Source organism: Stutzerimonas chloritidismutans, assembly GCF_038562055.1.
Taxonomy (GTDB): Bacteria; Pseudomonadota; Gammaproteobacteria; order Pseudomonadales; family Pseudomonadaceae; genus Stutzerimonas; species Stutzerimonas chloritidismutans_A.
In genome coordinates this window covers 55668-110699 of the sequence record NZ_JBCFXD010000012.1, presented here as the reverse complement: position 1 = coordinate 110699, position 55032 = coordinate 55668, and the positions used below count along the sequence as shown (strand labels likewise).

Sequence of the window (55032 nt, the reverse complement as noted above, 5' to 3'; positions counted from 1 at the left end):
TCGAGGCGGCGGCGTGGTATTGGCACTTCGTGGATGTGGTGTGGATTGGCTTGTTCGTATTCGTCTACGTGATTTAAGCCGATCAGGCGCCGAAACCGGGTTGCAGCTGCCCGCTATAGAAGCCCCATGCAATCAGGGCGACAGTCAATGCCGTGAGGGAGACGCGAACGAAGAGGGCGGTGAGCACACGTGAGGTTTGGCCTTCGTCCTTGACCAGAAAAAACAGACCACTGAACAGACTGACCAGTGTGGCTACTAATAACAGAACAATTGCCGCCTTGAGCATGAGCGGTCCGCCGTAACAGGGAAACTTGGAGAAGTGGGGGTGCAGTATAGCCAGCCCGATCAATACGCCGCGGGGCAGGGTATGAACGGCTTCAAGCCGGGCGTCATCCCCACGCTTGTGGTGCTGTGTCTGTTGCCGTTACTGGTCTGGCTGGGTTTCTGGCAGCTGGAGCGCGGTGAGCAGAAGCGCGACATGCTGGCTCGTCAAGAAGCGCGTGAAGCCGCTGCGCCCATCGGCCCGGAGCAGATCGACACGCTCCAGGAACCGGCCTATGCACGCGTCAACCTGCAGGGCCGCTTCGATGCCGAACACAGCTTCCTGCTGGACAGCCGCACCCGCGATGGCCGCGTCGGCGTCGAGTTGCTGCAGCCGTTTCAGGATCAGCCCAGCGGCCGTTGGGTGTTGGTCAACCGTGGCTGGTTGCCCTGGCCGGACCGGCGCATCCCCCCGAAATTCGATACTCCAGACCGCCCGCTGAAGCTGTCCGCCTGGGTCTACGTGCCTTCCGGCGACCCGTTCATTCTCAACCGGCGGATGGCAGAAGGCTGGCCGCGGCTGATCAACCACGTCGACGTGAAGGACATCTGGACCTTGCTTGGCCGCGACGGTGTCGGCTACCAGCTGCGGCTGGCACCCGGCCCTGCGGCCTATCGGGCCGACTGGCCAGTGACCTTTATGCAGCCGCAGCAGCATGTCGGCTACGCGGTGCAATGGTTTGCGCTGGCAGCGGCACTGCTGGCGTTGTTCATCTACTTCGGCGTGCATCAGGCACGGGGGAGCAAGCAGTGACCGCGATGAATCCGACCTTCAAGGCTGCACCGGCACAACGGCGCAGGGGACGTTTGCAACTGCTGCTGATCCTCGCCGTGGTCATCGGCCCCATGCTGCTGGCAAGCGCCATGTACCGCTTCGGTTTCTGGGTGCCCGAAACCCGCACCTATGACGGGGCGCTGGTTGCCACCGGTCAGGGCCGCGATGCTCTGGGTATCACCGCGCCGGTGGGTGCTGAGCCGCGCTGGGAGTTGCTGGTCACTGCACCGCAGGGTTGCGCCGAAGACTGTCAGCAGCTGGTCTATCTGGCCCGTCAGATCAATATCGGCCTGGCCCGCGAAGCAGGCCGGGCCAGCCATGCCCTCGCCAGTGCGCAGCCCTTGGCTGCCGAGTATGACCAGCGCCTGCAGCGTGAGTATCCCCAGTTGCAGCGCTATGCCCTGAACCCTGACGTATACGGCGCCAATCGTGATTTACCGCAGGGTGCGCAGCTGTGGATCGTCGATCCCCACGGCAATCTGGTGCTGCGTTATGACGGCAAGGCCAACGGAAAGGCGATCCTCGATGACCTCAAACACCTGCTGAAAATCTCCCAGATCGGTTGATCCAAGGCACTCAGCCGCCTCGCTGGAGTCTCAAAGAGGTCGCTCAAGGAGAAGCAGATGGCAAAACCCGGCTACCGCCTCGCCTTTGTCGCCACGCTATTGGCAGTCGTGGTGGTGTTGCTCGGCGCCTATACACGGCTGACCCATGCCGGCCTCGGTTGCCCGGACTGGCCGGGCTGCTACGGCTTTCTCAGCGTACCCATGAGCGAAGACAAGCAGAACCTCGCGGCGATGCGCTTCCCGGATGCGCCGCTGGAGGTGCACAAGGGCTGGAATGAGATGGTGCATCGCTACTTCGCCGGTGCGCTGGGGCTGGTTATCCTCGGGCTCGCGGTGCAGGCGCTACGCCGTCGTAACGAGCCGGGACAGCCGCTCAAACTTCCCTTGCTGCTGCTCGCGGTCGTCATCGCTCAGGCCGCGTTCGGCATGTGGACAGTGACCCTGCAACTCTGGCCGCAGGTGGTCACGGCGCATCTGCTGGGCGGCTTTACCACGTTGAGCCTCCTGTTCCTGCTGACGCTGCGCCTGTCCGGCCGACGCCCGATGATGCCGAGCGTGCCGGCGAGGCTCCGAACCTTGGCGTTCATCAGCCTGTTCGCGGTGATCATTCAGGTAGCGCTGGGCGGCTGGGTCAGCAGCAATTACGCGGCTGTGGCCTGCACCGATTTCCCGACCTGCCATGGCCAGTGGTGGCCGCAGATGGATTTCGCCAACGCTTTCAACCTGACCCATCACGACATCGGCCCGAATTACCTCGGCGGCATGCTCTATGGCGAAGCGCGCACGGCCATTCACCTGACACACCGACTCGGCGCGCTTAGCGTGACGCTGATCCTGCTGGTGCTCTGCTGGCAGCTTTGGCGCAACGGGTTGCCACGGCTGGCCGGCCTGCTTATGGCCGCCTTGGCCCTGCAAGTCGGGCTGGGCATCAGTAACGTGTTGCTCAATCTGCCATTGGCGGTCGCGGTCGCGCATAACGGCGGCGGTGCGTTGCTGCTGCTGGTGACCGTGCTGATCAACCATCGCCTCCGCCTTGCCCCATCGGTTGCCGCCGTACTGGCGCCTCAGCCGCATCTGAATTCGAACACGACGAGTAGGCTCGACCTGCCTCGCGCATAAGGAGAATCCCATGGCCACTCTCATCAGCGAACGCGGCGCCCAGGCCATCTGGCGCGACTACCTCGAGCTGACAAAACCCAGGGTGGTAGTCCTGATGCTCATCACTTCACTGGTGGGTATGTTTCTCGCGACACGCTCCGGTGTGCCGTGGACGGTTCTGTTGTTTGGCAACCTGGGCATCGCCCTCTGTGCCGGTGGCGCGGCAGCAATCAACCATGTGGTGGATCGGCGCATCGACCTGGAAATGGCGCGCACCCATAAGCGGCCGTTGGCACAAGGCCGGGTCGCGCCGGCCGCCGCCTTGCTGTTCGCCCTGGTGCTCAGTGTCGCCGGAATGGCGCTGCTGCTGACCTTCACCAACGCTCTGGCCGCCTGGCTGACATTGGCTTCCCTGGTGGGCTACGCGGTGATCTACACCGGCTTTCTCAAACGCGCCACGCCGCAGAACATTGTGATCGGCGGCTTGGCAGGCGCCGCGCCACCGCTGCTCGGCTGGGTTGCGGTAACCGGGCAGGTGACGGCCGAACCGCTGCTGCTGATGCTGATCATCTTCGCTTGGACCCCTCCGCACTTCTGGGCACTGGCGATTCACCGCAAGGACGAGTACGCCGAGGTCAACGTGCCGATGCTGCCGGTGACCCATGGCGAGCACTACACCAAGGTGCATATCCTGCTCTACACCGCGATGTTGCTGGCGGTCAGCGTCATGCCTTTTGCCATCCACATGAGTGGCCCGCTGTACCTCGCTGCCGCCGTGCTGCTGGGCGCACGCTTCCTGTTCTGGGCCGTGGTGCTGTATCGCGACAGCCGCCCCCATGCGGCGATCAAGACCTTCAAATTCAGCATCTGGTATCTGTTCGCGCTGTTCATCGCTTTGTTGGTTGATCATTATCTGCCGCTGACCTTTTAAGCCGGCCGACAAGGACCCTCATGACACGCATCCAGAAAACCGTATTCATTCTCGTTGCACTGGTTGCGCTGGTCATTGGCCTAACGGTCTACAAGGTACTCAACACCGGGCAGCCGCTCGACACTGCCGAGCTGCTCGATGCCGGTATCGTCATCCTGCCCCAGGGGCGCGATGTACCCGATGTGACACTGACCAACCAGGACGGCCAGCCCGTTTCCACGCACGACCTCCAAGGCAAGTGGCACTTGCTGTTCTTTGGCTACACCTTTTGCCCGGACATCTGCCCCGCCACCCTGGCCGAATTGCGCCAGCTGCGCAGCCAATGGCCCGATGAGGTCAACCAGCAGCTGCAGCCAATCCTTGTCAGTGTCGATCCTGAGCGCGATACGCCGGAGCAACTGAAGAAGTATCTGGATTACTTCGGCGCCGGATTCATCGGCCTGACCGGCCCGCTGGACGATATTCAGACCCTGGCCAATGCCGTGGGCGTGCCCTTCATTCCCGCCGACACCTCGAAAGAAAATTACACCGTCGACCACGGCGGCAACCTTGCCTTGATCGGCCCGGACGGCCGCCTGCGCGGATTCGTCCGCGGCCCGCTGCGCGCTGAAAAGCTGGCTGAACAGTTACCTGTCTTCATAAGTAGTGAGGGTTGACCCGCGCGTCGGCAGTGTTCCGGCGTCGTGGTCATTGCGCGCTCGTGCGTCTGAATCGGCCTAACTGGCGGCGCTGTTCACAGCCTTTTATCCTTTCATGCGGGCCCTAACCGACAACTCCCAATGACCCGAGTCCTACCCCCGCGCCCGTTGTTCGCACTGCTGGCGGTCATGCTGCTGCTGTCAATCTGGCTATCGCTGGCGCTTGGGCCGGTCAGTCTCTCGCCGGGCGATACGTGGCGCGCAGTCATGAGCCTGGCGGGGCTTGGTCAAACCGATCCGCAACGGGCGCAGGCCGAACTTATCCTTGGGCAGATTCGCTTACCGCGCACGCTGGTGGGGCTCGCGGTCGGAGCCGTATTGGCCATGACCGGCGTCGCCATGCAGGGGCTCTTTCGCAACCCGCTGGCCGATCCCGGGCTGATCGGCGTGTCCAGCGGCGCTGCATTGGGTGCGGCGGTGGCGATCGTATGGGGCTCGGCAGTGGGCAGCATACCGACCGCCCTGGAACCTTATCTGTTGTCCGCCAGTGCCTTTGCTGGCGGACTGCTGGTGACGGCGGCAGTGTATCGGCTGGGGCGGCGCGACGGTCAGACCCGCGTCGCCACCATGCTGCTCGCGGGGGTCGCCTTGACTGCGCTGGCGGCAGCCGTCATCGGTCTCTTCACCTACCTGGCCGATGACGCCACGCTGCGTACCCTGACGTTCTGGAACCTGGGCAGCCTCAATGGCGCAAGCTACGCGCGCCTGTGGCCGTTGCTGGTGATCGCCGCCGGAGTGGCGGTCTGGCTGCCGCGCCGCGCGGCTGCGCTCAACGCCTTGCTTCTGGGCGAGTCCGAAGCCCGCCACCTCGGCTTTTCGGTGGAAGGGCTCAAACGCGAACTGGTGTTTCTCACCGCCCTTGGCGTCGGCGCCGCGGTGGCCGCGGCGGGGCTGATCGGCTTTATCGGGCTGGTGGTGCCGCATCTGATTCGCCTGCTCAGCGGACCGGATCACCGGGTGCTGTTGCCGGCCTCGGCGCTGGCGGGTGCCAGTCTGTTGCTCTTCGCCGATCTGCTGGCTCGATTGCTGCTGGCACCGGCAGAGCTGCCCATCGGCATCGTTACGGCACTGCTCGGCGCACCCTTCTTCCTTTTTCTCCTGCTTCGGGAACGCCACTGATGCTCCGCGCTGAAGCCGTCGAGGTGCGGCGTGGCGACCGTCGCGTGCTGCAAGGCATCGATCTTCAACTGCAGGCGGGGGAGATCCTTGGCGTACTGGGCGCCAATGGCGCGGGCAAGAGCACACTGCTCGGTGCGCTCAGCGGTGAATTCTCCCCCAGCGCCGGGCAGATGCTTCTGGCTGACCGCCCGTTGCACGATTGGCCGTCGCGTGAGCGCGCAAGGCGCCTGGCCGTGCTTGCGCAGCAGTCCAGCCTGAGCTTTGGCTTTCGCGTGGAGGAGGTGGTGGCCATGGGGCGCTTACCTCATGCCGAAGGGCGCACGGCGGATGCGCGCATCGTCCAGCAGGCTTTGGCGGCGGCCGACGCCAGCCATCTGATAGGCCGCAGCTACCTGTCGCTGTCCGGTGGCGAGCGGCAGCGGGTGCACCTGGCGCGGGTCCTGGCGCAACTGTGGCCGGGTGCTGAAGGCCGGGTGCTCCTGCTCGATGAACCGACCGCAGCCCTCGACCCGCTGCATCAGCACAGCACTCTGCAGGCCGTACGCGGGTTCGCCGAGCGTGGCGCCGCCGTGCTGGTGATCCTGCATGACCTCAATCTGGCGGCGCGCTACTGCGATCGGTTGTTGCTCCTGCACGAGGGGCGAGCGCATCTGCAGGGTCCGGTCGAAGCGGTGCTGCAGCCTGATCCGCTGCGTGAGGCGTTCGGCCTGGATGTGCTGGTGCAGCGCCATCCCGAACGGGGGCACCCGCTGGTGGTGGTGCGCTGAGGAGCAGGCAGCGCTAGTAACAATAAGCAGACGTGTATCCGGTGGACGTGGCACGTCATTAGAAGCGCCTGTGTTAGGCGCACGCTTCTAGGCCCCTAGCTCGGTCGGCGGGCAAGCAACCAAGTCTTTCAACCAACGTTGGTAAAGGGCTCAGCGTTCCCGGGTATCAGGCGTACTGACGCCCCAGGCGTTGGGTTGTATGGGCGAGTTTCTCCGCCCGTTGGTTTTCTTCCAGCGATCTCCACTGCCCGACTAATACGGGCAAGTCGTGCCGATGAGTCAAGTCTCCAAACACATCGGGAGCGGTAAGGCGTCTGCTCGACTCGTTTAGCAACCGCTCTCTGGCGCGCCCCAACGCCTCTCGTTGCTGCCTGCCTAGCGAGCGTGCCAAGGCGATGCCCGCGTCGTACATCTGGCGGAGTTCCAGGTCGGATTTGTTATAGAAGCGGGAGTCGTGATGCACTCTAACTGCCCGGCGAAACTCCATGAAATCTCGAGGCTGCCAACTGGCCAGCTCGGCTTCGGCCAGTTGGATCAGCTTGTCGATGTCGTGGAGTTCACTGGGCGTGAACAAGACACCCTTCCGCTCTTCAACACCTGCATTCCAGCGCAGCAGCGTGGTGAGCATGGCACGGCTATAGCCACTGTCCGAGGAATGCTCTGCACCAGCGAATGCCTGTTCGATGAAGGACATTCGCTTTGGCATATCGCCTTGCAGATCAATGGCACCGACATAGCGTGCACAAGCCTGTTCGTCGATCAAGGCGCAGTTGGGTTGCCAGAGTATGGATACTTCGCTACCGCCGCCGGGCTTGCGGGGTACGAAGTGGCGTTGTTGACCATGGTGTTCGTAAGGGTCGCCCTGCAAGTTGAGCAACCCGCCCAGGAGCAGCGCCACACCCAGCAAGGGTGAGCTGAACAGCACCACGGTACCGGCGCTGGCCATCCTCCACTCGGCATCCAGCCAGGCGAAGGGGACGGCGGGGATTGGGTCGTTGTGATTGACAAGACGGTGATGGACCAGCTCTTGGGCACTCTGTACAAAGGCTCGGTCGCCGGCGCGTGGGGCGCCGAAGGTGTAGAGCTGAATGTCTCGCGACCAGTTTGTTCGCAGCCACTCTGCTAACAGCAGTGCAACGGCGCCCCCGAGGCTATGGCCACAAATGATCAGGGTTTGCTCGCCCGTATAGAACGCGTCCAAATAGCGCTCGACGAATTCCTTTGCGGCTTGGAACGAGTCATAAAATCCTCGGTGGGCTTGGCCTGAGCCTTCCGCGTAAGGAACCTGGCGCGCGTCCAGGTCTCGCAAGATGTCCGGCGCTCCCAGCGTACCCCGGATGGAGATGAGCACCAGCTTATCGTTATGTGAAATGAAGGCCTGGGTGTCCGTCTCTTCGTCGTAAAGAAAATGAACATCTTCCGGATTGGCCCAGCCTTTAGTGGCCTCGTCTTGGTAGCGAGCCGGGTCGTAGGGCATGATCTCCAGCCGCTTGGAATAAGGTACTTCTTCATACAGCAGGTGATAGCGCGCACTATCGAACGCGGTAGCTTTATCCAAGCGCGCCAATTGCTCGTGCAGCACATGCCCAATGCTCCCGCTGCGTTTATAGGGAGGCGGGCTGGAAGTATAAGCACCGTTCGGCTGCTTCGGCTCGCCGAATGGTGCATATACGAAGGTGCTCATGACCGCCAAATGGTAGGCGTTGATCGCACAAAACGCCTTGTCGCGCGAGAGCAGAAGGTTGTAGGCCCGAAGCGCTTTGATTTCCAGTATGTGGTGAGAGTTGGGCCTCAGCGCGACGCCGGTGCATGCCGAAGCCAGCCCGGCGTTGTGCTTGAGCATTGCAGAGGGCTCGGGCTGCCAGGTTGGATCAGGGTCGGGCAGATGTCCCTTGGCCTCGACCAGGTCGCTGACTTCCACGCGCATAAAACGGGCGGTTTCGATTCTGGCGCGCTCTTCTGCAAGGTAGGTGTGGCCATTAGGTCGGCGGGGGCCTGACGGGGATTGCTCGGCAGCGATCTGCAAATTGGTTAGAGGTATCTTGAAGGAATCTCTGATGACCAGTTCCTCGTACCACGACTCTAGGCCAGCGCTATCCAGTCCGGGTAGCTCAAGCACCGCAGGGCCGCAGTAGATGCCACTAATAACTGCCAAACCTTCGCTGTCTAGCGCTCCCTCATATAGTTGCCCCTGACTGTCGTGCAGCACATAGGCCAGTTCGGCGTAAGGTTTACCGTCGCCATGTTCGTCAACCAGCCGAAAGCTTATCCAGTCTGTCCGATGGGGGCAGGCCAGCGTTGTTGGGTTGCCCTTTTTTTCCATGTCATTCATCCCTGATCATTCCTTGCAGTTGGGATAAACGGTGCATTCCTGACCGTTCATTTTAAAGGTTTGGAACAATGGTGGCTTTTGGCAGCGTTGCCAGCCTTCTTTCGGTAAACATGGCTTCCAGCCTTCTGGAAACCGGAGCCATGTATCGTCTCTGTAGGGCCTTTCCTCTGGGTTGGTCTGGATATCCAACCGCACCGTCTTACCCGCCAGTTCGCTACGCACCAGATGTGCGCCCGCACCCTTGCAGCTCAGGAGCTTGCTGACTTGCCCTTTCCGTGAGTGCGCCTTGCTTAGCTGAAACAGCCATGTGCATTCAGCCGTCTTGTTCAGGTGGCCCTCCGCGTCGAAATCGGGCGCGCCTTGTGGCAAAGCGTCGACCAGCACCAGGCCACCATTGTCATAGGTGCGTTGCCAGTCCTTTTCGCCGTAGCGGCCATGGATGTACAGCCCGACACGGGCCAGCTGCATCTCGCAAAGGCCGTCGCGGTAGCTGACGGGAATCTTGAAGCGATACTGCTGCGGCCCGTCCTGAAAGCCGCTCTCGAATGAGCGTGCCTGGCTGCGGCCCTCACATCCGTTAGCCACGCCGTAATGCGCCTGGGCTCGCATGGAGAAGTTGGGGGGTAGCTGCCCTTGGAAAGTAAAGCTGTCAGCTGTGAGCGAGGCCACTGAACTACAGGCGCTGAGTGCCGTTGCGAGAAGGGAAAGGCCGAATGGCCGAGCGAGGATATATCGCATCCTGTGTAACTCCCTACAGCGGGGCGGTTGGGTATCGAAGCGATGGGGCTGTTTGGTGATCTTGGTGGCGAGGAAAATCTGTATTACGTCAGCTTCCGCTTGCATGTCGGTTCCATCCATGGAGATAAATCGCGACTGCAGACTGACGTACTAGCCAGGCGACCTCAACAGCAGGGGGACCGCGACATGAATCAATTCACTGAAACTCTGCCCGTTCGGCACTGGCTGCTTTGATTGGCGGTGAGCAGCTCATAAAAAACCCCGCACAAGGCGGGGTTCTAAGGGCGACAGCTGACTTGTGATTAGAACGCCGGAACCACGGCGCCCTTGTATTTCTCGTTGATGAACTGCTTCACGGCGTCGCTGTGCAGGGCGTTGGCCAGCTTCTGCATGGCGGCGCTGTCCTTGTTGTCCGGACGGGCCACCAGGATGTTCACGTACGGCGAGTCGTTGCCTTCGATGAACAGGGCATCTTCAGTGGGGTTCAGCTTGGCTTCCAGCGCGTAGTTGGTGTTGATCAAGGCCAGGTCGACCTGAGTCAGCACACGCGGCAGGGTGGCCGCTTCCAGCTCACGAATCTTGATGTTCTTCGGGTTCTCGGCAATGTCCTTCGGCGTGGCGGTGATGCCGGCGCCGTCCTTCAGTGTGATCACACCGGCCTTCTGCAGCAGCAGCAGGGCACGGCCGCCATTGGTCGCGTCATTGGGGATCACGACGGTCGCGCCTTTGGGCAGCGCTTCAAGCGACTTGTGCTTGCTCGAGTAAGCGCCGAAGGGCTCGATGTGCACGCCAGTCACGCTGACCAGTTCGGTGCCCTTGCCCTTGTTGAACTCGTCCAGGTACGGCTGATGCTGGAAGAAGTTGGCGTCCAGGCGCTTTTCGGCCACCTGGATGTTCGGCTGCACGTAGTCGGTGAAGACTTTCACCTTCAGGTCGACGCCCTGTTCGGCCAGCTGGGGTTTGACGAATTCGAGGATTTCCGCGTGCGGAACGGCTGTCGCGGCGACGTTCAGTTCATCGGCGGCGTGGACGGAGAAAGCCGCAACGGCGGCGAAGGCAGCAAGCAGTTTTTTCATGGAGGGTTCCTTGTGGGTTCCTGTAGCGGTGCCGGTTAGGCAGTTATTTTCTTGAAAAATGCGTTACCAACTTGTCGCCGAGGCTCTGCAGGACCTGAACCAGGACCAGCAGCAGCACCACGGTGACGACCATGACGTCGGTCTGGAAACGTTGATAGCCGAAGCGGATGGCCAGGTCGCCGAGCCCGCCCGCACCGACCACGCCGGCCATGGCGGTGTAGGAGACTAGCGTGATGGCGGTGACGGTCACGGCGGCAATGATGCCTGGACGAGCCTCCGGCAGCAGGGCGTTGAAAATGATTTGCCGGGTCGTGGCGCCCATGGCCTGGGTGGCCTCGATGATGCCCCGATCAACCTCACGCAGCGCGGTTTCCACCAGTCGCGCAAAGAACGGCGCCGCGCCCACCACCAGCGGCGGGATCGCCCCGGCCACCCCTAGCGAGGTGCCGGTGACCAGCACCGTGAAGGGGATCATCACGATCAGCAGAATGATGAACGGCAACGAGCGCAGCACGTTCACCACGAAGGACAAAAAGCCGTACAGCGGGCCGTTTTCGAACAGTTGACGCGGGCCGGTGAGGAACAGCAGCACGCCGAGCGGCAGGCCGAGAATGATGGTAAACAGCAACGACCCGCCGAGCATCAGCAGGGTGTCCAGGGTTGCCAGCCAGATTTCGTACCAGTCGACGTTGGTAAACAAAGAGCCGAACAAGGCGTCCATCAGCGCAGTACCTCCACGTGAACGTCAGCGGCATCCAGCTGGGCCAGGGCTGCGGCCATGTCGCCACCCACCAGGGACAGGGTCAGCTGGCCATAGGGCGTGTCCTTGATACGGTCGATGCGGCCCGAGAGGATGCTGAAGTCCACCCCGGTCTCCCGTGCCACCGTGCCGAGCAGGGGTTTGTAGGTGGCGTCACCCTGGAAGGTCAGCCGCAGAATCCGCCCCGGTACATGGGCGAAATCATCGTGCTGCTCCCCTTCGTCGATCGCTTCGTCCTCAAGCACGAAGCGTTGCGTGGTCGGGTGCTTCGGGTGCAGGAAGACCTCGGTGACCGGACCCTGTTCGACGATGGTGCCGCCATCCATCACCGCAACGCGGTCGCACACGCGGCGGATCACGTCCATCTCGTGCGTGATCAGCACGATGGTCAGCTTCAGTTCGGCGTTGATTTCGGCGAGCAACTGCAGCACCGAGGCGGTGGTCTGCGGGTCGAGGGCACTGGTGGCTTCGTCGCAGAGCAGGATGTCCGGCTCGGTGGCCAGGGCGCGGGCGATGCCGACGCGCTGCTTCTGACCGCCCGACAGCTGCGCCGGGTACTTGCGTGCCTGATCCTTGAGCCCGACGCGGTCGAGCAGGGCGGCGACGCGGCTGTCGATCTCGCTGCGTGAATGATTGCCGGCTAGGCGCAGCGGCATGGCAACGTTGTCAGCCACGGTCTTGGACATCAATAGATTGAAGTGCTGAAAGATCATCCCGACGCGCTGACGGAAGCGGCGCAGGCCATTGGCGTCGAGTGCGGTGACATCTTCTCCGTTGACCAGGATGCGACCACCGGACGGTTCTTCAAGACGGTTGATCAGGCGCAGCAAGGTGCTCTTGCCGGCGCCGGAATGGCCAATCAGGCCAAACACTTCGCCGGCACCGATGGTCAGTTCGGTCGGCTTAAGCGCAGGCACTTCACGAGCGGTGCCCCGGCCGGCAACCCGATAGGTTTTGTGGACTTGCTGAAATTCGATCACGGGCGAACCTTGTGGGTGCGGTCGTAGGTGCCTGGGTAGTGGCGAAAGGCGTGCATTCTACGCGTTTGCAGCTCCTGGGCGTAGGGAACTGCTGCGATTGAGGCAAGCCATCGGTGCGATAGCGGGGGCTAATCGACGTAAGGCGCAACCTTGAGCGACTTTGTAGGGTCACTAACCGGTATGCCGTGAATTGATGCATCCGGCCCAAGTCGGCCAGGTCCCTTCGCGGTTAGGCACATAGGCTCAACCGAGGCTCAAGATGACGGACAACAAAGATCCAAAGCACAGCGAAGTTGCCGGTACCGACACCGTCGACCGCAAGAACCACAACGCCAAACTCGACCAGCTTGAGGGCGCACGCAGCGACGCCACCGGCCAGGCGCTGACCACCAACCAGGGCGTGAAAATCGCTGACAACCAGAACACCTTGAGTGCCGGCGAGCGTGGCCCGTCATTGCTCGAAGACTTCATCATGCGTGAGAAGCTCACGCACTTCGACCACGAGCGCATTCCGGAGCGCATCGTGCACGCCCGTGGCTCGGCGGCCCATGGTGTGTTCGTCAGCTACGACGACCACAGCGCCCTGACCAAGGCGTCTTTTCTCGCGAGCAAAGGCAAGGAGACGCCGGTCTTCACGCGTTTCTCCACCGTACAGGGCTCACGCGGCTCGGCCGATACCGTTCGCGACGTGCGCGGTTTCGCCACCAAGTTCTACACCGACGAAGGTATTTTCGACCTGGTTGGCAACAACATGCCGGTGTTCTTTATCCAGGACGCCATCAAGTTTCCTGACTTCGTCCACGCGGTGAAGCCCGAGCCGCACAACGAAATCCCGCAGGGCCAGTCGGCTCATGACAGCTTCTGGGACTTCGTCTCGCTGACGCCTGAGTCGGCGCATATGGTCATCTGGGCCATGTCCGACCGCGGCATCCCGCGCAGCCTGCGGGCGATGGAAGGCTTCGGCGTGCATACTTTCCGCCTGGTCAATGCCGAGGGCACCAGCCGCTTCGTCAAGTTTCACTGGAAGCCGGTCTCCGGTGCGTTCTCGCTGATCTGGGACGAGACCCTGAAGCTGGCCGGCAAGGACCCGGACTTCAACCGCCGTGATATGTGGGAGTCCATCGAAATGGGCGACTACTTCGAGTGGGAATTGGGTGTGCAGGTGGTGGAAGAGGCCGACGAGCACAAGTTCGACTTCGACCTGCTCGACCCGACCAAGATCATCCCCGAAGAGCTGGTGCCGGTGCAGCTGCTCGGCAAGATGACCCTCAATCGCAACCCCGACAACTTCTTTGCCGAGACCGAGCAGGCCGCGTTCCATATCGGCCATATCGTGCCGGGTATCGATTTCAGCAACGATCCGCTGCTGCAGGGCCGGTTGTTTTCCTACACCGATACCCAGTTGCTGCGCCTTGGTGGGCCGAACTTCCACGAGATCCCGATCAACCGTTCCATTGCGCCGGTGCACAACAACCAGCGCGACGCCCTTCACCGTCAGAAGATCAACAAGGGCCGCGCCAACTACGAGCCCAACTCCGTCGACAGCGGCTGGCCGAAGGAAACTCCGCCTGCTGCCAGTGGTGGTGGTTTCGAGAGCTATCCGGAGCGCATGGAAGGGCACAAGGTGCGGGCGCGTAGCCCATCGTTCAGCGATCACTTCTCCCAGGCCACGTTGTTCTGGAACAGCATGAGCGAACCGGAGAAGGAACACATCATCGGTGCTTACAGCTTCGAACTGGGCAAGGTCGAGCGCGTGTTCATACGTGAGCGGCAGGTCAACGAGATCCTCGCCAACATCGATCTGGAGCTGGCACGTCGGGTGGCCGAGAACATTGGCGTGACACCGCCGACCGCACCGACCGTCAGCCTCAAGCAGCCGAACCCGGCCAGCTCGCCTGCACTGAGTCTGATGAACCATCTGCCCGGCAACATCAAGTCGCGCAAGGTTGCGATCCTGATCGCCAATGGCGTGGACGGCAAAGCCATAGAGACATTCCAGCAGAAACTGGCCGATGAAGGCGCGCTGGCCAAGCTGATCGGCCCGTCACCGGCGCCGGTCAAAACGGCCGACGGCAAGATGCTCACCCCTGACGCGGCGATGGATGGCATGCCGTCGATTGCCTTCGACGCGGTGTTCATGCCTGGTGGCGCGCAGAGCGTGCAAGCCATGGCCAAGAACGGCGTGGCCAAGCACTACCTGCTCGAAGCCTACAAGCACCTCAAACCGATCGCGGTGCTGGGCGAGGCGCGGCAGCTGCTTACGGCGCTGAACCTGCCGGAAGATGCCGGTCTGGTCACCGGTGACGACGGCGATGTCGCGACGGTGTTCTCGGCCTTTGCTCAGGCGCTCTCGCAGCACCGTGTCTGGGCGCGCGAGGCGGCGGCGGAGCAGGTGCCAGCCTGATCGCGGTAGCGTGAAACAAGGCGGCTCGGTTGATTCCGGGCCGCCTTTTTTGCGTCTGGACGATGGGTGTCGGCCGTGCGGTCAGCTCAGCTCACGCCAGTGCAGGTAGCAACGCAGGTCGAACTCGGTTTGCGCATACCCCGGCATCATGTGTTCGCAGAGTTTGTAGAAGGCACGGTTGTGATCGCTCTCGCGTAAATGCGCCAGCTCGTGCACGACGATCATCTGGAGGAATTCCGGCGCCGCGTCTTTGAACAGCGCGGCGACACGGATTTCCTTTTTGGCCTTGAGTTTGCCACCTTGCACCCGCGACACCGCGGTGTGCAGGCCGAGGGCGCGGTGGGTCAGGTCGAGGCGGTTGTCGTAGAGCACCTTGTCGATGTTCGGCGCGCTTTTCAGATGGCTCTGGCGCAGCTGCTGCACATAGCCGTACAACGCCTTGTCGCTTTGTACCTGGTGGCGTTGCGGGTATCGGCGCTTGAGGTAGTCGCCCAGGCGTCCTTCGGCGATCAACTGGCGGATCTGCTGCTGCAGCGACTCGGGGTAACCGCTCAGGTATTTCAGGGGTGCCATCGGATCAGGCCCTGCGTCGCCAGGCAAAACTGAGCAGGAACAACGCCGCAGCCGACACCACGATGGACGGGCCCGCGGGGGTGTCCTCGTACCAGGACAATGACAAGCCCATGCACACGGCGAGCAGCCCGATCAGGCTGGCACCCAGCGCCATCTGTTCGGGCGTGCGGGCATGGCGTTGGGCCGCGGCGGCGGGAATGATCAGCAACGAGGTGATCAGCAGCACCCCGACAATCTTCATCGCCACGGCAATCACCATCGCAATCAACAGCATCAGGGCCAGGCGGATCGCTGCCACCGGCAGGCCCTCGACCTTGGCCAGCTCCTCATGCACGGTGACCGCCAGGAGGGGTCGCCACAGCGGTATCAGCGCCAGCAGCACCACGGCGCTGCCACCGACGATCCAGGCCAGGTCGCTGGGGCTGACCGCCAGCAGGTCGCCGAACAGATAGCCCATCAGGTCGATGCGCACGTCCTGCATGAAGCTCAGCGACACCAGTCCGAGCGACAGCGTGCTATGGGCGAGGATGCCCAGCAGCGTGTCGGAGGCCAGCGGCTGGCGCTGTTGCAGGGTCACCAGCAGCACCGCCAGCAGCACGCAGCAGACGATCACCGCCAGGGTCAGGTTAACCTCCAGCATCAAACCCAGCGCCACGCCGAGCAGCGCAGAATGCGAGAGGGTGTCGCCAAAATAGGCCATGCGCCGCCAGACGACGAACGAACCAAGCGGGCCGGCGACCAGCGCCAGCGCGAGGCCGGCGAGCAGGGCATTGAGTAGGAAATCTGGCATCAGTGCTTGCAGTTCGGGCCGTGAATATGGGGTTTGACGGTAACCACGCTGCCGTGCAGGTCATGGCTGTGGTCGTGCTGATGGTGATAGACGGCCAGGCTGCGCGCGTCCTGGCCGAACAGTTCGACGAACGCCGGATCAGCGCTGACCTGTTCCGGGTGGCCGGAACAACAGACGTGGCGGTTCAGGCAGACCACCTGGTCGGTGGCGCTCATCACCAGGTGCAGGTCATGAGAAACCATTAGCACGCCGCAGCCGTAACGCTCGCGCAGCCGTCCGATCAGCCGATAGAGCTCAGCCTGGCCGGCCACATCGACACCCTGGACCGGCTCGTCCAGCACCAGCAGCTCCGGCTCACGCAGCAAGGCGCGGGCCAGCAGCACCCGTTGCATCTCGCCGCCGGAAACCGATTGCAGCGGACTGTCGATAACATGCTCGGCGCCTACTTCCTTGAGTGCCGCCAGTGCCGCGGCGCGGTCCACACCCGGCACCAGGCGCAGGAAGCGCAGCACTGACAGCGGCAGGGTCGGGTCGACGTTCAGCTTCTGCGGCATATAGCCAACCCGCAGTTTGGGTTTGCGCCAGACCGTGCCGCTGTCCGGCTTGAGCAGGCCGAGCACGGCACGCACCAGGGTGGTCTTGCCGGCGCCGTTGGGGCCGATCAGGGTCACGATCTCGCCACGATGAACCTGCAGCTGAGCGCCTTCGAGCACCGCCTGGTTGGCGAAGCGGACATGAATATCGTCCAGGCGGATCAGCGCTTCGTTCATGCCGCGTGCCTGCAGGATGCGCAGAGGCCGACCACTTCGACCGTCTGGCCTTCGACCTGGAAGCCGACGCTGCGCGCGGCCTGGTCGATGGCCTCGCTGATGGCAGCTTGTTCGAGCTCAATGGCGGTGTGGCAGTTGCGGCAGATCAGAAACTGGCCCTGGTGCGGGTGTTCGGGGTGATTGCAGCCGATGAACGCGTTGAGCGAAGCGATGCGGTGCACCAGCCCGTTCTCAAGCAGAAAATCCAGCGCGCGGTATACCGTGGGCGGCGCGGCGCGGCGGCCGTCCTGCGCCGTCAGCTCGGCGAGGATGTCATAGGCGCCGAGCGGCTTGTGGCTTTGCCAGACCAGCTCCAGCACGCGCTTGCGCAGAGCAGTCAGGCGCACGCCCGAGCGCTCGCACAGGAGGTCGGCTTCGGCCAGTGCATGGCTGACGCAGTGGTGGTGATCGTGGGGCGTGCAGGCCAGCGGAGACTTGGGCATGAGCGAAGACGATGTGGCTGAGAGACGTTATTATGTTACCCATTCAGTTCAATCGAGTGTTGCCCGTGTTTCGTCTTTTTTCGATACCGCTTCTAGTGACCGTCAGTCTTTTCAGCAGCGCCCAGGCCCATGCTGAAATCGAGGTGCTGACCAGCATCAAGCCGCTGCAGCTGATCGCTGCTGCCGTTCAGGACGGCGTTGGCAAACCCGCCGTTCTGCTGCCGCCGGGTGCCTCGCCTCACCATTACGCGATGCGCCCGTCCGACGTACGGCAGCTTCGCAGCGCCGACCTGTTCTACTGGATCGGTCCGGACATGGAGGGCTTTCTCGCGCCGGTGCTGGAGGGCCGCAAGCGGCCGAGCGTGGCGGTACAGTCGCTGCCCGGACTGACCTTGCGCCATTTCGGCGAGGCAGCCAGCGACCACGACCATGATCACGAGGCCGAGCACGATGCCCACGACGAGCATGCACATGATGCGCACGACGATGAGCACGCCGAGCATTCAGAACAGGCCCATGATGAGCATGACGACCACGCTCGTGAAGCCACTCACGCTCAGGCCGCTGACCACGACGAACACGATCACGCCCATCGTCCCGGCAGCCTCGACGCGCACCTCTGGTTGTTGCCCGCCAATGCGCTGACCATCGCCGAAGGCATGGCGCTGGACATGGCCAAGGCCGATCCGGTCAATGCCGAGCGCTACCGAGCCAACCTGGCCGCATTCAAGCAGCGGCTGGATGCGCTCGATAAGCGGCTCAGCCAGCGCCTGAGCGAAACCCGAACCAAGCCGTTCTTCGTCTTTCACGAGGCCTTCGATTATTTCGAAGCCGCTTATGGGATCAAACACGCCGGCGTATTCAGCGCCGGTGGCGAAGCCCAGCCCGGCGCGCGGCATGTGGCCGCCATGCGTGAGCGCCTGGAGCAGTCCGGTCCGAGCTGCGTGTTCTACGAACCTCCGGTTCGTCCGCGCCTGGCGGATAGTCTGATCCGTGGATTGCCAGTGACGGTCACCGAGTTGGACGCGCTGGGTTATGGCATCGACGCCTCGGCGGGCGGCTACGAGCAGTTGATCGAGGATCTCGGCAGCTCGCTGGCGGAATGTCTGGAATCGCTCTGACCCTCAGTTCAGCGTGCCCGGCGGCCCCGCGCTGGCGGGCGCCTATCCGGGTCGTCCGTCGGCCGACTTGATGCGCGTCATAGTGCTTCTGGCGCCCGTGACTATGCTTCGTGCTTTGGTTTCCACTCCATCGACACGAGGATGCGCAGCGCATGGCGAAGACGGACGGGCCCATCGCGGCAGAGACGAAAACCACCCCTGAAATTGCCCTGCAGGTGGCCTCCGAAGACATCTGGGCGCAGAAATACCGGCTAACACGCAAAGACGGCAGCGCGGTCGACGACAGCGTCGATGACACCTGGCAGCGGGTCGCGCGGGCACTCGCTGACGTCGAACATGCGGAAACCCGCGAGCTCTGGTATCAGCAATTTCTCTGGGCGCTGCGCAATGGCGCCATCCCCGCCGGACGGATCATTTCCAACGCAGGCGCGCAGGACTACAAACCGGCCACCTCGACGATCAACTGCACCGTTTCCGGCACCATTGCCGACTCGATGGACGACATCCTCGGCAAGGTCCATGAGGCCGGCTTGACGCTCAAGGCCGGCTGCGGCATCGGTTACGAATTCAGCACCCTGCGCCCGCGCGGCTCCTTCGTGTCCGGTGCAGGCGCGCATACCAGCGGTCCGCTGTCGTTCATGGATATCTTCGACAAGATGTGCTTTACCGTCAGCTCTGCCGGCGGGCGCCGCGGTGCACAGATGGGGACCTTTGATGTCGGTCATCCGGACGTGCGCGAATTCATCCGCGCCAAACGCGAAGACGGCCGGCTGCGGCAATTCAACCTCAGCTTGCTGATCACTGACGAATTCATGCAGGCGGTAGAAGCCGACGCGGATTGGCCGTTGATCTTTCCGCTGCACCTGAAGGAAGAAGCCGAGCTCGATCTGAGCGACGCCGAACAGGTGCTGTGGCGCGAATGGCCGAGCCATGACGGCTACATCGTGCGTGACGACGGCCTGGTGGCCTGCAGGATCTACGGGCGGGTCAAGGCGCGACATTTGTGGGACATGATCATGGTCTCCACCTACGATTACGCCGAGCCGGGCTTCATCCTGATCGACCGGGTCAACCAGCTGAACAACAACTGGTGGTGCGAAGCGATTCGCGCGACCAACCCCTGCGGCGAGCAACCGCTGCCGCCGTACGGCTCCTGTCTGCTGGGCTCGATCAACCTCACCCATTTCGTCATCGACCCTTTCGGTCCTGACGCGCGCTTCGACTGGGACAAATACCGTGAAGTGGTTCGGGTATTCACCCGGATGCTGGACAACGTGGTGGAGATCAACGGCCTGCCACTGGCGCAGCAGCGTCACGAAATCGAGAGCAAGCGCCGCCACGGCATGGGTTTCCTCGGGCTCGGTTCGGCGCTGACCTTGCTCAAACTACGCTATGGCAGCGCCGAAGCTTGCGTGTTCACCGAAGAGGTCGCTCGGGAGATGGCGCTGGTTGGCTGGGAAGTGGCGTTGGATCTGTCAAAGGAAAAGGGGCCGGCACCTCTGCTGACCGAAATCTTCGAAGTCACCGCCGAGATGCTGCGCAAGCGTCCGGAAATGAAAGCCGATGGTTACAAGCTGGGCGACCAGGTGCCGGGGCGCGTACTTCACGCGAAGTACTCGCGCTACATGCAAAAGATCGCCGAATACGCGCCCGAGCTGATCGATCAGCTGGCCGAGCAGGGCGCGCGCTTCACCCACCACAGCTCCATCGCGCCCACCGGCACCATCAGTCTGAGCCTGGCCAACAACGCCTCAAACGGTATCGAACCGAGCTTCGCGCATCATTACTCGCGCAACCTGATCCGCGCTGGGCGCAAGGCCAAGGAAAAGATCGAGGTGTTCAGCTACGAATTGCTGGCCTATCGCACCCTGATTAATTCGCGCGCCAAGCCCGGCTCGACCGAGCCGGGCGAGCAGCTGCCGGAGTATTTCATCACCGCTGACGATGTCACCCCAACCCAGCACGTGGACATCCAGGCTGCGGCGCAAAAGTGGGTCGACTCGTCGATATCCAAGACCGCCAACGTGCCCACCGACTATCCGTTCGAGGCCTTCAAGGACATCTACCGTTACGCCTGGCGCCAGGGCCTAAAGGGCTGCACCACCTTCCGCTTCAACCCGGCGGCGTTCCAGGGCGTGCTGGTCAAGGAGGCCGATCTGGAAAAGACCCTGTACCGCTTCATTCTCGAAGACGGCAGCGTGGTCGAGCTGAAAGGCAACGAAGAGGTCGAGTATGACGGGGAAGTCAATTCTGCTGCCAACCTGTTCGACGCCCTCAAAGAAGGCTATTACGGCAAGTACTGAGCCCTGACCGATAGCCGGGCGGCGTTTGTCGTCCGGATGGAGAATCTGCAATGACCGTAAAGATCACCCAGCGCATCAAGGGCTTCAAGGTCGTCGACGAGACCCTCGAACGGCCTGTCGTCGCCACAGACCAAACCACCGCCAAAGCCAACGTGGTGGAGATGGATGAGAGCCTGCAGCGCCCGGAAACCCTGGTTGGCATGACCTACAAGATCAAGTCGCCGCTGTTCGAACATGCGCTCTATGTCACCGTCAACGACGTCGTGCTCAACGCCGGCACGCCCCATGAGCAGCGTCGGCCGTTCGAGATTTTCATCAATTCGAAAAACATGGACCACTTCCAATGGATCGTCGCGCTCACGCGAATCATGTCCGCGGTGTTCCGCAAGGGCGGTGACTGCACCTTTCTCGTCGAGGAACTGAAAGCGGTGTTCGATCCGCGTGGCGGCTACCTGAAGAAGGGCGGCGTCTATATGCCGTCCATCGTGGCGGAGATCGGCGGCGTACTGGAGCGCCATCTGATCCACATCGGCATGCTTGAAGGCCATGCGTTGGACGAGACTCAGCTCAAGTACCTAGCGGAAAAGCGCGCCGCCTACGAGGCCAGTCAGGGGGCGGTGACCGTCGAACCGGGCGAGGGATTTCCCGCTGGCGCCCAGCTGTGCAGCAAGTGCAACACCCAGGCGGTGGTGCAGATGGATGGCTGCGCCACTTGTCTGAATTGCGGCAATTCCAAGTGCGGGTGAGGGCTAGCGACGGTTGGGCCGTTATCGGGGCCAGGGTCAACCCACCGACTAGCTGCGAGAAAATCGCTGTCGATACTTTGCCGGAGTGAGTGCTGTCAGACTCTTGAACATCCGTCGCATGTTGGCGTCGCTGCTGAAACCCAACTCTGTGCTGATGGTGTTGACCGGTGCAGAGGTCAGGGTGAGGCGCTCACCGACTTGGCTTAACTTGATGCGCCGTGCGTAGGCGGCCGCCGGTACGCCTGCCTCGCTTCTCACCTTGCGTGCCAGTGTGCGCTCGGACATGCCAAGTTCAGATGCCAGCTTCGACAGCGTGATTTGGTCGGCTGGCAGCCTTTCGACCAGGGCGTGTACCTGACGGAGCAGCCTGCTGGGCTGCTTGATGAGGCTCATGGTCTGAAAGATGTCATGTGACTGTGCAGGGCGTGGGAGCACCATCAATTTGATGAGGTCACGAAAGATGGCTGGGTTGACGTGCCGCTCGATCAGCGACTGTGCAATGGATAAATAGCCATTCACCCCCGTAGCGGTGGCGTTGTGCTCGTTGAAAATGCAATTTTGCTCGATCTGCCAGCGAATCTTCGGATAACGCTTGAGCATGGGGTCAGCCAACCACCAGGTCACGGTCGCGTGTTGATTATTCAGCCGACCACTCGCAGCAGCCAGGCAAACACCTACGCAGTAGCTCCATAACTGGCAACGTTTTCCTCGTATCGATAAGGCTGCCACGAGGTCTGCATTGGCGGCCAACGACGTGTTGATGTGTTCCGCCGACTCTGCCCAGAACCCAGGTATCAGTAAGGCTTCGAGCACACCGTCATGGATGGCGTGTGTTGCTTCCAGAATCAGGCCATGAGCACAGGCAATCGGCCCTTTATGCAGGGCCATGAAGCGCGTTTCAAAAAGCTGCTGCCCGGTTCGACGATTGGCGGCATGCAGCATATCCGCAAAAGCGAGCAGCCCGGCAGGCATGCAACCAGGGTACAGGAGAAGGCCTACCTGAAAGGTTTTGGTCATGGCTTAAAATGAACTGAATATGTCTAAGTTAGCCATTATGGCGACAGCGATGGATTGGCACCATGAAGTCATACCTCAGGGGGCTTCATCATGAAAATTCAGCAAATTCGCAACGCCACAATTATTCTCGAACTGGGTCCTTACCGCATTCTGGTTGATCCCATGCTGGCCAGAAAAGGAGCGCTTCCTCCCTTGCGGATACTGTCCGCAAGGCAGAGAAACCCGGTGGTTGAGCTGCCCGATTCAACAGGCGATGCGCTCGAAGGGGTGACGCACTGCTTGATCACCCACTGCCAGAAAGGCCACTTCGATCACCTTGATCGGGCAGCCAAGCACTGGCTTAGAGAGCGGCAGACGCCCGTCATCTGCACTCCGCGCGATGCGTCACATCTCGCGGAACGGGGTCTGAACGTCCAGTCGCTTCCTGACGATCATGAGCAGCCAAGCCCGTTTCTCGGTGGGGTTATCCGCACGGTCGGCTGCACTCATGGCAAGGGTCTGGTCGGGAAGCTGATGGAGCACGGCGTCGGTTACCTGATTGAGATACCCAACGAGCCCAGCCTGTATCTGGCTGGCGACACTCTTCTCACTGCGACCGTTCGAGCGTTCGTACTGCGGCATCAACCTATGGTCAGCGTCGTTCCCGCAGGCGGCGCCCGCTTCGACATAGGCGACGAAATCATCATGGGCGTAGACGAGGTACTTGAGTTCATGCGACTGAGTCGGGGCAGGGTGATTGCCAACCATCTGGAAGCGATCAGCCATTGCCCTATTACCCGAGCGGAATTGGCAGCTGCAGCGATTGGAGCCGGTGTGGCCCATCGGCTGTTCATCCCGGCCGATGGGCAGACGTTAGCAATGAATGATTGAGCCGGTACTAAACAGACAACTATGGAGACGTGCATGGTTCTCATGACGCGGAAGTGGGCCGGGGCTCCGAGGAGGAGCACAGCGGCTGCTGCCGCTCCATGACAGATCGGACGCCTATGCCCCCCATTGCCCACGACCCGCGCCGTCAGGTCACGACGCGGTAGCAGGGCTCGTACGGCCGGCCGCCGGGCAGTTTCATCCGATGCTGTTCGACGAACGCCTGCAACAGCGCGTCCAGCGGCTTCATGATCGACTGGTCGCCGTGTATCTCGTAGCGACCGAACTGCTCGATACGGCGAATGCCCTTGTCCTTGACGTTGCCCGCCACGATCCCGGAGAACGCTCGGCGCAGGTTCGCTGCCAGCAGGTGGGGCGGCACGTCGCGCGTCAGCTGCAGGCTGGCCATGTTCTCGTGGGTCGGATCGAAGGGGTGCTGGAAACCATCCTCGATCTTCAGCAGCCAGTTGAAATGGAAGGCATCGTTGCGTTCACGACGGAACTGTTTGACGGCTTTCAGCCCCTCGGACATCTGCCGGGCCACCTCTGTCGGGTTGTCGACGATGATCTGGTACAGCCCCTGGGCTTTCTCCCCAAGCGTGGCGCCGACGAATTCGCGAATCTGCTCAAGATAGGGCGCAGCGCTTTCGGGCCCCGTGAGAATGACCGGGAAGGGAACGTCGCGGTTGTCCGGGTGCAGCAGGATGCCCAACAGGTAGAGGAATTCCTCTGCCGTACCGACACCACCGGGGAAAATGATGATGCCGTGACCGACACGGACGAAGGCTTCCAGGCGCTTTTCAATATCCGGCAGGATCACCAGCTCGTTGACGATCGGGTTTGGCGCCTCGGCGGCGATGATGCCTGGCTCGGTCAGGCCCAGGTACCGGCCGCCGACGATGCGCTGCTTGGCATGGGCGATGGTTGCGCCCTTCATCGGGCCCTTCATCACGCCAGGGCCGCAACCGGTGCAGATGTTCAGGTTGCGCAGGCCCAACTCGTGGCCGACACGCTTGCTGTACTTGTACTCCTCGGTGCTGATCGAGTGACCGCCCCAGCACACCACCATGTTGGGCTCGACGCCGGGACGCAAGGTGCGGGCGTTGCGCAGCAAATGGAAGACGTAATCGGTGATGCCCTGGGAACTGCTCAGGTCGATACGCGGGCTACCCAGCTCGCTTTCGGTGTAGACGATGTCGCGCAGCGCGCTGAAGAGCATTTCGCGGGTGCTGGCGATCATCTCGCCGTCGACGAAGGCATCGGCTGGTGCGTTGAGCAATTCCAGACGTACGCCACGATCCTGTTGATGGATGCGAACTTCGAAGTCGTCGTAGGCCTCGAGGATAGTCTTGGCGTTATCGATGCGCGTGCCGGTATTGAGGATTGCCAGGGCGCACTGGCGGAACAGCGTGTAAGTGCTGCCACATCCGGCTTCGCTCAGTTGCTGGACTTCCCGCTGGGACAGCGTCTCCAGGCTACCTTTCGGGCTAACCGAGGCATTGATTACATAGCGTGAGGTCATGCTTGTTTTCCCTGAAAACAATGCGGCCTGGCCGGGACGGGCAGGTGCATCAGGATGTTGAGCGCCGCGGCCTGGGGCAGCGACATATGGAAAGTGCCGTACGAACGGGCATTGCGTGGCTGGGCAGGGATGCTGCCGGGCGCAGCGGCTAAACCCGTCGTTGTACGCTGCTTGCTGGGGCTGGCGCTATCAATGTAGGCGCAACGGCGCGCCTGGACGGGCAGTACTTGACGTTCGAACGGTGAAAACGTTCCTGAAAGCCCCTCCTGGGGCGTGGCTCTGCTCATGCGTACATCCCGTACGGTCGTAGGTGTCAGGAGTTTTGACAGCGAACATGGCTGTTTGATTGCACACGGAGCAAATGGTTTTTCCGCCACGGGCGGCGCCGTGTCCTTCAGGTTGCAGTGTGCATCAAAAGGCAAACGGCAGGGCGCTGTGGCAACGCTGGCGAACCTGCAGCAGCCGGCCGAATTCGTCCGGATCCTTGATCAGAACAGATTGTCCGGCGAACCGCTGGGCGGCGATCAGGCGTGACAGCCAGAACCGCACGCAGGCCACACGCAGCATCGGTCGCCACAGTTCAGCCTCTGCCGGGGTGAAGCGACGCAAGCTGGAGTAGGCGGCGAGCAGCGCTTGGCTGCGCTCCTCGTCGAGTTCGCCGTTGGGGTGCGAGCACCAGTCGTTCACGGCGATCGCGAGGTCGTAGAGCATCGGCCCCGAGCAGGCGTTGTAGAAGTCGATCACGCCGGTCAGGTGGTTGCCATCGAAGAGCACGTTGTCACGAAACAGGTCGGCATGCAGATTGGCCTGGGGCAGGGCAAGGATCTTCGGCTTCAGCTCGGCGATTTCCGCCAGACCGTCGCGCAGCAGCGGCAGTTGATCCTCACCGAGAGACAGTGCCAGGCTCGGCCCTTCCTGCTGCATCCAGTCCAGGCCTCGGTCACTGCGACGTTCCAGTATCTGCTCGCGGGTGGCCAGGTGCAGCCGCGCCAGCAGCCGACCGACTTCCGCGCAGTGGTGCGGATTGGGTGCAGCGATGTGCTTGCCCGGCAGTCGAGGCTGCAGCAGCGCCGGTTTCTCGGCCAGCGAACGCAAGGCGTCGCCGCGATCCGTGCGCAGCGCATAAGGCACCGGCAGGCCGGCGCGGTGCAGCACGTCGAGCAGCTCGATGAAGAATGGCAGGTCCTGGCTCGGGCCGCGTTCGATCAGCGTCAGCACGTACTCGCCCTGCTCCAGGCTGACGAAGAAATTGCTGTTCTCGCTGCCGGCGGCGATGCCCTCGAAGTCACGCAGGCGCCCCAGCCCGTAAGGCGCCAGAAAGGCTTCGAGTTCTTCGCGTTGCAGGGGCGTGAAAACCGACATGAATGACTTCCGTTAGTGTCTAGGCTGGGTTACCAGCTGAAGATTTTCCAGGCCGGGATCAGCATGTCCGGGCGGTCGGCGCGGATGAAGTTGCTGTCGCCATCGGCACGGACCAGAAAGTACGGCTTGCCGGTCTTGGGCGTGATTTTCACCGCATAGAGGAAGCCGTTGACGCGGTACTCCTCGACCGTACGGTCGCCGTCCTGGCGAATCGTGACGTCAGGCTCGCCATCGACCGATTCCTGGGCGAAACCGCTCAGCGGCATCATTGCCAGCAGCCCGGCCAGCAGCAAAGGTTTGAATGTGCGCATGATAACCTTGTCCCTTTGTCGTCAAGTGGTCCTGTGCATTCTAGCCGCGGACCCGTCGAAAAGGTTGATCCTGCTCATGAGCCAAGCGCCCCTCGTTCTGGTGGACGGTTCGTCCTACCTCTACCGCGCCTTCCACGCCCTGCCTCCGCTGACCACGTCTACGGGCAAGCCCACCGGCGCCGTGAAGGGCGTGCTGAACATGCTGTTGTCGTTGCGTCGGCAGTATCCGGACAGCCCCTTCGCGGTGGTTTTCGACGCCAAAGGCCCGACCTTCCGGGACACGCTGTTCGCTGAATACAAGTCCCATCGTCCACCGATGCCCGACGACCTGCGTGGCCAGGTCGAGCCGCTGCATGCCAGCGTGCGTGCGCTGGGTATGCCCCTGCTGTGCGTCGACGGCGTCGAGGCGGACGACGTGATTGGAACACTGGCGCGGCAGTGTGCCGCGCTCAAGCGCGACGTGATCATCTCCACCGGCGACAAGGACATGGCCCAGCTGGTCTGCCCGCACGTCACCCTGGTCAACACCATGACCGGCAGCGTCTATGACATCGAAGGCGTGAAGAACAAGTTCGGCGTCGGCCCGGAGCTGATCATCGACTTCCTCGCGCTGATGGGCGACAAGGTCGACAACATCCCCGGCGTGCCCGGGGTCGGCGAGAAGACCGCGTGCGGCCTGCTCAACGGCATCGAAGGCGGCATCAAAGGTCTTTACGACAACCTCGACAAGGTCTCTGGCCTGCCGATTCGCGGCGCCAAGTCGCTGGCCGCCAAGCTTGAAGAACATCGCGACGCGGCGTTCATGTCGTACGAGCTGGCCACGATCAAGATCGACGTGCCGCTGGATGTTCAGGTTGGCGATCTGATGCCGGGCGAGCCGCACCGCGAGGCGCTGATTGCGCTGTATCGCGAGCTGGAGTTCAAGAACTGGCTTGACGATTTGCTACGCGAGGCCAAGGCCGCCGGTGAAGACGGTGAGGTGCAGCCCGAGGGTTGCTCGATCCAGGCTGAAGCCGAATACAGCACCCTTTTCGATCAGGCTGAATTCGATGTTTGGCTCGCACGGCTGAAGGCTGCCGATTGCTTCGCCTTTGACACCGAGACCACCAGTGTCGATGCGCAGAAGGCACAGCTGGTTGGCGTTTCCTTCGCCATTGAAGCAGGCCAGGCCGCCTACGTGCCGCTCGGCCACAGCTACATGGGCGTGCCGCAGCAGCTTGATCGCGACGCGGTGCTGGCCGCGCTCAAGCCGCTGCTTGAAGACCCGAGCAAGCGCAAGATCTGCCAGCACGGCAAATACGACATGAACGTGCTGATGCATTACGGCATCGAGATGCGTGGCATGACCTTCGACACCATGCTCGAATCCTATGTGCTCGACGCCACCGCCACGCGGCACGACATGGACAGCCTGGCGCTCAAGTACCTCGGCCGAGGCACCATCCGTTTCGAGGACATCGCCGGCAAGGGCGCCAAGCAGCTGACCTTCGACCAGATCGCGGTCGAGCAGGCCGGGCCTTATGCAGCCGAGGACGCCGACGTCACGCTGCGCCTGCATCAGACCCTGATGAGCAAACTGGAGGCCACGCCTTCGCTGCTCAAGGTCCTGAACGAGATCGAGATGCCACTGGTACCGGTGCTGGCGCGTATCGAGCGCAACGGCGCGTTGGTCGATGCCAACCTGCTCGGGCTGCAGAGCGTCGAGTTGGGCAACAAACTGGTCGAGCTGGAGCGTGAGGCGTTCGACATCGCCGGTGAAGAGTTCAACCTCGGTTCGCCCAAGCAGCTCTGCGCGATCCTCTATGACAAACTCGGTTGTCCGGTGCTGTCAAAGACCGCAGGCGGCCAGCCGTCTACCGCCGAAAGCGTGCTGGCCGAGCTGGCTGAAAAGGATTACCCGCTGCCCAAGGTGATCATGCAGCACCGTAGCTTGAGCAAGCTCAAGGGCACCTACACCGACAAGCTTCCGCAGCAGATCAATCCGCGCACCGGGCGCATCCACACCAGCTACCACCAGGCCGTGACGGCGACCGGGCGGTTGTCATCGTCCGACCCTAATCTGCAGAACATTCCGATCCGTACGGCCGAGGGCCGGCGTATCCGCCAGGCCTTCGTCGCGGCGCCGGGCTACAAGCTGCTGGCAGCCGACTACTCGCAGATCGAACTACGCATCATGGCGCATCTGGCCCAGGATGCCGGCCTGTTGCACGCGTTCCAGAATGACCTGGACGTGCACCGCGCCACGGCGGCGGAAGTGTTCGGCGTCGAGCTGGATCAGGTCAGCAACGATCAACGGCGTAGCGCCAAGGCGATCAACTTCGGCCTGATCTATGGCATGAGCGCTTTCGGCCTGGCCAAGCAGATCGACGTCAGCCGCGGCGAGGCGCAGGCCTATATCGACCGCTATTTCGCTCGCTATCCTGGCGTGCTCGCCTACATGGAGCGCACGCGCACCCAGGCGGCGGAGCAAGGCTTCGTGGAAACGCTGTTCGGCCGCCGGCTGTACCTGCCGGAGATCAATTCAAAGAACGGCGCCATGCGCAAAGGCGCTGAGCGCACCGCGATCAATGCGCCGATGCAGGGCACTGCGGCGGACATCATCAAGCGCGCCATGATCGCGGTGGACAACTGGCTGCAGGAGAGTGGCCTGGATGCGCGCGTTATCCTGCAGGTTCACGATGAGCTGGTGCTGGAAGTCCGTGAGGATCTGCTCGAGCAGGTTCGCGCGCAGATTCTTCCGCTGATGAGCGGGGCCGCTGAGCTAGACGTGCCGCTGCTGGTCGAAGCCGGGGTGGGCAACAACTGGGATGAAGCGCACTAAGAACAGGCACGAGCGGGTGCCGCCTGGAGATTTTCTGCCGGCGGCGCCGGTGAAACAGCTTTGGCCCTGCATGGTATGGGTGCAGGCGAAGGCATTCGATTAAATGTCTTTGGCTAGGGATGCCCCGTCTTAGAGCGGCTGCGCTCCGTTATGGAAATATTTTCCGTTCGGCATTGAACTCATGGATAGAAGGCCCGGTCATAGGCTACGAAGGGTGTAAAAGCCCTTCGATGCTCCTTGTTGTGTTAAGTGTTGGCAGATCTCTGGATACGCCTCTGGCGTTCCGGATTTAAACCTCGAACTTCCCCCTCCCCCAACGAAGTTCGAGGTTTTTTTTCGCCTTGAGAAAAGTGCCGGTACGGTGCGGCGGGGTGCTCGTACGCTCATGGCTCCAGGCGCGCTCGATGGTCATGGCGACCCGCACTGCTCTTGTTCGGGCGAGGGGGCTCCCAGTGCTTGCCCGCGATCATGAGCGTTGTGCGTCGCCAGATTGGTAGATCAAGGCAGCTGCAGTCCGCCTCCGGCTCTATGCAGCTCGCGAAGATGTTGGCCGATCTGCGCCAGGTTGGCTTCGACGCCCTCGAGCTCCAGCCGCCGCGCTTCGCTGAGTAACGTGCGCACCTCGGCGTTCAGCGCATCGGTGAGCTGGTTGAGGCGAGCCTGGCGTTGGCTGCTTTCAGATTCCAGACGTTGCCATTCGCTGGCCTGCGGCAACCCGTAGCCGCTTCCGTCCAGCAATTGCGCTGGCTGGCTCAGATAACCGCTGTTGGCGAGAATGCCCTGCAGGGTCTCGTCCGCTTTATCCAGCGTTTGGTCGCCCTGTTGGCGGCCGCTCAGGTAGCGGTTCTTCAGTTCTTCCTGAGCCAGCAGCAGGTGCCGGCGCAGTGCGGCCTGCTCCACCAGCATCAGCGCCGCGCTGGCGCGCAGGTCGGCCTTACTTATCCAGGGCCGGCGCGCTTCAGCGCTCAGTTCCAACCAGGCTTCAACGTCCTTATGCGGCAGATCCAGGCGTTCGCGCAGCACGGCGAACATGGCTTGGTAACGATCACGGTAGGAATCGAAGCGATACCCCAGACGCAATGCCTCCTGTGGATCGTCGAGTACGCTGGCGTCGGCCAGGCCGCGATTGATCAGGATGTCCAGAAGTCCGCTGGGCAGGATGCTGTCGAGCGCGGCGAGTTCAGGGCGGGCGGTACCGCTGCGCAACAGCTTGAGGGTTTCGACCGCGCAGTTATTCGACAGGAAGTAATAGTCGCCGTCGTAGCTCCAGTGCATTTCGGCGCTACGAATCACCAGGTTTTCGATCTCCTCGCGCTGCAGCTTCAGCGGAATCGAGGCGAGGCTGCGCAGTTCGACCTTGGTGTACTCATCAATCACCTGGCCCAGCGGCAGGACGAACAGGCGAGAAGGATATACGCCGGTGAGGCCGTCCCAGCTCGACAGCTGTACATCGCCGACGAATGCGCGGAAAGACAGCACCAGGTGATGATCCAGATCCAGGCGGCAGTCCGGCCCACGTGGGCGGCCTGGGGCGCAGATCACCAGGCGCAGCATGCTGTGACCCCAGCGACTGACCCAGGCGTCGTTGGCTTCGGCAAACAGATAGTCGACCTCGTAGACGCGCTCGGGGTCGAGCTCGATCAGCGGGGTGCGCGCGAAGTCGTGCCCGGCGTTGAGAATCGGCAGTGCGTCTTTGCATGCCTCCGCTCTGGCCGGTTGCCAGCCGAAATGCTCAGTGAAATAGCGATGCATCAGCGGCCGACGGCAGGCGTAGCTGGGGTCCAGCAGAAAGTACTCCAGGTTCACCGCGACGAATTCCAGTGGACTGGTCAGCTCATAGGCATCGGGGCTGCGCGCCTGTTGCGCATTTTCGCGCTCGCGCTCGCCGCGCTCGCCGACGCGTTGCGGCCAGCCAGCCAGATCAAGCAGATATGGATCATCACTGAGGGTAAAGCGGCGCTCGGTCTGGCCGCGGCAGCTGTCCGGCAACCCGACCAGGCCCAGACTGCTGGCGCGCTGTCCACAGAACGCCAGCTGTCGATGGTTTTCCGGCGACCAGAGGCGAGCGCGGTCATAGAGATGAGCCACTTCGTGAATGAGCGTCGCCAGCAGTTCCTGACGCACCGTGCCGTGGGGCCGCTCGGTGCGTTGAGCGGCTGCGCGGCCATCGGTGAGTGCCGGCAGCAGGCGCCGATTGAGCAGCAGCAGGTTGCCGCCGGCACTTCCATAAACCTCGTGGGGCAGTCCGTCATGCCAGCGGACGCGGACGTCCCGATCCAGACGTTCCATCATTCGCGGCGGCAGTGCGGCTACGGCTTCGTCCAGCAATTGCTGGCTGGCTGCCCGTTCGGCCGGTTGCAGGTCGGCGTCATCCAGGGTCAGGCGCAGCTCGGCCTGGCACACATTGCCGAACGCCATGACCGCAGTGAACGCAACGCCCAGCCAGCGGGCCCAGGACGGTTTCACTGAGCGAGGATGGCTTCGGCCAGCGCCAGGTCACTGGCTTGCTGTGCGTCCGGGAATGCACCGCGCAAGCGGCTAAGCGCGGCTTCCAGTCGCGCGCCACGAATCTCACCACCGCTGGCGACAAAGCCGGCGGCTTCATCGCGGGCTTCGCTGACGACCTTCATGTCGCTGATGCGGCTGGTCACGTCGGAGGTGAAATTGATGCTGCGGTCCAGGGCGTTGACGACGATATTACTGGTAGCCACCAGCGTCTGTGCCTGAGCACCGCTGGCAAGAAGAGCCAGGGCAAAAGGCGCGGCGATCAGCTTGAAGTTCATGAGTCTTCTCGAGGGAGCGGAGTGGATGCTTGGACGAGGATTGCCTCGGCCAGTTCAAGGTCGCTGGCCGTCATCCGCGGTTGACGCTCGCGCAGCCAGCGCATTGCACCTTCCAGGCGAACACCACGAAGCTCGCCGTGGCTGGCAACGAACCCGGCGGCGTCGTCGCGGGCGTTGAGGATCAGCTTGTTGTCGAGGGGGGCGCTGGTCACCTGGCTGGCGACGTAGGAAGACGCAACGGTGTTGCCGATGAGGCTGTCGAAGGCCTGCGCGCTGCCGCAGACGCAGCAGCCGGCGAGTACAAGGTAAAGCGAACGCATGTGAATCCTGAGGCTGGACAATCAGCCGGCAAGGCTAGCGAAACGCCAGCCCCAGAGCCAGCGTCATGCTCGCTTACGCCGCGGATCAGAGCGCCAGAATTGCGCCGGCCAGCTGAAGGTCAGTGGCGTGCAGGGCCGGTGCCTGGGTGCGGATGTGCTTCAGTGCCGCTTCCAGTTGAGCGCCACGGGATTCGCCATTGCTGGCAACGAAGCGCGCGGCATCGTCCTTGGCGTCGAGTACCAGCTTGTCATCGCCCAGGTTCGAGGTGATATCGGAGGTGCCTTCCACGGTGTTGACCAGCGAGGCGCCGATGGCGTCGATGGTGCCGGTGATGCTTCCCGCCGACGCGGTGCCTGCAACCAGGCAGGCCGCAGTGGCGACTGACAACAGATACTTGTTCATGGTGTTCTCCAGGGTGGCCGCAATTTTCTGCCGTTATTCGCTATGACCTTTGGGCCGGCGTGCCGTTCAGCATAAGGCTCGGCCACGCCGCCTGGAAGCCGCTTATCAGCGCCAGAAGGGCTTGCTCAGCTCGTCCATTCGTTCGCTCTGGCTGATGCCGACATCGGCCAGCTGACGTTCATCGAGCGCAGCCAGGTGCTGCCGAGTCCGTACGCGTCGCTGCCACAGACGTAGCTGCTGCAATACCCGGTGCAGCGGCGGCAGGCCGATTGCTGTTTTTTGCCTCCACGTCAGTAGGCGCTCCATGAGCCGCTCCTTCCCGCGTTTCACGGGGATGGGTTATGGGCAGATAGAGTCGCGTGCTGACGGGGGCGGGTTACAGTCACAGGGACTTTTAATTGTGCCGGTTCAGTTCGCGGCGAGAATCATCTGTACTGCTTGGCCGCGCTTCAACTGTATTTCTGTGTTCGGGTCAGGGCTTGGCGATCGATGGCGTCAGTATCCATTCGGCGCTGTCATTCCAGACATCCATCCGCGTGATCTTGCCCTGACGAACTTCGAAACGGTCGAGATAGCGGTTGCCGGAGAACGTGCTCCCGTCAGGCCATTCGCCGTACAGCGTGCCGTTGGAGTACACCACGGTGTGGTCCTGATGTTCGGTCCAGTCGAACTGCCCCAACTGCTTCTTCACCCAGCGATAGCGGCCAGCGTTGAAGGCGGTGATCTCTTTGGCACTGGGCATCGCACGGCCACCGGTGAAGGTGATGTTGACGTCTGCCGACATGTAGGTCGCCGCTCTGACCGGGTCGGGCACCATCGAGGCCTCCAGAAAATCGCTAACAATCTGGACTGCTTCGTTTTCATATTTCATATCGAGATCTCCTGAATGGACGTCAGCTATTGCTTTTAATCAGTGCGGGCCGCACGAAAATCGTGCGTGTAGCAGCGCCATGCCTGCCTAGGTGACTGATTTAAAGCGTCTGCCGGCTATGGCACTCACTTTGCTAGCAAAGTTCGTACAAATGCTAGCTATCAGGAGTGTCGCCTCATGTTCAAGCTTTCGAGATCTCTATTTCGGCTATGCCCAAAAGTGGCAGCAGTCAGTGCCCTCGGACTGTGTCTGCTGGGTCAGGCCAAGGCTGAGGAGCCCATCAAGATAGGCCTGGTTGCGGCGCTTTCCGGCCAGTCAGCCAAATCTGGCGAGGCGTTGACCCGTGGTTTGAACGTGGCCATCGACGAACTCAATGCAGCAGGTGGCATTCTCGGTCGGCCGGTGGAGCTGATTCGTCGCGACGACGAAAGCAATCCTGCCAAAGGCATGCTGGCGGCGCGCGAGTTGATCCAGCGGGAGAAGGTCGCGGTGCTGTTCGGCGGCCTGGACACACCGGTTTCGCTGGCCATCGTGCCACTGGTCAATCAACTCAAGGTGCCGTTCATGGGCGTCTGGGCTGCTGGTACGGGCATCACCCGAAACGGCGCCAAGGACAACTACGTGTTCCGTGTGTCCGCAGTGGACGAGCTGGTCGACGAGGCGCTGGTGGAGTACGGCGTCAAGCAGAAAGGCATGCAGAAGCCTGGCATGATTTTGGTGAACAACCCTTGGGGTGAATCCAATGAGCTCGGTTTTCGCGCGGCGCTGGAAAAGCGCGACATGCCCTACGCCGGTATCGAGCGCATCGAGGACAGTGACCTCGACGTGGTGCCGCAGCTGACTCGGCTGAAAAACGCCGGTGCGGATGCCCTGTTGATGGTCGGTAACGTCGGGCCCTCGGCCCAGGTGGTCAAGTCGCTCGACCGCATGAACTGGGACGTGCCGGTGGTTTCCCACTGGGGCCCGGCAGGTGGTCGTTTCAGCGAGCTGGCCGGCCCCAACGCCAGCCGTGTGCATTTCATCCAGACCTACGTATTCGGCGAGCAGAACAGTGCCAAGGGCGACGCGGTCATGGCTGCCTTGAAGAAACGCTATCCCGCCATCAAGACGATTGCTGATGTGACCCCGGCGGTCGGTATCGCCAATGCCTACGACGGCATGCACCTGGCTGCGCTGGCAATCGAGAAAGCCGGATCGGTGAAGGGCAGCGAAGTGCGCGACGGCTTCTACGCCATCGAGCAGTACGACGGCCTGATCAAGCAGTACAGCAAACCCTTTGATGCCGAAAAGCATGACGCCCTGGGACCGGACGATTACCTGTTCACCCATTTCGTCGACGGCCAGATCGTTCCCCTGCAACCCTGACCTGAGCCGGCCGCTCCGTCATTCACGGAGCGGCTGCAAGGAGCTGTCTTCATGATCACTGCCGCCATCGTCACCGGTCTTGGGCTGGGCAGCATGTATGCCCTGCTGGCGCTGGGTTTCCACATCACCTATGTGGTTTCGCGGACCGTCAACTTTGCCCAGGGCAGCGCCATGATGGTTGGCGCCGTGCTGGGCTACAGTTTTCACATCACCTGGGGCTGGCCACTCTGGCTGGCGATTCCGATGACCCTGTCGCTGTGCGCGCTCTACGGTCTGATGGTGGAACGCTTTCTGGTCCGACCTTTTCATTCGCGCGGCTCGGATGCCTGGTTGATGGCGACCGTCGCGGCGGGGATTCTTGTCGATAACCTGGCGATGTTCACCTTTGGCAAGGAGCCTCGCCAGTTCACCTCCGAGCTGGCGACCACCAGCGTTGCGCTGTTAGGTTCGAATATCTCGCTGCTGCAGATGCTGATTCCGCTGGCCGGCGCCGGCATCGCTCTGGCGCTGCTACTGGTGCGCCGTTACACGCGGCTGGGCAAGGTGCTGGAAGCCTGCGTGCAGAACCCGATGGCCGCCCGGCTGATGGGCATACGCGTCAACCGCGTGGTGGCAATCGCCTTCGCCGTGTCAGCCGTGTTCGCCGCCGTGGCGGGGTTGCTGATCGCACCCTTGTTCAACGTCAGCGCCGAGATGGGCACGCTTTTCGGGCTCAAGGCGTTTGCCGTGGCGATTCTCGGCGGAATCGGTAGCGCCAGCGGCGTGTTCGCCGCCGGCCTGCTGTTCGGGTTGGTGGAAGCGGTTGTGACCCTGTACTTCGGTTCCGCCTTTACCCAGCTGTTCACCTTCGCTCTGGTCATCCTGGCTCTGGCGGTGCGGCCAAATGGACTGTTCGGCAGCAAGACACTGGTGAAAGTATGAAGACTTCGATTCTTGCCCCGGCGGGCATCGCCCTGTTGGCAGTCGCTGGCACAGCACTTTCGCTGATGCTCGACAGTTACTCGCTGCTGGTTTTCAGTTTCTTTGCGCTCACGGTGGTCGTGGGAGTCGGGCTGAACATCCTGATCGGCCTCAGCGGGCAGATATCCTTCGGTCACATCGCCTTCTATGCCATTGGCGCTTATGCCTCGGCACTGCTGACCATGGCCGGCTTGCCGCTGGCGCTTGCAATGCCCGCCGCGGCGCTGCTGTGCGGGGCCGTCGGTGCCCTGCTGGCGATTCCGGCGTTGCGGGTTACTGGGCCTTATCTGGCGATGATCACCATTGCGTTCGCCCTCGTGGTTCACCATGGCCTGATCGAGTGGCGCGGGCTGACTGGCGGTGCCAATGGCCTGATGGGCATCCCCATGCCCGAGTTAGGCGAGCTGGATCCGGCCGTGCTGATGGCGCTGATCGCCAGCGCGATGATGGTGATCGCACTGGCCTTTTATCACCGCTTGCACCAGAGCGGCTGGGGCACGGCGATGCGCGCGGTCAAGGCCTCCGAGATCGCCGCTCGCTCCCTGGGTTTCAACCCGGTGCAGACCAAGACCCTGGCCTTTGGATTGTCGGCTCTGCTGACCGGCTTCGCCGGTGCGTTGGTGGCGCCGCTGATGATGTTCATCAATCCGGCCTCCTTTCCGTTCTCGCAGTCGATCCTGTTCGTGCTCGCCGTGATCGTAGGCGGTGCTGGAACGCTGTTCGGTCCTCTGCTCGGCGCCCTGCTGATCGTGCTGCTGCCCGAGATGCTGGCCGACTTCGCCGAGTACCGGCTGTTGATGTTTTCCGCGCTGCTGCTGGTGGTGCTCTGGGTTGCGCCTCGCGGCGTGCTGGGCAGCCTCGCCCGGCTGTGGTTCCGTCCGGCGCCGGTGAAGCCGCCGGTCGTTGCCGATCAGGCGTTGCTGGCCAAGTTTTTCAGTGGGGGACGGCAAGCTGCCGGGCTTGAGGTCGAGGACATCAGCATCGGCTTTGGCGGCGTGCAGGCGGCGGACAAGGTCAGCCTGAACGCGCCGCCGGGCAGCATCACCAGCATCATCGGCCCCAACGGAGCGGGCAAGACCACGGTGCTGAACATGATTAGTGGGTTCTATACGCCCGACTCGGGCAGCATCCGTCTGGGCGGATTGGTCTCCGGTCTGCCGGCCTGGAAGATCGCGCGCGCTGGCATCTCGCGTACCTACCAGACCACTCAGCTGTTCGGCGAACTGACGGTGCTCGAAAACATCCTCGCCGGCTTGCAGCAGGGCCGTCTCGGCGGGATTTTCCGGCGCCCCGGCGCTGAGCAGCGCGAACTGGCGCTGCACCTGCTATCGCTGGTGGGCTATCGCGGTTCGGTCAATACGCCAGCCGATGATTTGCCCCATGTGGATCGCCGTCTCGTGGAAATCGCCCGCGCACTCGCGTCGCGTCCAAAGGTGCTGCTGCTGGACGAGCCGGCCGCTGGCCTGGGTCGCGGTGACACTGACAGCCTGGCCGCGCTATTCAGGGTCCTGGCCGGTTTCAACATCGCGGTGATTCTGGTCGAGCACGACATGGCGCTGGTGATGGCGGTTTCCGAACGCATTCTGGTGCTTGATGCCGGCAAGCCAATCGGCTGGGGCCTGCCGGAAGAAGTCCGCAGCAATCCGCGAGTGGTGGCCGCGTACCTCGGCGGCACCAGCTATCAAGCGCCCCAGCGTGCTGAGCCGTGGGCGGGCTCGCGTGATGCGCGCCTGTTCATCAAGGATCTGGTGGTGGATTACGGCGCGGCGCCGGTGGTCGAAGGCGTCAATCTGGTGGTCAACCCCGGCGAGCTGATCGCCATCCTTGGTGCCAACGGCGCGGGCAAGTCGAGCATCCTCAAATGCCTGGCAGGCCTTCACACCGCCACCTCGGGCACCATCTTGCTGGATAACGAGAATATCGAGCACGTGGATGCCAGCGCCATCGCGGCGCGGGGTCTGGCGCTGGTGCCTGAAGGGCGCCAGGTCTTCCCTCAGCTCAGCGTGCGGGACAATCTGCTGCTGGGCGGTTATTCGCGCACCGAGGCATTCGATGCCGAGGCGGAGATCGAAGCCATCCTCAAGCGCTTCCCGCGTTTGCGCGACCGCATCGACAGCCCGGCCGGACTTCTGTCCGGTGGCGAGCAGCAAATGGTGGCGGTGGGCCGCGGGCTGATGGCCAAGCCGAAAATTCTCCTGCTGGACGAGCCTTCATTGGGGCTCTCTCCCGCGATGATCGGCGAGCTGTACGACGCCCTGGCAGCGCTGCGGGACGAGGGCGTGACCTTGTTGCTGGTCGATCAAATGGCCAACCTCGCCCTGCAGGTAGCCGATCGCGCCTATGTGCTGGAAACCGGCCGCATCGTCAAATCCGGTACGGCCGAACAGCTGCGCGGTGACAGCGAACTGGAAGCTGCCTACCTCGGGCATGGGACGGCCGCATGAGCGCCTTGCACATTATCAACGCGCGCCGCAGCGCCGCCGAGCCGCTGAGCGAACTGATGATCGAGCGCGGCCGTTTCGTCGCTCGGTTCAGCGCCGATAGCGCGCTTCGGGTTCTGGACCTCGCCGGGCGACTGGTTCTGCCAGGGTTGATCGAAACCCATATCCACCTGGATAAGGCCTGCATTCTGGAGCGTTGCCAGTTGACCGAGGGCACGCTGGCCGAAGCCATCGCCCAGACTCGCATGGCCAAGGCCTCATTCAGCGAGGACGATGTCTACGCCCGCGGCGCACAGGTGCTGGAAAAGGCGATCATCCAGGGCACCACGCATATGCGCACGCACGTGGAGATCGATCCAGGCATTGGCCTGACCGGATTTCGCGCGGTTCAGCGGCTGAAGCGGGACTATGCCTGGGCTGTCACCTTGGAAATCTGCGTGTTTCCTCAGGAGGGGATGCTCAACAACCCGGGCACGGAGCGATTGCTGTGCCAGGCGCTGGAAGAGGGCGCCGAGGTGCTTGGTGGTTGCCCCTACACCGATAGCGACCCGGGCGCGCAGATACGGCGGCTGTTCGAGCTGGCGGTGCGGTATGACCGCGACCTGGATTTCCATCTGGATTTCGATCTCAACCCCGAAGGCATGACCATCGGCGAGGTGATTCGCTGTACCGGGCTTCATGGCTGGGGCGGCCGAGTCGCCGTGGGCCATGTGACCAAGCTTTCTGCGCTCCCACTGGCGCACCTTGAGGAAGTTGCTCGCGCATTGGCGCAAGCCGGCGTGAGCGTGACCGCATTGCCGTCGACCGATCTGTTTCTCGGTGCGCGCGACAGGTTCAATGACAAGCCTCGAGGCGTTGCGCCCTTGGCGCACTTGCATCGCTGCGGCGTGACCTGCTCGCTGTCGACCAACAACATCGGCAACCCTTTCACGCCCTATGGCGATGCCTCGCTGGTGCGGCAGGCCAATCTGCTCGCCAACGTGACCCAACTATCGACCGAGAGGGAGCTGCTCGATTGTCTGGGATGGGTCTCGAGCGAATCGGCACGGTTGCTCAGGCTGCCCGATTACGGTCTGCAACCGGGGTGTCGGGCGGACTTCATCGTCTTTGATGCACCTTCGCCGGCGGCGGTCATCGCACAGATCAGCCCGCCGCTGATGGGCTTCAAGGCAGGCCGGCAGACCTTCGAGCGTGCCCTGCCGCGTTTGCTGACGCCTCGCTAGTGGTGCGGCGCAGGGCGCCGGTGAGCATTTCGATCGGTCGGATCACGAAGTCCTGGCTCAGATCATCCATGCGCTGCTCATGGACGCGCTGCTCGTGCGGCAGCTCCGTACGCGCCGCAAAGCGGATGCCGCCCGTTACGAGCGGGGCGGAGGTGCTCGGCGTCATCGCCTGAATCAGAGATCGCTGAGAATCTGGCGAATGTCCACTTCGGGCTCGGCCAGCTCCTCCAGCGCAAGCTGAGCTTCCAGCTCGTCCAGGTGCTCGATCATCACCCGGATCGCTTTGTCTCGGTCGCCTTGCTCAAGTGCGCTGACGATCTGCTCGTGCTCGTCAGATGCGCAGGCCGGTTGGTCGTTGCGCTGATAGAGCGCGACGATCAACGAGCTGCGCACCATCAGGTTGCCGAGAATTTCCGCGAGCACAGTATTGCCGCTGATTTCACCGAGCATCAGATGAAATTCGCTGAGTTCCCGCACGATATCGCGCCGGTCGCTGGCATTGGTCGCTTTGCGCTCGCTGCGCATATGGGCAGCGGTACGCTGGCGATGCTCGCGCATGGCCTCGGGCGTGATGCTCTCGACGATGGCGCGTTCAATGGCGCGCCGTGCCGCGAATACATCCCGGGCCTCTTTGGCGCTGGGCTGGGATACGAGGGCGCCGCGGTTCGGCTCGATGGTGACGATGCGCTGCATGGCCAGGCGCTGCAGGGCACTCTGTACATGGTTTCGATTGGCTTTCAGCGCCTCGACGATCTGCGCCTCGATCAACCGTGTTCCGGGGCGCAGGCGATGCTGGGCGATGGCCTTGGACAAGGCGTCGACGATGCGCTGCACTTCGATCTGCTTGCTGGTAACGGTCCGGGACCCCATATCTGCTGCCGACTCCTCAATGGTGGCTTGCAAGCGATGAGCGCTAGCAATGCGCATTATCAGCACTTGAGTTGCGTGAGCAACCTCATCAGCTCGGATCGGCCTCAACCGGGCCCTGCCCGAGGCTGTTGCCCTGGCCGCGGGGGTCGTGCATCGCAAAGCGCCGCCCATCGGTTTCGATGGCAATGGCGCCGGCCTGGCCGGTGTATGGGCTGAGCGATGGGATGATCTCCACTTCATGGCCCATGGCCTGGAGATTGGCAACTACAGCCGGGTCGATGTCCGCTTCAAGTTTGAGGTTGTCCGTGCTGTCGAAGAAGCTGCGGCCGAGAAGAAAGCGCGGCATGCGCAGGGCCTGGTCGATCGGCCGGTCGAAATCCACCAACTGGGTAGCCAGCACCATTTGCGTCTGCGGTTGGCCGTCACCGCCCTGGGTGCCGAAAAATAGCCGTCGCCCATCGTCTGCCAGATAGCAGGACGGGTTGAGCGTATGCGCGGGGCGCTTGCCGGGCGCCCAAGCGTTCGGATGTCCGGGGACGGGATTAAAGCCAGCGGCGCGGTTCTGCCAGATCACCCCGGTGTCACCGAGAATGCAGCCGGAGCCGAAGTCATGGAACAGGCTCTGGATCAGACACGCCGTTCGGCCTTCAACGTCAGTAGCGGCCATCCAGATGGTGTCGGCAGGGCGACCCGGTTCCGACCACGGCGAGGCGCGGTTGTCGTCAATGCGGTCGGCGCACCCAATGGCATTGGCTTCGCTCAGGGTAGAGTCATAGTCCCAGCCACTGCTGTGTGGATCATGCAGTTCGCCGTTGCGGCGCAGCAGCCCCTGTTTGATCGCCTCAACGAGGAAATGGTAATAGCGCGCGCTGCCACTGCCGCTTTCGGCGACCGGTTTATGCTGCAGTGCGGCCATGGCCTGCAATGTATAAAGCCCCTGGCAGGGGGGCGCGACGTTGAACAAGCGGCCCTGCCGGTAGCGCACGGAAATCGGCTCCACCTCTTCAGCGCGGGTGGCAGCCAGATCGGACAGGCTCAGACCACACTCCAATTGGCTGAACGCGTCGGCAAAGGCTCGGGCAAGCTCGCCCTGGTAGAAATCCTCGATACCATGACGCGCCAGCTGCCGCAGCGTGTCGGCCAGCTGGGGTTGCCTCAGCTGATCACCCTGTTGCAACCAGCGGCCTTCGCTCTTGCAGAGCGGGTGCAGGTCCGGCAGGCCTTCGATCAAATCCCTGCGCTGATGCTGCCAGAACAGCTGGGACGCGGACACTTCCACGCCGCGTTGTGCCGTCTCGGCCGCGTCGCCAAGCAGGTCGGCCCAGCCGAGGCGGGAGCCCCATTCATTGCGGCTGATGCTCTGCGCAATCTGCCAGCTGACCAGCGCACCGGCAGTGGTGGCCACCGCGCTCGGCCCTCGCAAACCGATCCTGCCCCCCGCCGGTAGCTGTTGTCCTGCTTGGCCAATCCCCACAATGGTGCGCACCCGGCGGTCATGGATCATCCAGAGTGCATCGCCACCCAGCCCGGTCATGTGAGGGTACACCGCCGCGAGCATTGCACTGGCTGCGAGCATTGCGTCAATGGAAGTGCCGCCTGCATCGAGAATGCGCATGCCAGCGGCCGTAGCTGCAGGATGTGGGGTGCAAATGACGCCGCGGCGGGATTCGGCCAACATGTGATTGATTCCTTGATTGCTAGCGATCTGATTTCAGGTTGCTAACGCCAAGGCAATAAGTGTTCCGCATCCGGGGTGATCACTTGTCATGCGAACTGCGATGAAGCCACACAAGAAAAAACCCCTCTCGGCCGGGCCGGGAGGGGTTCTGGTGTAGCGGGCGTCGCTTATTCCACGGCCTTGACCATGTCCTCGACGACTTTCTTGGCATCGCCAAAGACCATCATGGTCTTGTCCATGTAGAACAACTCGTTGTCCAGACCGGCATAGCCGCTGGCCATGGAGCGTTTGTTGACGATGACCGTCTTGGCTTTGTACGCCTCAAGGATCGGCATGCCGGCGATAGGCGATTTGGGATCGTTCTTCGCCGCCGGGTTGACCACGTCGTTGGCGCCGAGCACCAGCACCACGTCGGCCTGGCCGAACTCGGAGTTGATGTCGTCCATCTCGAATACCATTTCGTACGGCACTTCGGCTTCGGCCAGCAGCACGTTCATATGCCCGGGCATACGGCCGGCAACCGGGTGGATCGCATACTTCACGGTCACGCCCATGTGCGTCAGCTTCTCAGCCAGTTCCATCAGCGCGTGCTGTGCACGGGCGACCGCCAGGCCGTAGCCGGGAACGATGATCACGGTGTCGGCGTTCGACAGCAGGAAGGCGGCATCATCACTGGATCCGGATTTGACCGGGCGCTGTTCCTGGCTGCCTTTCGCCGGACCGGCATCGGCGTCGCCACCGAAGCCGCCGAGGATGACGTTGAAGAACGAACGGTTCATCGCCTTGCACATGATGTAGGAGAGAATTGCGCCGCTCGAACCCACCAGCGAACCGGCGATGATCAGCATCGAATTGTTCAAGGAGAAGCCGATACCGGCCGCTGCCCAGCCCGAGTAGCTGTTGAGCATCGATACAACCACCGGCATGTCCGCGCCACCGATGGGGATGATGATCAGCACGCCGATCACGAAGGCCAGCGCCACGAGGATCATGAACGCGGTGAAGTTGCCACTGAAGGTGTAGATCAGGCCCAGCACCAGAATGGCCACGCCAACGGCGAGGTTGATCTTGTGCTGGTTGGGGAACGACACAGGCGCGCCCTGGAACAGGCGGAACTTGTACTTGCCCGACAGCTTGCCGAAGGCGATCACCGAACCGGAGAAGGTGATGGCGCCGATGGCTGCACCGAGGAACAGTTCCAGACGGTTGCCGGCCGGAATCGGATAGCCGATGGCCTGGACGATGCCCAGCGACTGCGGCTCAAGCACCGCGGCTATGGCGATGAATACCGCGGCCAGGCCGATCATGCTGTGCATGAAAGCGACCAGCTCGGGCATCTTGGTCATCTCGACGCGCTTTGCCATCAGCGTACCGATGGTACCGCCGACCAGCAGGCCAAAGACGATGAAGCCCAAACCACTCCAGGGGCTGGCGCTCTCGACCAGCTGTGCGCCCAGCTTGAACACCAGGAACACCGTGGTGACCACGGCGATGCCCATGCCGATCATGCCGAACAGGTTGCCGCGGCGCGAAGTAGTGGGGTGCGACAGGCCTTTGAGAGCCTGGATGAAACTCACCGAAGCGATGAGGTACAGCAGGGTGATCAGGTTCATGCTCATGGCTTGGACTCCGCCTTGGCGCCAGCGCGCTCCTTCTTCTTGAACATTTCCAGCATGCGCCGGGTAACCAGGAAGCCACCGAAGACGTTCACGGCGGCCAGGGTCACCGCCAGGGTGCCCATCAGCTTGCCCATCGGGGTGACGGTCAGGGCGGCGGCCAGCATGGCGCCGACGATGACGATCGCCGAGATGGCGTTGGTGACTGCCATCAGCGGGGTGTGCAGCGCGGGGGTGACGTTCCAGACCACGTGGTAGCCGACGTAGATCGCCAGCACGAAGATGATCAGGTTGTAGATGCCATCAGAAATCATGTCCATGTTCAGGCTCCCTTAACCGTTGGTGCGTACGACCTGGCCGTCGCGGCACATCAGGCACGCAGCGACGATGTCGTCTTCAAGATTGAGCTGGAACTTGGCTTCGCCATCGATCACCAGCTTGAGGAAGTCCAGCAGGTTGCGGGCGTATAGCGCCGAAGCGTCCGCCGGCACGAGGGTCGCCAGGTTGGTGTAGCCAACCAGGGTCACGCCGTGCTTGACCACCACCTGATCGGCTTCGGTCAATGGACAATTACCGCCCTGGGAGGCGGCGAGGTCGATCACCACCGAACCGGGCTTCATCTGCTGCACGGTTTCTTCCTGCAACAGGGTCGGTGCCTTGCGGCCCGGAATCAGCGCAGTGGTGATGATGATGTCGGCCTGCTTGGCGCGTTCGTGCACGGCCTGCGCCTGACGCGCCATCCACGATGCCGGCATCGGACGGGCATAGCCGCCGACACCCTCGGCGCACTCACGCTCTTCATCGGTCTCGCAGGGCACGTCGACGAATTTGGCGCCAAGGGACTCGATCTGCTCCTTCACCGCCGGACGCACGTCCGAGGCTTCGATGACGGCGCCCAGGCGCTTGGCCGTGGCGATGGCCTGCAGGCCCGCGACACCGGCACCGAGGATCAGCACCCGTGCGGCTTTGACCGTACCGGCGGCGGTCATCAGCATCGGCATGAAGCGCGGGTACTGGTTGGCAGCGACCATCACGGCCTTGTAGCCGGCGATGTTGGCCTGGGAGGAGAGCACGTCGAGGCTCTGGGCGCGCGAGGTGCGCGGCGCCGCCTCCAGGGCGAAGGCGGTGATCCCGCGTTCGGCCATGCGTGCAATGTTTTCATTGTCGAAGGGATTGAGCATGCCGACCAAGACCGTGCCTGGCTGCATCTGCGCCAGTTCGGTCTCGCTCGGTGCGTTCACCTTCAGCAGGATCTCTGCTGCGAACGCCGCAGCGGCATCGGCGATGGTGGCGCCTGCCGCTTCGAAGGCACTGTCCGGAACACTGGCCTGTACGCCAGCTCCGCTCTGCACCGTCACCCGATGCCCTTGCCCGATCAGCTTCTTGATGGTTTCCGGTGTCGCGGCAACGCGCGTTTCACCGGGCCTGGTTTCGAGAGGAACACCAATGTGCATTGTTCTTGTTCTCCTGCTTGATCGTAACCAGCGTGCTGCGCGGTAACCCGGCTATTGCAACGCTGGTGTTACTTTTCGCCCGGCCACTGCGGATGGCGGCTGGGTGTGAATCGGCTAACGGGCCCCTGCACTTGCCGGTTTGCCTGGTGCGGCGCGGCATTCTGCAAGGGCTGTGGAAATCAAACAACTGTTTTAATCGGAACGCAACGGCGGATGTTCGTTCACGCCGTGACCATTAGGTTGCTTTGTATCGCTGCAGGCTGCGTCGGTATTGGGTTCGACCTTCGTCTAAGGTTCCGTACTCGGTTATGCGCGGCGCAATCATGAATGACGGACCATAGACGTTGTATTCGTCGGCGGGCTTGTCTGTATGCGACCTTGGTGCCGGTCGGCGCGGCGCATGTGCAAAAAAAATCGGAGCAAAGCCTGTAATGTCATGGATTCCCTGTAGTCCAATGCATTTGGTTGCGCTGGCTTCGGAATTCCGACGACGTTCGATCGCATTACTCATGAGAAATTCACATGGCCGAACTAGACGTGAATGAAATGATCCTGATGGAGGAATCGCAGCCCAGGCGGCTGCCGTTCGCTTTCGCTCGTCGCCACGGCGTGCTTCTGCTGGAGCGACCGGAGGGCCTGCGTCTGTGCGCTCGTGAAGGTGCGCCGCTGACCGCTGTGCAGGAGGCCCAGCGTGTCGCCGGCGGCCCGTTGGCGATGCAATGGCTGGCGCAGGACGAATTCGAGCAGGCCCTGAGTGCGGCCTATCAGCACGACTCCTCCGCTGCGATGCAGATGGTCGAAGGCCTTGGCGACGACATGGACCTGCACAGCCTGGCTGATCAGATCCAGGAAACCGAAGACCTGCTGGAGCAGGAAGACGATGCGCCGATTATTCGCCTGATCAACGCCATCCTGGGCGAGGCGATCAAGGAAAACGCCTCGGACATCCACGTCGAAACCTTCGAGAAGCGCCTGGTCATCCGTTTCCGCATCGATGGCATTCTGCGCGAGGTGGTGCAGCCCAAGCGCGAGTTGGCGGCGCTGCTGGTGTCGCGGATCAAGGTCATGGCGCGGCTCGACATCGCCGAGAAGCGCATCCCCCAGGATGGCCGCATTTCCCTGCGCGTCGGTGGCCGTGAGGTGGATATCCGCGTTTCGACGCTGCCGTCGGCCAACGGCGAGCGGGTTGTACTGCGTCTGCTGGACAAGCAGGCCGGCCGGCTCACGCTACGTCATCTGGGCATGAGCGACCGTGATCGCAAGCTGATGGAACAGGCCGTGCAAAAGCCGCACGGGATCATTCTCGTCACCGGCCCGACCGGCTCGGGCAAGACCACCACTCTGTACGCCAGCCTCGTCACGCTTAACGACCGTACGCGCAACATCCTTACCGTCGAGGATCCGATCGAATACAACCTTGAGGGCATCGGCCAGACCCAGGTCAACACCAAGGTCGACATGACCTTCGCGCGCGGCCTGCGCGCCATTCTGCGCCAGGATCCGGACGTGGTGATGGTCGGCGAAATCCGTGATCAGGAAACTGCCGACATGGCAGTGCAGGCGTCGCTCACCGGTCACCTGGTGCTCTCGACCCTGCACACCAACAGCGCCATCGGTGCGGTCACTCGCCTGGTGGACATGGGCGTGGAGCCGTTTCTGATCTCCTCGTCGCTGCTTGGCGTGCTGGCCCAACGCCTTGTCCGGGTGCTGTGTAATGACTGCAAACGCGCCTATGTCGCCGACGAAGCCGAGTGCGCGCTGTTCGGCCTCGACCCTAGCGAAGCCCCGACGCTGTACCACGCCGAAGGCTGCGACGTCTGTCGCCAGCTGGGCTATCGTGGGCGGACCGGCATCTACGAGCTGGTGCTGTTCGACGACACCCTGCGCAGCATGATCCACACCCGCGCCGCCGAGCAGGACATGGTTCGCCATGCCCGCCGCCTGGGCCCGAGCATTCGTGAGGATGGCCTGCGCAAGGTGCGAGAGGGCGTGACCACCATTGAAGAAGTGTTGCGCGTGACGCGCGAGGAATAAGCGCATGAGCAGACCGGCAGGAGGACCGCCACCCTGGCCATGATCAGCCTTGAATACATCCCCGACGCCCACGGCGGCGACGTTGGGCAGGCCACTTTCCTGAGGCGCTTTTGCCTGAACGGCTACCCATTGCCGCGGCTGACTGCAACGGCTGAGCGCTGATGGCAGCCTTCGAATACATCGCCCTGGACCCTCGTGGTCGCGAGCAGAAGGGCCTGATTGAGGCAGATAGCGCCCGTCAGGCACGGCAGCTGTTGCGCGAGAAGCAATGGTCGCCTCTGGACGTCAAACAGGCCAAAGCCAAGGAAGACACTGGCGGGGGCGGTTTCGCCTTTGGCCGCGGGCTGTCGGCGCGAGACCTGGCACTGGTGACTCGGCAGCTGGCGACCCTGGTTCAGGCGGCGTTGCCTATCGAGGAAGCGTTGCGTGCGGCGGCGGCACAGTCGTCGTCCCAGAAGATCAAGTCGATGCTGTTGGCCGTCCGAGCACGGGTGATGGAAGGGCATAGCCTGGCGGGGTCGCTGCGCGAATACCCTTCGGCGTTTCCCGAGCTGTACCGTGCCACCGTTGCGGCCGGCGAGCATGCCGGTCACCTCGGGTTGGTGCTCGATCAACTGGCCGATTACACCGATCAGCGCCAGCAGTCGCGGCAGAAGATTCAACTGGCGCTGCTGTACCCGGTGATCCTGCTGGTGGCCTCGCTGGCCATCGTGGTGTTGCTGCTGGGCTATGTGGTTCCGGATGTGGTGAAGGTGTTCGTCAACACCGGGCAGGCACTGCCGGCCCTGACCACAGGGCTGATCGCGGTGAGCGAGGTGGTGCAGAATTGGGGTTGGCTGATGCTCATTGGCATCGTGGCCGCCGCCCTGGCAATGCAGCAGGCGTTGCGTGATGAGAAGATCAAGCGCCGCTGGCATGCCTTCATCCTGCGGATTCCGCTGGTGGGGCGGCTGGCGCGGGCGACCAACACGGCGCGCTTCGCCTCGACGCTGGCAATTCTCACGCGCAGCGGCGTGCCGTTGGTGGATGCGCTGGGTATCGCCGCGGCGGTGATCGCCAACCTGCGTATTCGTGACAAGGTCATCGAGGCGGCGCAGCGTGTGCGCGAAGGTGGCAGCCTGACTCGCGCGCTGGATGCGACGGGCGAGTTTCCGCCGATGATGCTGCACATGATCGCCAGCGGTGAGAAATCCGGCGAGCTGGACCAGATGCTGGCCCGCACCGCGCGTAATCAGGAGAACGACCTGGCCGCGCAGATCTCGCTGATGGTGGGGCTTTTCGAACCCTTCATGCTGGTGTTCATGGGGGCTGTGGTATTGGTAATCGTGCTGGCGATCCTGCTGCCGATCCTTTCTCTCAATCAACTGGTGGGCTAGTGAGAATGACGTTGAACAGTCGCAAACAGGGTGGCTTTACCCTTATCGAAATCATGGTCGTGGTAGTGATCCTCGGGATCCTCGCCGCGCTGGTCGTGCCGCAGGTGATGAACCGCCCCGATCAGGCCAAGGTCACCGTCGCCAAGGGCGATATCAAGGCCATCGGCGCGGCCCTCGACATGTACAAGCTGGATAACTATGCGTATCCCAGCACCCAGCAGGGGCTGGATGCGCTGGTGGAAAAGCCCAGCGGCAATCCGCAGCCAAAGAATTGGAACCGCGACGGTTACCTCAAGCGCGTGCCCAAGGACCCGTGGGGCAACGAGTACCAGTACCTGTCGCCCGGTACCCAGGGCCAGTACGACCTGTATTCATATGGTGCAGACGGTAAGCAGGGCGGCTCCGAGCTAAACGCGGATATCGGTAACTGGGACCTCTGATCGATGCCCCAGGCGCGCCGGGAAAGCGGCTTTACGCTGATCGAGCTGCTGGTGGTGATCGTCATCCTTGGCAGCCTGGTGGGCCTGGCTGTGCTGTCGACCGGCAATACCAGCTCATCGCGCGAAATTCGCGACGAAGCGCAACGCGTGGCGACCCTGATCAGCCTGATGGCTGACGAAGCCGTCCTCGATAGCCGGGAATACGGACTGCTGTTCGACCGGGACGGTTATCGGGTGATGAGCTACGACGAAACCGATGCGCGTTGGCGCGATGTCGGCGATCGCGAAGCGCATCAGGCGCCTGAATGGATGCGCCTGGAGCTGGAGCTAGACGGCACCCCGCTGCAACTGGTCGGCCCCGTCAAGCGCGAGGATGACCCGGCGGGCCTGTCCAGCGAGGAGGATCGCAAGCGTCGGCGAGCCCCCCGCGTAGAGCCGCAGCTGCTGATTCTGTCCAGTGGTGAGCTATCCCCGTTTACCCTGACCCTGTCCGATCAGCGCCCTGGCGGGAGCCGCTGGACTGTATCCAGCGATGGCTTCCGGATACCGCGGGCCGAACCGGTAGAGCAGCGTCGATGAACCCTTCCCTGGCGCGTTCGAGCGGCTTTACCCTGCTTGAGGTGCTGGTGGCTTTGGCGATTTTCGCCATTGTCGCGGCGGTGGTGCTGACGGCGGCCGGCCGCAGCGTGAGCAATGCCGGGCGATTGGAAGCACTGACCCTGGCCGGCTGGATCGCCGACAACCGCCTCACCGAGCTGCAGCTGCAACAACCGGCACCGAGTGTTGGCCGTGAAGATACCCGCTTAGAGTTTGGGGGACGCCAATGGCAGACCCTGAGCGCAGTGGAAACCAGTGGTACGCCCGGTCTTCTGCGTATCCGCGTCTGGGTCGCGGCCGCCGAGCAGCGGCGCGGTGGCGCGGCCGGCCCTATCGAAGAGCGCGCGGTGACCAGCCTCACGGGCTTCGTTGGCGTCGACCCATGAGCATCCGCACGCCTCGCGCCATGGCAGGCTTCACGTTGCTTGAACTGTTGATCGCCATTGCGCTGTTCGCATTGTTGGGACTGGCGACCTACCGCATGCTCGAAGCGGTGATGCGCAGCGACGAAGTGGTCCGCGCACAGGAAGTCCAGCTACGAGAACTGGGGCGCGCGATGTGGAGTCTGGAGCGGGACCTGATTCAGGCCATGCCGCGACCGGTGCGCGATGGCTACGGCGACGAGCAGAATGCGTTCATCGGCCAGATGGCCGGCGCTGCGGACGGCGTGTCGCTGGAGCTGACACGCAGCGGCTGGCGCAACCCCACCGGTATGCGTAGGGCCAACCTGCAGCGGGTGCGTTGGCGGCTGGCAGGCGACACGCTGGAACGGGTCTATTGGGTTGTGCTGGACCGCGATGTGGACAGCGAGCCACGGGTGCAGCCCGTGCTCGACAATGTGCAGGCGCTGCGGCTGCGCTATCTGGACGCGGAAAACACCTGGCACGAGGAATGGCCTCCGTTCGAATTCGGACGTGGTAATCCAGAGGAACAGGCGAGGCGGTTGCCGCTAGCCGTGGAGGTCTCCATCGATCACCAGCGTTACGGCACCATCACCCGCCTGCTGCGGTTGCCGGACGGCCCAACGCCGGCGCCGCAATTCATCCAGCCCGACTCCCAGGGCGTGCCGGAGCCTGGCGGCGTGGGAGAAATGCAATGAAAGCGCAGCGCGGCGTCGCGCTCATCACGGTGCTGCTGGTGGTCGCCATCGTCACGGTGATCTGCGCTGGGATGATTGCGCGTCAGCAGTTGTCGATCCGGGGCACCGGCAACCAGCTGCAGGCGCGCCAGGCCTGGCACTACGCGCTGGGAGGGGAGGCGCTGGCGCAAACCCTGCTACGCCGCGATCTGCAGCTGTCTGGCGAGGGCACTGGGCAACCGGCAGTGGACCATCTGCTCGAAGCCTGGGCGCTGCCACAACCGGCCTACGATCTCGATGAAGGTCAGGGGCAGGTTCAGGTACGTATCGAGGACCTGGCCGGGCGCTTCAACCTCAACAGCCTGGTGCAGGAGCAGCAACCCAACGAAGCAGCGCTTGCCCAGTTTCGCCGGTTGCTGCTGCGCCTGCAGATCACCGAGCCCTATGGCGAGCGACTGGTGGATTGGCTCGACAGCGACCAGCAGCCCAGCGGCGAGTTTGGTGCGGAGGACAATGACTATCTGCTGCTCGACCCGCCCTATCGCACGGCGGGCAGGCGGCTGGAGGACCTCTCCGAACTGCGCTTGCTGCTCGGCATGCGTGACGAGGATTTTCAACGGTTGGCTCCCTACGTCACGGCGCTGCCGGCGGATACCCCGCTGAACGTCAATACGGCCAGTGCACTGGTGTTGTCCAGCCTTGCCGACAGCCTCAGTCCCAGCGCCGCCGAATCGCTGGTGCAGACACGTCAGGCTGCCCCGTTTCGTGACACGGCCAGTTTCATGGCGCAACCGGCGCTCAGCGGTGTCCAACTTCAAAGCACCAATCTTGCGGTGACCAGTCAATTCTTTCAGGCCATCAGCGAGGTGCGCTTGGCGGACCGCCGCCTGGCTCTGGTGAGTCGACTGCGGCGTGAGGACGACGGCGATGTCCGGGTGCTGCAACGCAACCTGGGACAGCCGCCACGACTGCCCCGACCAACCAACGACGGAGATCGATAGCCGATGGACTGCCTGTTTCTGCCCGCTGACTGCGGCGCTCGGATCGACCGCGACACCCGCGTCTACTGGCTGCCGGGAGAGGGCGACGATGGCTGGATGCCGTTGGCGAAGGTCATCGAACGAGCGTCGGCGGCAGTGACACTGGTGCTGCCGGCCGAGGTGTGCAGCGCCTTCGCAGTCAACCTGCCGACGCGCAAGGCGCGCTGGGTCAATCAGGCGCTGGCCTACGCGGTGGAGGAGCTGCTGGCCGAGAACGTCGATGATCTGCACCTGACCCATGGCGATGCGCTGGAAGACGGGCGGCGTCGGGTCATCGCCATCCGCCGACAACTGCTGGCTGACTGGCTGCAGGACCTCAAGGCGCTGGGCCTGACCATCGTCGCGATCCACGTCGATGCCGACTTGCTGCCACGCGATGGCACTCAGCTGCTGTTCATCGAAGGTCGCGCGCTGCTCGGCGGCAGTCCGGAAGCCCGGCTGGCCTTCGAGAGTGCCCAGTGGCCACATCTGGTCGGTCAGTGTCCCGCGCCCCATCATGGGCACGGAACCCTGGATGTGGCGCCGGCTCCGCTGGACAACTACCAGCAACTTGACGAGCCCTATCGTTTTCTCGCGTCGGGGCGTGCCGCTGCGCTCAATCTCGCGCAGGGCGACTTCGCCATTCAGGCTGCGGGCAGCGGGCTGGGCCAATGGAAGCCGGTAATGATCGTGCTGGCGTTGGTGTTGGCCGTGCAGCTGGTGTTCAACCTGGTTCAGGCCTGGACACTGGAAAGCCAGGCCGAGCGCTATGCCGAGGCGAGTCGGGTGCTGTACACCGAGCTGTTTCCCGAGGACCGACGCATCGTCAATCTGCGTGCGCAATTCGACGAACATATAGGCCAGAGCGCCGGTGCTTCGGCGGAGTTCATGCGCTTGCTGAATGAAGTGGCACTGGCATTGGCCGAGGGTATCCCCGTGTCGATCGGGCAGCTTGATTTCAACCAGGCCCGGGGTGATCTCGCGCTGCAAGTGCGCGCTAGCGATTTCGCCGCGCTCGAGCAGCTGCGTCAGCGCCTGGGACAAACCGGAGAGAGCGTCCAGTTGGGGTCGGCCAGTCGTGACGGCGATGCTGTCAGCGCGCGTGTGGTGATTGGAGGCCGAGGATGAATCTGAGACAACAGATGCGCGTGCGCCTGGCCGAGTCGCCCCTGTGGCTGCGCTGGCAACGCCTGCAACCCCGCGAACGCTTGTCGCTTACCTTGTTGGGCGCATTTCTGCTGGTGGTGTTGTTCTACCTGTTGCTGTGGGCGCCTGCTCAACAGCGCGTGCGCGATGCGCAGACGTACTTCCAGCAGGCGCGAGAGCTGCATGCCTATCTCGAGCAGAACAGCGAACTGGCGCGGCAGATGTCACGCAGCAACCCGGTTTCGCTGGCATCGGATCAGTTGCAAGGGCTTGTGACGCAAACTGCCCAACAGAGCGGCCTGACCATCGAGAGCTTCGACTTCGGCAATGACGGCAGCCTGCAGGTCACGCTGCCGGGTGCATCCTATGGCGCGCTGTTGCGCTGGTTCGATGAGCTGCAGGCGGCGGGCGCTAGCCTCGCCGAAGTCAGTATCAGTCAGGTCGGAGAGGGCCTGGTGGATGCGCGGGTGAGCTTCCGTGCGGAAGGCTAGGTCGCCTTTCAATGGGAGCGGGGACCTGCGGCCGGCAGCGCTGCGTACGGCGCTGCCGGCCAAGGCTCAGGGCGCTGGATGAATCTGGGTAGCCAAGGCGCGTAGCGCGGCTTCGGCGTCGAGTACCTTGTTTACCACGTCGTTGGCCTTCTCACGGCTCAGTCCGAGGCGATCGAACAGCTCCTGCGGAACCTCGCTGTAGGGACCGGACCCGATGCCGCGGTTACGCAACAGCTGAACTGCCAGGCAGACCAGGTTGGCATGCCCGGCATGCTCGCCCTGATAGTGCGGGTCATGCTGGAAGCGCAGCGCTGTCGACAACTCGTCAGGCATACCCCAGTAGCGCATCAGCCAGGCACCGATCTGCTCACGGGTAATGCCCAGCAGGTGCTGCTCGATCACGCTGTGGCCGAGATGCGGGTTGACCTCCAGGTGTCGACAGATCAGCGAGAAGTGCGGCGGAAAGACGTGCGCAAGCACCAGATAGCCGAAATTGTGCAGCAGCCCGGCAAGGTAGCTGAGACCTGCCTCGGGCCGCTGGGTGCGCGGGATGGCCCGGTTCAGCCCTTCGATTACCGCGGCGGTATAGATCGACTGTTGCCAGTAGGGCGTGGCTTGCTGCGGCTGGTCCTTGGGCAGGCTCAGGCTCTTACCCAGTGCCAGGCCGAGCGCCAGGTTGATCACCAGGTCGAACCCGAGCACCCGGACGATGGCATCTTCCACCGAACGGATCTTGCCAGGCGCGGCGTAGTAGGGCGAAGCGGCCCAGCTGACCACCTGTGCAGCCAGCGCCGGATCGGTCTCGACCACGCCGGTGATGTCATCCACGGTGGCCTCAGGGTCGACTCGAAGCTTGATGATCTTCTGTGCGGTCTGTGCCAGCGGCGGGATCTCGATGGTTTCTTCCAGCCGTTTCTGAATGCGCCGGGCAGTGAAGCTTTGCACCGCCTTGGTAATTTCCTCGCGGTCCTCTTCCGGACGGTCGAGGTTGGGCTGGATGGTGCTCAACGGAACGGCGAACTGGCCCGCGCTGGCTTTGCTGAGCAACTGCTTGAAATCCTGGCTGGCCATTTCCAGCAGCAGGCCGGGATGCCCGCTGTCGATGAACAGCACCGGTTGCTGCAGCAGCCGCTCTTCATACAGGCAGGGTGAACTGGTCAGTGGCGGCAGCCCTGGCAGGACCTGCAGGCTGTGCTTGGAAAGCATGCGGGTCAGCCGATCCGGTTTGACCGCCAGCAGCTGACGGCCGGTGAGCTCACCCACGCGGGAGAGATCAAGAAGATGGTCGCGCGGGAAAAGCACCAGCAACGCACCGATGGCATCGTCGACCAGCACCGCTTGCATGCGCTGTGCGGGGTTCAGCTCAGGGCTGTCGTCGCGGGTACGATAGGGCAGCGCCAGCTTGTCCAGAAGCTGGACGATAAGCGCGGGTGGCGTAACTGAAGTTGTTGTGTCGAGAGCCGAGTTCATGAGCATGATCCGTCTTATTCCCGTGCGGCGCAGTATAGCCTCATGCTTAGTGCGGTTAGGGTTTGCCGACGAGCGTTAAACTTGCCCGTATTGCTGGCCATGGCGCAGCCAGCGCTCTAGCAAGGGGCTTACATGCTGGGGCCAGCG

Annotated in this window: 56 protein-coding genes (2 of these 56 running past the window's edge); 28 read left to right on the top strand and 28 right to left on the bottom strand. The window is 62.7% G+C overall.

Features of this window, described 5'->3' with window-relative positions:
- A protein-coding gene (locus AAGW23_RS17540; RefSeq protein ID WP_102837210.1) for a cytochrome c oxidase subunit 3 crosses the window boundary here: on the top strand, window positions 1–77 show its final stretch. The gene continues 823 nt to the left of window position 1, outside the view; the window shows 77 of its 900 coding nt (coding positions 824–900); the start codon falls outside the window, past its left edge; the stop codon is at window positions 75–77.
- Between the two features lie 5 nt (window positions 78–82).
- Here AAGW23_RS17540 and AAGW23_RS17535 read toward each other — a convergent pair whose 3' ends face one another.
- Window positions 83–286: a twin transmembrane helix small protein gene (locus AAGW23_RS17535; RefSeq protein WP_342407615.1), complete on the bottom strand. Its 204-nt coding sequence runs from the start codon at window positions 284–286 to the stop codon at window positions 83–85.
- An 81-nt stretch (window positions 287–367) separates the two neighbouring features.
- Between AAGW23_RS17535 and AAGW23_RS17530 the strand changes: the two genes are divergently transcribed.
- From AAGW23_RS17530 to AAGW23_RS17500, 7 genes are all read left to right on the top strand, one after another.
- Window positions 368–1075 (top strand): SURF1 family protein, encoded by a 708-nt coding sequence (locus AAGW23_RS17530; RefSeq protein ID WP_342407637.1) that lies wholly within the window; start codon window positions 368–370, stop codon window positions 1073–1075.
- Between the two features lie 5 nt (window positions 1076–1080).
- The gene (locus AAGW23_RS17525; RefSeq protein WP_342407636.1) at window positions 1081–1662 is read left to right on the top strand and encodes a hypothetical protein; all 582 of its coding nucleotides are present in this window, start codon (window positions 1081–1083) and stop codon (window positions 1660–1662) included.
- A 57-nt stretch (window positions 1663–1719) separates the two neighbouring features.
- Window positions 1720–2781 (top strand): COX15/CtaA family protein, encoded by a 1062-nt coding sequence (locus tag AAGW23_RS17520; protein WP_342407614.1) that lies wholly within the window; start codon window positions 1720–1722, stop codon window positions 2779–2781.
- Window positions 2782–2791: 10 nt separating this feature from the next.
- On the top strand, window positions 2792–3691 hold the full coding sequence (gene cyoE, locus AAGW23_RS17515) for a heme o synthase (protein WP_342407613.1): 900 nt from the start codon (window positions 2792–2794) through the stop codon (window positions 3689–3691).
- Between the two features lie 20 nt (window positions 3692–3711).
- Window positions 3712–4347 (top strand): SCO family protein, encoded by a 636-nt coding sequence (locus AAGW23_RS17510; RefSeq protein ID WP_342407612.1) that lies wholly within the window; start codon window positions 3712–3714, stop codon window positions 4345–4347.
- A gap of 123 nt (window positions 4348–4470) precedes the next feature.
- Entirely contained in the window at window positions 4471–5508 is a 1038-nt protein-coding gene (locus tag AAGW23_RS17505; RefSeq protein WP_342407611.1) for an iron ABC transporter permease, read from the top strand.
- Window positions 5508–6275, top strand: a complete 768-nt coding sequence (locus AAGW23_RS17500) for a heme ABC transporter ATP-binding protein (RefSeq protein ID WP_342407610.1) — start codon at window positions 5508–5510, stop codon at window positions 6273–6275. Before AAGW23_RS17505 ends, AAGW23_RS17500 begins: the two co-directional genes overlap by 1 nt.
- A gap of 166 nt (window positions 6276–6441) precedes the next feature.
- Here AAGW23_RS17500 and AAGW23_RS17495 read toward each other — a convergent pair whose 3' ends face one another.
- The 5 genes from AAGW23_RS17495 to AAGW23_RS17475 form a co-directional block, all read right to left on the bottom strand.
- Window positions 6442–8607 (bottom strand): lipase family protein, encoded by a 2166-nt coding sequence (locus AAGW23_RS17495; RefSeq protein WP_342407609.1) that lies wholly within the window; start codon window positions 8605–8607, stop codon window positions 6442–6444.
- Window positions 8608–8613: 6 nt separating this feature from the next.
- Window positions 8614–9345 (bottom strand): hypothetical protein, encoded by a 732-nt coding sequence (locus tag AAGW23_RS17490; RefSeq protein ID WP_342407608.1) that lies wholly within the window; start codon window positions 9343–9345, stop codon window positions 8614–8616.
- Between the two features lie 302 nt (window positions 9346–9647).
- Window positions 9648–10421, bottom strand: coding sequence for a MetQ/NlpA family ABC transporter substrate-binding protein (locus AAGW23_RS17485; RefSeq protein ID WP_342407607.1), 774 nt, complete (start codon window positions 10419–10421; stop codon window positions 9648–9650).
- A gap of 43 nt (window positions 10422–10464) precedes the next feature.
- Window positions 10465–11142, bottom strand: coding sequence for a methionine ABC transporter permease (locus AAGW23_RS17480; protein ID WP_342407606.1), 678 nt, complete (start codon window positions 11140–11142; stop codon window positions 10465–10467).
- Entirely contained in the window at window positions 11142–12161 is a 1020-nt protein-coding gene (locus AAGW23_RS17475) for a methionine ABC transporter ATP-binding protein (RefSeq protein WP_342407605.1), read from the bottom strand. Before AAGW23_RS17475 ends, AAGW23_RS17480 begins: the two co-directional genes overlap by 1 nt.
- A gap of 259 nt (window positions 12162–12420) precedes the next feature.
- Between AAGW23_RS17475 and katE the strand changes: the two genes are divergently transcribed.
- On the top strand, window positions 12421–14565 hold the full coding sequence (gene katE / locus AAGW23_RS17470; protein WP_342407604.1) for a catalase HPII: 2145 nt from the start codon (window positions 12421–12423) through the stop codon (window positions 14563–14565).
- 81 nt (window positions 14566–14646) lie between these two features.
- On the opposite strand, the gene AAGW23_RS17465 is transcribed toward katE, so the two are convergent.
- Genes AAGW23_RS17465 through zur form a run of 4 tightly spaced genes read right to left on the bottom strand, consistent with a single transcriptional unit; the run spans window position 14647 to window position 17180 of the window.
- The gene (locus tag AAGW23_RS17465) at window positions 14647–15138 is read right to left on the bottom strand and encodes a M48 family metallopeptidase (RefSeq protein ID WP_342407603.1); all 492 of its coding nucleotides are present in this window, start codon (window positions 15136–15138) and stop codon (window positions 14647–14649) included.
- Window positions 15139–15142: 4 nt separating this feature from the next.
- Window positions 15143–15928 (bottom strand): zinc ABC transporter permease subunit ZnuB, encoded by a 786-nt coding sequence (znuB, locus tag AAGW23_RS17460; RefSeq protein WP_342407602.1) that lies wholly within the window; start codon window positions 15926–15928, stop codon window positions 15143–15145.
- Window positions 15928–16698, bottom strand: a complete 771-nt coding sequence (gene znuC, locus AAGW23_RS17455) for a zinc ABC transporter ATP-binding protein ZnuC (RefSeq protein WP_342407601.1) — start codon at window positions 16696–16698, stop codon at window positions 15928–15930. Before znuC ends, znuB begins: the two co-directional genes overlap by 1 nt.
- Complete coding sequence (gene zur / locus AAGW23_RS17450; RefSeq protein ID WP_342407600.1) at window positions 16695–17180, bottom strand: zinc uptake transcriptional repressor Zur; 486 nt, start codon at window positions 17178–17180, stop codon at window positions 16695–16697. Before zur ends, znuC begins: the two co-directional genes overlap by 4 nt.
- A 65-nt stretch (window positions 17181–17245) precedes the next feature.
- On the opposite strand from zur, the gene AAGW23_RS17445 reads away from it, so the two are divergent.
- The 3 genes from AAGW23_RS17445 (at window position 17246) to AAGW23_RS17435 (ending at window position 21350) form a co-directional block, all read left to right on the top strand.
- The gene (locus AAGW23_RS17445) at window positions 17246–18301 is read left to right on the top strand and encodes a zinc ABC transporter substrate-binding protein (protein WP_342407599.1); all 1056 of its coding nucleotides are present in this window, start codon (window positions 17246–17248) and stop codon (window positions 18299–18301) included.
- Between the two features lie 152 nt (window positions 18302–18453).
- The gene (locus AAGW23_RS17440) at window positions 18454–20604 is read left to right on the top strand and encodes an adenosylcobalamin-dependent ribonucleoside-diphosphate reductase (RefSeq protein WP_342407598.1); all 2151 of its coding nucleotides are present in this window, start codon (window positions 18454–18456) and stop codon (window positions 20602–20604) included.
- A gap of 50 nt (window positions 20605–20654) precedes the next feature.
- Window positions 20655–21350 carry an NrdJb gene (locus AAGW23_RS17435; RefSeq protein ID WP_342407597.1) on the top strand — a complete coding sequence of 232 codons (696 nt, stop codon included), beginning with the start codon at window positions 20655–20657 and terminating at the stop codon, window positions 21348–21350.
- A gap of 48 nt (window positions 21351–21398) precedes the next feature.
- Here the strand turns inward: AAGW23_RS17435 and AAGW23_RS17430 are convergent, their stop codons facing one another.
- Window positions 21399–22238 carry a helix-turn-helix domain-containing protein gene (locus AAGW23_RS17430; protein ID WP_342407596.1) on the bottom strand — a complete coding sequence of 280 codons (840 nt, stop codon included), beginning with the start codon at window positions 22236–22238 and terminating at the stop codon, window positions 21399–21401.
- Here AAGW23_RS17430 and AAGW23_RS17425 point away from each other — a divergent pair.
- Together AAGW23_RS17425 and AAGW23_RS17420 are read left to right on the top strand one after the other, a co-directional pair.
- On the top strand, window positions 22227–22379 hold the full coding sequence (locus AAGW23_RS17425) for a hypothetical protein (RefSeq protein ID WP_342407595.1): 153 nt from the start codon (window positions 22227–22229) through the stop codon (window positions 22377–22379). The two genes, AAGW23_RS17430 and AAGW23_RS17425, sit on opposite strands and share 12 nt — an antisense overlap.
- Window positions 22380–22457: 78 nt before the next feature.
- The gene (locus AAGW23_RS17420; protein ID WP_342407594.1) at window positions 22458–23237 is read left to right on the top strand and encodes an MBL fold metallo-hydrolase; all 780 of its coding nucleotides are present in this window, start codon (window positions 22458–22460) and stop codon (window positions 23235–23237) included.
- A 145-nt stretch (window positions 23238–23382) separates the two neighbouring features.
- On the opposite strand, the gene ppnN is transcribed toward AAGW23_RS17420, so the two are convergent.
- From ppnN to AAGW23_RS17400, 4 genes are all read right to left on the bottom strand, one after another.
- Complete coding sequence (gene ppnN, locus AAGW23_RS17415) at window positions 23383–24756, bottom strand: nucleotide 5'-monophosphate nucleosidase PpnN (protein WP_342407593.1); 1374 nt, start codon at window positions 24754–24756, stop codon at window positions 23383–23385.
- The gene (locus AAGW23_RS17410) at window positions 24753–25043 is read right to left on the bottom strand and encodes a hypothetical protein (RefSeq protein ID WP_342407592.1); all 291 of its coding nucleotides are present in this window, start codon (window positions 25041–25043) and stop codon (window positions 24753–24755) included. The genes ppnN and AAGW23_RS17410 overlap by 4 nt, the downstream gene beginning before the upstream one ends.
- 124 nt (window positions 25044–25167) lie before the next feature.
- On the bottom strand, window positions 25168–26118 hold the full coding sequence (locus tag AAGW23_RS17405; protein ID WP_342407591.1) for a homoserine kinase: 951 nt from the start codon (window positions 26116–26118) through the stop codon (window positions 25168–25170).
- A gap of 29 nt (window positions 26119–26147) precedes the next feature.
- The gene (locus tag AAGW23_RS17400; protein ID WP_342407590.1) at window positions 26148–26429 is read right to left on the bottom strand and encodes a DUF2782 domain-containing protein; all 282 of its coding nucleotides are present in this window, start codon (window positions 26427–26429) and stop codon (window positions 26148–26150) included.
- 76 nt (window positions 26430–26505) lie between these two features.
- Here AAGW23_RS17400 and polA point away from each other — a divergent pair, with 76 nt between their 5' ends.
- Complete coding sequence (gene polA, locus AAGW23_RS17395; RefSeq protein ID WP_342407589.1) at window positions 26506–29250, top strand: DNA polymerase I; 2745 nt, start codon at window positions 26506–26508, stop codon at window positions 29248–29250.
- A gap of 498 nt (window positions 29251–29748) precedes the next feature.
- On the opposite strand, the gene AAGW23_RS17390 is transcribed toward polA, so the two are convergent.
- The 6 genes from AAGW23_RS17390 to AAGW23_RS17365 form a co-directional block, all read right to left on the bottom strand.
- The gene (locus AAGW23_RS17390; RefSeq protein ID WP_342407635.1) at window positions 29749–31668 is read right to left on the bottom strand and encodes a DUF4105 domain-containing protein; all 1920 of its coding nucleotides are present in this window, start codon (window positions 31666–31668) and stop codon (window positions 29749–29751) included.
- Between the two features lie 44 nt (window positions 31669–31712).
- Window positions 31713–32033, bottom strand: a complete 321-nt coding sequence (locus tag AAGW23_RS17385) for a DUF2388 domain-containing protein (protein WP_342407588.1) — start codon at window positions 32031–32033, stop codon at window positions 31713–31715.
- Window positions 32030–32353 (bottom strand): DUF2388 domain-containing protein, encoded by a 324-nt coding sequence (locus AAGW23_RS17380; RefSeq protein ID WP_342407587.1) that lies wholly within the window; start codon window positions 32351–32353, stop codon window positions 32030–32032. Before AAGW23_RS17380 ends, AAGW23_RS17385 begins: the two co-directional genes overlap by 4 nt.
- Before the next feature lie 85 nt (window positions 32354–32438).
- Entirely contained in the window at window positions 32439–32756 is a 318-nt protein-coding gene (locus AAGW23_RS17375; RefSeq protein ID WP_046163447.1) for a DUF2388 domain-containing protein, read from the bottom strand.
- Between the two features lie 105 nt (window positions 32757–32861).
- Window positions 32862–33062 (bottom strand): DUF1127 domain-containing protein, encoded by a 201-nt coding sequence (locus AAGW23_RS17370; RefSeq protein ID WP_342407586.1) that lies wholly within the window; start codon window positions 33060–33062, stop codon window positions 32862–32864.
- Between the two features lie 166 nt (window positions 33063–33228).
- On the bottom strand, window positions 33229–33627 hold the full coding sequence (locus AAGW23_RS17365) for a nuclear transport factor 2 family protein (protein WP_342407585.1): 399 nt from the start codon (window positions 33625–33627) through the stop codon (window positions 33229–33231).
- A gap of 177 nt (window positions 33628–33804) precedes the next feature.
- Between AAGW23_RS17365 and AAGW23_RS17360 the strand changes: the two genes are divergently transcribed.
- The 4 genes from AAGW23_RS17360 to AAGW23_RS17345 are packed head-to-tail and all read left to right on the top strand — an operon-like array spanning window position 33805 to window position 39616.
- Entirely contained in the window at window positions 33805–34992 is a 1188-nt protein-coding gene (locus AAGW23_RS17360) for an ABC transporter substrate-binding protein (RefSeq protein WP_342407584.1), read from the top strand.
- 51 nt (window positions 34993–35043) lie between these two features.
- Complete coding sequence (locus AAGW23_RS17355; protein WP_342407583.1) at window positions 35044–35913, top strand: branched-chain amino acid ABC transporter permease; 870 nt, start codon at window positions 35044–35046, stop codon at window positions 35911–35913.
- A complete protein-coding gene (locus tag AAGW23_RS17350; protein ID WP_342407582.1) occupies window positions 35910–38396 on the top strand; it encodes a branched-chain amino acid ABC transporter ATP-binding protein/permease in 2487 nt (828 codons plus the stop codon). Before AAGW23_RS17355 ends, AAGW23_RS17350 begins: the two co-directional genes overlap by 4 nt.
- Entirely contained in the window at window positions 38393–39616 is a 1224-nt protein-coding gene (locus AAGW23_RS17345) for an amidohydrolase family protein (RefSeq protein WP_342407581.1), read from the top strand. Before AAGW23_RS17350 ends, AAGW23_RS17345 begins: the two co-directional genes overlap by 4 nt.
- 174 nt (window positions 39617–39790) lie before the next feature.
- Here the strand turns inward: AAGW23_RS17345 and AAGW23_RS17340 are convergent, their stop codons facing one another.
- The 5 genes from AAGW23_RS17340 to AAGW23_RS17320 all read right to left on the bottom strand — a co-directional run bounded on the left by AAGW23_RS17340 (window position 39791) and on the right by AAGW23_RS17320 (window position 45234).
- On the bottom strand, window positions 39791–40486 hold the full coding sequence (locus tag AAGW23_RS17340; protein ID WP_342407634.1) for a GntR family transcriptional regulator: 696 nt from the start codon (window positions 40484–40486) through the stop codon (window positions 39791–39793).
- A gap of 88 nt (window positions 40487–40574) precedes the next feature.
- Entirely contained in the window at window positions 40575–42164 is a 1590-nt protein-coding gene (locus tag AAGW23_RS17335) for a gamma-glutamyltransferase family protein (RefSeq protein WP_342407580.1), read from the bottom strand.
- Between the two features lie 167 nt (window positions 42165–42331).
- Window positions 42332–43783, bottom strand: coding sequence for an NAD(P)(+) transhydrogenase (Re/Si-specific) subunit beta (locus tag AAGW23_RS17330; protein ID WP_342407579.1), 1452 nt, complete (start codon window positions 43781–43783; stop codon window positions 42332–42334).
- Entirely contained in the window at window positions 43780–44100 is a 321-nt protein-coding gene (locus tag AAGW23_RS17325; protein ID WP_021209089.1) for an NAD(P) transhydrogenase subunit alpha, read from the bottom strand. The genes AAGW23_RS17330 and AAGW23_RS17325 overlap by 4 nt, the downstream gene beginning before the upstream one ends.
- Window positions 44101–44112: 12 nt before the next feature.
- The gene (locus tag AAGW23_RS17320; protein ID WP_046163449.1) at window positions 44113–45234 is read right to left on the bottom strand and encodes a Re/Si-specific NAD(P)(+) transhydrogenase subunit alpha; all 1122 of its coding nucleotides are present in this window, start codon (window positions 45232–45234) and stop codon (window positions 44113–44115) included.
- A gap of 522 nt (window positions 45235–45756) precedes the next feature.
- Here AAGW23_RS17320 and gspE point away from each other — a divergent pair.
- From gspE to AAGW23_RS17275, 9 genes are all read left to right on the top strand, one after another.
- Window positions 45757–47268, top strand: coding sequence for a type II secretion system ATPase GspE (gene gspE / locus AAGW23_RS17315; RefSeq protein ID WP_342407578.1), 1512 nt, complete (start codon window positions 45757–45759; stop codon window positions 47266–47268).
- A 161-nt stretch (window positions 47269–47429) separates the two neighbouring features.
- Window positions 47430–48644: a GspF family T2SS innner membrane protein variant XcpS gene (gene xcpS / locus AAGW23_RS17310; protein WP_342407577.1), complete on the top strand. Its 1215-nt coding sequence runs from the start codon at window positions 47430–47432 to the stop codon at window positions 48642–48644.
- Between the two features lie 5 nt (window positions 48645–48649).
- Entirely contained in the window at window positions 48650–49084 is a 435-nt protein-coding gene (gene gspG, locus AAGW23_RS17305) for a type II secretion system major pseudopilin GspG (protein WP_342407576.1), read from the top strand.
- A 3-nt stretch (window positions 49085–49087) separates the two neighbouring features.
- Entirely contained in the window at window positions 49088–49663 is a 576-nt protein-coding gene (gene gspH / locus AAGW23_RS17300; RefSeq protein ID WP_342407575.1) for a type II secretion system minor pseudopilin GspH, read from the top strand.
- A complete protein-coding gene (gene gspI, locus AAGW23_RS17295) occupies window positions 49660–50067 on the top strand; it encodes a type II secretion system minor pseudopilin GspI (protein WP_342407574.1) in 408 nt (135 codons plus the stop codon). The genes gspH and gspI overlap by 4 nt, the downstream gene beginning before the upstream one ends.
- Complete coding sequence (gene gspJ, locus AAGW23_RS17290; RefSeq protein WP_342407573.1) at window positions 50064–50780, top strand: type II secretion system minor pseudopilin GspJ; 717 nt, start codon at window positions 50064–50066, stop codon at window positions 50778–50780. The genes gspI and gspJ overlap by 4 nt, the downstream gene beginning before the upstream one ends.
- On the top strand, window positions 50777–51760 hold the full coding sequence (gspK, locus tag AAGW23_RS17285; protein ID WP_342407572.1) for a type II secretion system minor pseudopilin GspK: 984 nt from the start codon (window positions 50777–50779) through the stop codon (window positions 51758–51760). Before gspJ ends, gspK begins: the two co-directional genes overlap by 4 nt.
- 3 nt (window positions 51761–51763) lie before the next feature.
- On the top strand, window positions 51764–52906 hold the full coding sequence (gene gspL, locus AAGW23_RS17280; RefSeq protein ID WP_342407571.1) for a type II secretion system protein GspL: 1143 nt from the start codon (window positions 51764–51766) through the stop codon (window positions 52904–52906).
- Complete coding sequence (locus AAGW23_RS17275; protein ID WP_342407570.1) at window positions 52903–53415, top strand: type II secretion system protein M; 513 nt, start codon at window positions 52903–52905, stop codon at window positions 53413–53415. Before gspL ends, AAGW23_RS17275 begins: the two co-directional genes overlap by 4 nt.
- A 66-nt stretch (window positions 53416–53481) precedes the next feature.
- On the opposite strand, the gene AAGW23_RS17270 is transcribed toward AAGW23_RS17275, so the two are convergent.
- A complete protein-coding gene (locus AAGW23_RS17270) occupies window positions 53482–54885 on the bottom strand; it encodes an aminoacyl-tRNA deacylase and HDOD domain-containing protein (RefSeq protein WP_342407569.1) in 1404 nt (467 codons plus the stop codon).
- Between the two features lie 75 nt (window positions 54886–54960).
- Window positions 54961–55032: the end of an ATP-dependent DNA helicase RecG gene (gene recG / locus AAGW23_RS17265; protein ID WP_342407568.1), read on the bottom strand. The gene runs 2004 nt beyond the window's last position; the window shows 72 of its 2076 coding nt (coding positions 2005–2076); the start codon falls outside the window, past its right edge; it ends in the stop codon at window positions 54961–54963.

What these genes read in the sequence shown, in the direction of transcription:
- cyoE (WP_342407613.1), top strand. Translation starts at nt 2,792, where the DNA reads ATGGCCACTCTCATCAGCGAACGCGGCGCCCAGGCCATCTGGCGCGAC.
- AAGW23_RS17400 (WP_342407590.1), bottom strand. Translation starts at nt 26,429, where the DNA reads ATGCGCACATTCAAACCTTTGCTGCTGGCCGGGCTGCTGGCAATGATG.
- AAGW23_RS17480 (WP_342407606.1), bottom strand. Translation starts at nt 11,142, where the DNA reads ATGGACGCCTTGTTCGGCTCTTTGTTTACCAACGTCGACTGGTACGAA.
- AAGW23_RS17430 (WP_342407596.1), bottom strand. Translation starts at nt 22,238, where the DNA reads ATGGCCCTGCATAAAGGGCCGATTGCCTGTGCTCATGGCCTGATTCTG.
- AAGW23_RS17375 (WP_046163447.1), bottom strand. Translation starts at nt 32,756, where the DNA reads ATGAACAAGTATCTGTTGTCAGTCGCCACTGCGGCCTGCCTGGTTGCA.
- znuB (WP_342407602.1), bottom strand. Translation starts at nt 15,928, where the DNA reads ATGCCAGATTTCCTACTCAATGCCCTGCTCGCCGGCCTCGCGCTGGCG.
- AAGW23_RS17520 (WP_342407614.1), top strand. Translation starts at nt 1,720, where the DNA reads ATGGCAAAACCCGGCTACCGCCTCGCCTTTGTCGCCACGCTATTGGCA.
- gspH (WP_342407575.1), top strand. Translation starts at nt 49,088, where the DNA reads ATGCCCCAGGCGCGCCGGGAAAGCGGCTTTACGCTGATCGAGCTGCTG.
- zur (WP_342407600.1), bottom strand. Translation starts at nt 17,180, where the DNA reads ATGCCCAAGTCTCCGCTGGCCTGCACGCCCCACGATCACCACCACTGC.
- AAGW23_RS17350 (WP_342407582.1), top strand. Translation starts at nt 35,910, where the DNA reads ATGAAGACTTCGATTCTTGCCCCGGCGGGCATCGCCCTGTTGGCAGTC.
- AAGW23_RS17505 (WP_342407611.1), top strand. Translation starts at nt 4,471, where the DNA reads ATGACCCGAGTCCTACCCCCGCGCCCGTTGTTCGCACTGCTGGCGGTC.
- AAGW23_RS17495 (WP_342407609.1), bottom strand. Translation starts at nt 8,607, where the DNA reads ATGAATGACATGGAAAAAAAGGGCAACCCAACAACGCTGGCCTGCCCC.
- AAGW23_RS17535 (WP_342407615.1), bottom strand. Translation starts at nt 286, where the DNA reads ATGCTCAAGGCGGCAATTGTTCTGTTATTAGTAGCCACACTGGTCAGT.
- AAGW23_RS17510 (WP_342407612.1), top strand. Translation starts at nt 3,712, where the DNA reads ATGACACGCATCCAGAAAACCGTATTCATTCTCGTTGCACTGGTTGCG.
- gspJ (WP_342407573.1), top strand. Translation starts at nt 50,064, where the DNA reads ATGAGCATCCGCACGCCTCGCGCCATGGCAGGCTTCACGTTGCTTGAA.
- AAGW23_RS17525 (WP_342407636.1), top strand. Translation starts at nt 1,081, where the DNA reads ATGAATCCGACCTTCAAGGCTGCACCGGCACAACGGCGCAGGGGACGT.
- AAGW23_RS17380 (WP_342407587.1), bottom strand. Translation starts at nt 32,353, where the DNA reads ATGCGTTCGCTTTACCTTGTACTCGCCGGCTGCTGCGTCTGCGGCAGC.
- AAGW23_RS17425 (WP_342407595.1), top strand. Translation starts at nt 22,227, where the DNA reads ATGCAGGGCCATGAAGCGCGTTTCAAAAAGCTGCTGCCCGGTTCGACG.
- AAGW23_RS17490 (WP_342407608.1), bottom strand. Translation starts at nt 9,345, where the DNA reads ATGCGATATATCCTCGCTCGGCCATTCGGCCTTTCCCTTCTCGCAACG.
- AAGW23_RS17335 (WP_342407580.1), bottom strand. Translation starts at nt 42,164, where the DNA reads ATGTTGGCCGAATCCCGCCGCGGCGTCATTTGCACCCCACATCCTGCA.
- AAGW23_RS17330 (WP_342407579.1), bottom strand. Translation starts at nt 43,783, where the DNA reads ATGAGCATGAACCTGATCACCCTGCTGTACCTCATCGCTTCGGTGAGT.
- AAGW23_RS17530 (WP_342407637.1), top strand. Translation starts at nt 368, where the DNA reads ATGAACGGCTTCAAGCCGGGCGTCATCCCCACGCTTGTGGTGCTGTGT.
- AAGW23_RS17275 (WP_342407570.1), top strand. Translation starts at nt 52,903, where the DNA reads ATGAATCTGAGACAACAGATGCGCGTGCGCCTGGCCGAGTCGCCCCTG.
- AAGW23_RS17440 (WP_342407598.1), top strand. Translation starts at nt 18,454, where the DNA reads ATGGCGAAGACGGACGGGCCCATCGCGGCAGAGACGAAAACCACCCCT.
- gspE (WP_342407578.1), top strand. Translation starts at nt 45,757, where the DNA reads ATGGCCGAACTAGACGTGAATGAAATGATCCTGATGGAGGAATCGCAG.
- AAGW23_RS17340 (WP_342407634.1), bottom strand. Translation starts at nt 40,486, where the DNA reads ATGGGGTCCCGGACCGTTACCAGCAAGCAGATCGAAGTGCAGCGCATC.
- AAGW23_RS17365 (WP_342407585.1), bottom strand. Translation starts at nt 33,627, where the DNA reads ATGAAATATGAAAACGAAGCAGTCCAGATTGTTAGCGATTTTCTGGAG.
- AAGW23_RS17345 (WP_342407581.1), top strand. Translation starts at nt 38,393, where the DNA reads ATGAGCGCCTTGCACATTATCAACGCGCGCCGCAGCGCCGCCGAGCCG.
- AAGW23_RS17420 (WP_342407594.1), top strand. Translation starts at nt 22,458, where the DNA reads ATGAAAATTCAGCAAATTCGCAACGCCACAATTATTCTCGAACTGGGT.
- AAGW23_RS17405 (WP_342407591.1), bottom strand. Translation starts at nt 26,118, where the DNA reads ATGTCGGTTTTCACGCCCCTGCAACGCGAAGAACTCGAAGCCTTTCTG.
- AAGW23_RS17370 (WP_342407586.1), bottom strand. Translation starts at nt 33,062, where the DNA reads ATGGAGCGCCTACTGACGTGGAGGCAAAAAACAGCAATCGGCCTGCCG.
- AAGW23_RS17485 (WP_342407607.1), bottom strand. Translation starts at nt 10,421, where the DNA reads ATGAAAAAACTGCTTGCTGCCTTCGCCGCCGTTGCGGCTTTCTCCGTC.
- AAGW23_RS17465 (WP_342407603.1), bottom strand. Translation starts at nt 15,138, where the DNA reads ATGGCACCCCTGAAATACCTGAGCGGTTACCCCGAGTCGCTGCAGCAG.
- polA (WP_342407589.1), top strand. Translation starts at nt 26,506, where the DNA reads ATGAGCCAAGCGCCCCTCGTTCTGGTGGACGGTTCGTCCTACCTCTAC.
- AAGW23_RS17355 (WP_342407583.1), top strand. Translation starts at nt 35,044, where the DNA reads ATGATCACTGCCGCCATCGTCACCGGTCTTGGGCTGGGCAGCATGTAT.
- katE (WP_342407604.1), top strand. Translation starts at nt 12,421, where the DNA reads ATGACGGACAACAAAGATCCAAAGCACAGCGAAGTTGCCGGTACCGAC.
- gspK (WP_342407572.1), top strand. Translation starts at nt 50,777, where the DNA reads ATGAAAGCGCAGCGCGGCGTCGCGCTCATCACGGTGCTGCTGGTGGTC.
- AAGW23_RS17360 (WP_342407584.1), top strand. Translation starts at nt 33,805, where the DNA reads ATGTTCAAGCTTTCGAGATCTCTATTTCGGCTATGCCCAAAAGTGGCA.
- gspI (WP_342407574.1), top strand. Translation starts at nt 49,660, where the DNA reads ATGAACCCTTCCCTGGCGCGTTCGAGCGGCTTTACCCTGCTTGAGGTG.
- AAGW23_RS17435 (WP_342407597.1), top strand. Translation starts at nt 20,655, where the DNA reads ATGACCGTAAAGATCACCCAGCGCATCAAGGGCTTCAAGGTCGTCGAC.
- AAGW23_RS17385 (WP_342407588.1), bottom strand. Translation starts at nt 32,033, where the DNA reads ATGAACTTCAAGCTGATCGCCGCGCCTTTTGCCCTGGCTCTTCTTGCC.
- gspG (WP_342407576.1), top strand. Translation starts at nt 48,650, where the DNA reads ATGACGTTGAACAGTCGCAAACAGGGTGGCTTTACCCTTATCGAAATC.
- AAGW23_RS17500 (WP_342407610.1), top strand. Translation starts at nt 5,508, where the DNA reads ATGCTCCGCGCTGAAGCCGTCGAGGTGCGGCGTGGCGACCGTCGCGTG.
- gspL (WP_342407571.1), top strand. Translation starts at nt 51,764, where the DNA reads ATGGACTGCCTGTTTCTGCCCGCTGACTGCGGCGCTCGGATCGACCGC.
- ppnN (WP_342407593.1), bottom strand. Translation starts at nt 24,756, where the DNA reads ATGACCTCACGCTATGTAATCAATGCCTCGGTTAGCCCGAAAGGTAGC.
- znuC (WP_342407601.1), bottom strand. Translation starts at nt 16,698, where the DNA reads ATGAACGAAGCGCTGATCCGCCTGGACGATATTCATGTCCGCTTCGCC.
- AAGW23_RS17410 (WP_342407592.1), bottom strand. Translation starts at nt 25,043, where the DNA reads ATGAGCAGAGCCACGCCCCAGGAGGGGCTTTCAGGAACGTTTTCACCG.
- AAGW23_RS17320 (WP_046163449.1), bottom strand. Translation starts at nt 45,234, where the DNA reads ATGCACATTGGTGTTCCTCTCGAAACCAGGCCCGGTGAAACGCGCGTT.
- AAGW23_RS17325 (WP_021209089.1), bottom strand. Translation starts at nt 44,100, where the DNA reads ATGGACATGATTTCTGATGGCATCTACAACCTGATCATCTTCGTGCTG.
- AAGW23_RS17270 (WP_342407569.1), bottom strand. Translation starts at nt 54,885, where the DNA reads ATGAACTCGGCTCTCGACACAACAACTTCAGTTACGCCACCCGCGCTT.
- AAGW23_RS17390 (WP_342407635.1), bottom strand. Translation starts at nt 31,668, where the DNA reads ATGGCGTTCGGCAATGTGTGCCAGGCCGAGCTGCGCCTGACCCTGGAT.
- xcpS (WP_342407577.1), top strand. Translation starts at nt 47,430, where the DNA reads ATGGCAGCCTTCGAATACATCGCCCTGGACCCTCGTGGTCGCGAGCAG.